Annotated in this window: 56 protein-coding genes and 1 pseudogene (1 of these 57 running past the window's edge); 14 read left to right on the forward strand and 43 right to left on the reverse strand. The window is 63.9% G+C overall.

Going from position 1 to position 57671, the window contains the following annotated elements:
- The first annotated feature begins 62 nt into the window (after nucleotides 1-62).
- From NUV99_07680 to NUV99_07740, 13 genes are all read left to right on the forward strand, one after another.
- Complete coding sequence (locus tag NUV99_07680; protein MCR4419988.1) at nucleotides 63-1028, forward strand: glycine/betaine ABC transporter substrate-binding protein; 966 nt, start codon at nucleotides 63-65, stop codon at nucleotides 1026-1028.
- Nucleotides 1029-1545: 517 nt separating this feature from the next.
- Nucleotides 1546-2574, forward strand: a complete 1029-nt coding sequence (locus NUV99_07685) for an asparagine synthase-related protein (protein ID MCR4419989.1) — start codon at nucleotides 1546-1548, stop codon at nucleotides 2572-2574.
- Nucleotides 2575-2835: 261 nt separating this feature from the next.
- Nucleotides 2836-4083: an adenosylhomocysteinase gene (gene ahcY / locus NUV99_07690; GenBank protein ID MCR4419990.1), complete on the forward strand. Its 1248-nt coding sequence runs from the start codon at nucleotides 2836-2838 to the stop codon at nucleotides 4081-4083.
- Between the two features lie 231 nt (nucleotides 4084-4314).
- A complete protein-coding gene (locus NUV99_07695; GenBank protein ID MCR4419991.1) occupies nucleotides 4315-5907 on the forward strand; it encodes a trimethylamine methyltransferase family protein in 1593 nt (530 codons plus the stop codon).
- Nucleotides 5908-6001: 94 nt separating this feature from the next.
- Entirely contained in the window at nucleotides 6002-6694 is a 693-nt protein-coding gene (locus NUV99_07700) for a corrinoid protein (protein MCR4419992.1), read from the forward strand.
- Nucleotides 6695-7034: 340 nt separating this feature from the next.
- Nucleotides 7035-8273, forward strand: coding sequence for a class I SAM-dependent methyltransferase (locus NUV99_07705; GenBank protein ID MCR4419993.1), 1239 nt, complete (start codon nucleotides 7035-7037; stop codon nucleotides 8271-8273).
- A 24-nt stretch (nucleotides 8274-8297) separates the two neighbouring features.
- Nucleotides 8298-9737 (forward strand): trimethylamine methyltransferase family protein, encoded by a 1440-nt coding sequence (locus NUV99_07710; GenBank protein ID MCR4419994.1) that lies wholly within the window; start codon nucleotides 8298-8300, stop codon nucleotides 9735-9737.
- Nucleotides 9738-9760: 23 nt separating this feature from the next.
- Nucleotides 9761-10630: a dihydropteroate synthase gene (locus NUV99_07715; protein ID MCR4419995.1), complete on the forward strand. Its 870-nt coding sequence runs from the start codon at nucleotides 9761-9763 to the stop codon at nucleotides 10628-10630.
- Nucleotides 10631-10656: 26 nt separating this feature from the next.
- Entirely contained in the window at nucleotides 10657-11301 is a 645-nt protein-coding gene (locus NUV99_07720) for a corrinoid protein (protein ID MCR4419996.1), read from the forward strand.
- Nucleotides 11302-11306: 5 nt separating this feature from the next.
- Nucleotides 11307-11969 carry a hypothetical protein gene (locus NUV99_07725; protein MCR4419997.1) on the forward strand — a complete coding sequence of 221 codons (663 nt, stop codon included), beginning with the start codon at nucleotides 11307-11309 and terminating at the stop codon, nucleotides 11967-11969.
- 409 nt (nucleotides 11970-12378) lie between these two features.
- Nucleotides 12379-13380 carry an ion channel gene (locus NUV99_07730; protein ID MCR4419998.1) on the forward strand — a complete coding sequence of 334 codons (1002 nt, stop codon included), beginning with the start codon at nucleotides 12379-12381 and terminating at the stop codon, nucleotides 13378-13380.
- 388 nt (nucleotides 13381-13768) lie between these two features.
- Nucleotides 13769-15544, forward strand: coding sequence for a chloride channel protein (locus NUV99_07735; protein ID MCR4419999.1), 1776 nt, complete (start codon nucleotides 13769-13771; stop codon nucleotides 15542-15544).
- A gap of 109 nt (nucleotides 15545-15653) precedes the next feature.
- The gene (locus NUV99_07740; GenBank protein MCR4420000.1) at nucleotides 15654-15911 is read left to right on the forward strand and encodes a hypothetical protein; all 258 of its coding nucleotides are present in this window, start codon (nucleotides 15654-15656) and stop codon (nucleotides 15909-15911) included.
- A gap of 165 nt (nucleotides 15912-16076) precedes the next feature.
- Here the strand turns inward: NUV99_07740 and NUV99_07745 are convergent, their stop codons facing one another.
- Both NUV99_07745 and NUV99_07750 read right to left on the reverse strand, forming a co-directional pair.
- Nucleotides 16077-16433, reverse strand: coding sequence for a gp58-like family protein (locus NUV99_07745; protein MCR4420001.1), 357 nt, complete (start codon nucleotides 16431-16433; stop codon nucleotides 16077-16079).
- Nucleotides 16434-16459: 26 nt separating this feature from the next.
- Nucleotides 16460-16747 carry a transposase gene (locus NUV99_07750; GenBank protein ID MCR4420002.1) on the reverse strand — a complete coding sequence of 96 codons (288 nt, stop codon included), beginning with the start codon at nucleotides 16745-16747 and terminating at the stop codon, nucleotides 16460-16462.
- A 521-nt stretch (nucleotides 16748-17268) separates the two neighbouring features.
- On the opposite strand from NUV99_07750, the gene NUV99_07755 reads away from it, so the two are divergent.
- Complete coding sequence (locus NUV99_07755) at nucleotides 17269-18213, forward strand: hypothetical protein (GenBank protein MCR4420003.1); 945 nt, start codon at nucleotides 17269-17271, stop codon at nucleotides 18211-18213.
- A gap of 80 nt (nucleotides 18214-18293) precedes the next feature.
- Here the strand turns inward: NUV99_07755 and NUV99_07760 are convergent, their stop codons facing one another.
- The 41 genes and pseudogenes from NUV99_07760 to NUV99_07960 all read right to left on the reverse strand — a co-directional run.
- Entirely contained in the window at nucleotides 18294-18773 is a 480-nt protein-coding gene (locus NUV99_07760) for a 23S rRNA (pseudouridine(1915)-N(3))-methyltransferase RlmH (GenBank protein MCR4420004.1), read from the reverse strand.
- Between the two features lie 5 nt (nucleotides 18774-18778).
- Nucleotides 18779-19426: a UbiX family flavin prenyltransferase gene (locus tag NUV99_07765; GenBank protein ID MCR4420005.1), complete on the reverse strand. Its 648-nt coding sequence runs from the start codon at nucleotides 19424-19426 to the stop codon at nucleotides 18779-18781.
- Between the two features lie 172 nt (nucleotides 19427-19598).
- Nucleotides 19599-21473 (reverse strand): hypothetical protein, encoded by a 1875-nt coding sequence (locus NUV99_07770; protein MCR4420006.1) that lies wholly within the window; start codon nucleotides 21471-21473, stop codon nucleotides 19599-19601.
- A gap of 379 nt (nucleotides 21474-21852) precedes the next feature.
- Nucleotides 21853-22104: a DUF2007 domain-containing protein gene (locus NUV99_07775; GenBank protein ID MCR4420007.1), complete on the reverse strand. Its 252-nt coding sequence runs from the start codon at nucleotides 22102-22104 to the stop codon at nucleotides 21853-21855.
- The gene (locus NUV99_07780) at nucleotides 22104-23066 is read right to left on the reverse strand and encodes an RluA family pseudouridine synthase (protein ID MCR4420008.1); all 963 of its coding nucleotides are present in this window, start codon (nucleotides 23064-23066) and stop codon (nucleotides 22104-22106) included. The genes NUV99_07775 and NUV99_07780 overlap by 1 nt, the downstream gene beginning before the upstream one ends.
- Nucleotides 23050-23511 (reverse strand): signal peptidase II, encoded by a 462-nt coding sequence (gene lspA / locus NUV99_07785; GenBank protein ID MCR4420009.1) that lies wholly within the window; start codon nucleotides 23509-23511, stop codon nucleotides 23050-23052. Before lspA ends, NUV99_07780 begins: the two co-directional genes overlap by 17 nt.
- Nucleotides 23512-24318: a bifunctional hydroxymethylpyrimidine kinase/phosphomethylpyrimidine kinase gene (gene thiD / locus NUV99_07790; protein MCR4420010.1), complete on the reverse strand. Its 807-nt coding sequence runs from the start codon at nucleotides 24316-24318 to the stop codon at nucleotides 23512-23514.
- Nucleotides 24319-24447: 129 nt separating this feature from the next.
- On the reverse strand, nucleotides 24448-25137 hold the full coding sequence (locus tag NUV99_07795; GenBank protein MCR4420011.1) for a TraR/DksA C4-type zinc finger protein: 690 nt from the start codon (nucleotides 25135-25137) through the stop codon (nucleotides 24448-24450).
- A gap of 138 nt (nucleotides 25138-25275) precedes the next feature.
- Entirely contained in the window at nucleotides 25276-25575 is a 300-nt protein-coding gene (locus NUV99_07800; protein MCR4420012.1) for a DUF5665 domain-containing protein, read from the reverse strand.
- Nucleotides 25576-25609: 34 nt separating this feature from the next.
- Entirely contained in the window at nucleotides 25610-28393 is a 2784-nt protein-coding gene (gene ileS, locus NUV99_07805) for an isoleucine--tRNA ligase (protein MCR4420013.1), read from the reverse strand.
- 149 nt (nucleotides 28394-28542) lie between these two features.
- Complete coding sequence (locus tag NUV99_07810) at nucleotides 28543-28806, reverse strand: DUF167 domain-containing protein (GenBank protein ID MCR4420014.1); 264 nt, start codon at nucleotides 28804-28806, stop codon at nucleotides 28543-28545.
- Nucleotides 28766-29191, reverse strand: a pseudogene (locus NUV99_07815) (DivIVA domain-containing protein). Before NUV99_07815 ends, NUV99_07810 begins: the two are co-directional and overlap by 41 nt.
- A gap of 149 nt (nucleotides 29192-29340) precedes the next feature.
- A complete protein-coding gene (locus tag NUV99_07820; protein ID MCR4420015.1) occupies nucleotides 29341-29610 on the reverse strand; it encodes a YggT family protein in 270 nt (89 codons plus the stop codon).
- Nucleotides 29607-30422, reverse strand: a complete 816-nt coding sequence (gene proC / locus NUV99_07825; protein ID MCR4420016.1) for a pyrroline-5-carboxylate reductase — start codon at nucleotides 30420-30422, stop codon at nucleotides 29607-29609. Before proC ends, NUV99_07820 begins: the two co-directional genes overlap by 4 nt.
- A 12-nt stretch (nucleotides 30423-30434) precedes the next feature.
- Entirely contained in the window at nucleotides 30435-30806 is a 372-nt protein-coding gene (locus NUV99_07830) for a cell division protein SepF (protein ID MCR4420017.1), read from the reverse strand.
- A 78-nt stretch (nucleotides 30807-30884) separates the two neighbouring features.
- Entirely contained in the window at nucleotides 30885-31577 is a 693-nt protein-coding gene (locus NUV99_07835; protein MCR4420018.1) for a YggS family pyridoxal phosphate-dependent enzyme, read from the reverse strand.
- Between the two features lie 231 nt (nucleotides 31578-31808).
- Nucleotides 31809-32072, reverse strand: a complete 264-nt coding sequence (locus tag NUV99_07840; protein ID MCR4420019.1) for a YlmC/YmxH family sporulation protein — start codon at nucleotides 32070-32072, stop codon at nucleotides 31809-31811.
- A gap of 78 nt (nucleotides 32073-32150) precedes the next feature.
- Nucleotides 32151-32792, reverse strand: coding sequence for a stage II sporulation protein R (gene spoIIR, locus NUV99_07845; protein ID MCR4420020.1), 642 nt, complete (start codon nucleotides 32790-32792; stop codon nucleotides 32151-32153).
- 14 nt (nucleotides 32793-32806) lie between these two features.
- A complete protein-coding gene (gene sigG / locus NUV99_07850) occupies nucleotides 32807-33577 on the reverse strand; it encodes an RNA polymerase sporulation sigma factor SigG (GenBank protein ID MCR4420021.1) in 771 nt (256 codons plus the stop codon).
- A 192-nt stretch (nucleotides 33578-33769) separates the two neighbouring features.
- The gene (gene sigE / locus NUV99_07855; GenBank protein ID MCR4420022.1) at nucleotides 33770-34447 is read right to left on the reverse strand and encodes an RNA polymerase sporulation sigma factor SigE; all 678 of its coding nucleotides are present in this window, start codon (nucleotides 34445-34447) and stop codon (nucleotides 33770-33772) included.
- A gap of 51 nt (nucleotides 34448-34498) precedes the next feature.
- Complete coding sequence (spoIIGA, locus tag NUV99_07860; GenBank protein MCR4420023.1) at nucleotides 34499-35425, reverse strand: sigma-E processing peptidase SpoIIGA; 927 nt, start codon at nucleotides 35423-35425, stop codon at nucleotides 34499-34501.
- A 446-nt stretch (nucleotides 35426-35871) separates the two neighbouring features.
- Nucleotides 35872-36930, reverse strand: coding sequence for a cell division protein FtsZ (gene ftsZ, locus NUV99_07865; protein MCR4420024.1), 1059 nt, complete (start codon nucleotides 36928-36930; stop codon nucleotides 35872-35874).
- Nucleotides 36931-36943: 13 nt separating this feature from the next.
- A complete protein-coding gene (gene ftsA / locus NUV99_07870; GenBank protein MCR4420025.1) occupies nucleotides 36944-38179 on the reverse strand; it encodes a cell division protein FtsA in 1236 nt (411 codons plus the stop codon).
- A gap of 66 nt (nucleotides 38180-38245) precedes the next feature.
- Complete coding sequence (locus NUV99_07875) at nucleotides 38246-38605, reverse strand: small basic family protein (protein MCR4420026.1); 360 nt, start codon at nucleotides 38603-38605, stop codon at nucleotides 38246-38248.
- A 7-nt stretch (nucleotides 38606-38612) separates the two neighbouring features.
- Nucleotides 38613-39332, reverse strand: coding sequence for an FtsQ-type POTRA domain-containing protein (locus tag NUV99_07880; GenBank protein MCR4420027.1), 720 nt, complete (start codon nucleotides 39330-39332; stop codon nucleotides 38613-38615).
- Nucleotides 39333-39372: 40 nt separating this feature from the next.
- Nucleotides 39373-40311 (reverse strand): methionyl-tRNA formyltransferase, encoded by a 939-nt coding sequence (gene fmt / locus NUV99_07885; GenBank protein ID MCR4420028.1) that lies wholly within the window; start codon nucleotides 40309-40311, stop codon nucleotides 39373-39375.
- Nucleotide 40312: 1 nt separating this feature from the next.
- On the reverse strand, nucleotides 40313-41593 hold the full coding sequence (murA, locus tag NUV99_07890) for a UDP-N-acetylglucosamine 1-carboxyvinyltransferase (protein ID MCR4420029.1): 1281 nt from the start codon (nucleotides 41591-41593) through the stop codon (nucleotides 40313-40315).
- A 4-nt stretch (nucleotides 41594-41597) separates the two neighbouring features.
- Nucleotides 41598-42524 carry a UDP-N-acetylmuramate dehydrogenase gene (murB, locus tag NUV99_07895; protein ID MCR4420030.1) on the reverse strand — a complete coding sequence of 309 codons (927 nt, stop codon included), beginning with the start codon at nucleotides 42522-42524 and terminating at the stop codon, nucleotides 41598-41600.
- Complete coding sequence (murC, locus tag NUV99_07900; protein MCR4420031.1) at nucleotides 42521-43918, reverse strand: UDP-N-acetylmuramate--L-alanine ligase; 1398 nt, start codon at nucleotides 43916-43918, stop codon at nucleotides 42521-42523. Before murC ends, murB begins: the two co-directional genes overlap by 4 nt.
- Before the next feature lie 30 nt (nucleotides 43919-43948).
- Nucleotides 43949-45082 carry an undecaprenyldiphospho-muramoylpentapeptide beta-N-acetylglucosaminyltransferase gene (murG, locus tag NUV99_07905; protein ID MCR4420032.1) on the reverse strand — a complete coding sequence of 378 codons (1134 nt, stop codon included), beginning with the start codon at nucleotides 45080-45082 and terminating at the stop codon, nucleotides 43949-43951.
- Between the two features lie 22 nt (nucleotides 45083-45104).
- Nucleotides 45105-46205, reverse strand: coding sequence for a stage V sporulation protein E (gene spoVE, locus NUV99_07910; GenBank protein ID MCR4420033.1), 1101 nt, complete (start codon nucleotides 46203-46205; stop codon nucleotides 45105-45107).
- Nucleotides 46199-47572: a UDP-N-acetylmuramoyl-L-alanine--D-glutamate ligase gene (murD, locus tag NUV99_07915; protein MCR4420034.1), complete on the reverse strand. Its 1374-nt coding sequence runs from the start codon at nucleotides 47570-47572 to the stop codon at nucleotides 46199-46201. The genes spoVE and murD overlap by 7 nt, the downstream gene beginning before the upstream one ends.
- 285 nt (nucleotides 47573-47857) lie before the next feature.
- On the reverse strand, nucleotides 47858-48823 hold the full coding sequence (gene mraY, locus NUV99_07920) for a phospho-N-acetylmuramoyl-pentapeptide-transferase (protein ID MCR4420035.1): 966 nt from the start codon (nucleotides 48821-48823) through the stop codon (nucleotides 47858-47860).
- On the reverse strand, nucleotides 48820-50178 hold the full coding sequence (locus NUV99_07925; GenBank protein MCR4420036.1) for a UDP-N-acetylmuramoyl-tripeptide--D-alanyl-D-alanine ligase: 1359 nt from the start codon (nucleotides 50176-50178) through the stop codon (nucleotides 48820-48822). The genes mraY and NUV99_07925 overlap by 4 nt, the downstream gene beginning before the upstream one ends.
- A 1-nt stretch (nucleotide 50179) precedes the next feature.
- Complete coding sequence (locus NUV99_07930; protein MCR4420037.1) at nucleotides 50180-51676, reverse strand: UDP-N-acetylmuramoyl-L-alanyl-D-glutamate--2,6-diaminopimelate ligase; 1497 nt, start codon at nucleotides 51674-51676, stop codon at nucleotides 50180-50182.
- 167 nt (nucleotides 51677-51843) lie between these two features.
- The gene (locus NUV99_07935) at nucleotides 51844-53955 is read right to left on the reverse strand and encodes a penicillin-binding transpeptidase domain-containing protein (GenBank protein ID MCR4420038.1); all 2112 of its coding nucleotides are present in this window, start codon (nucleotides 53953-53955) and stop codon (nucleotides 51844-51846) included.
- Between the two features lie 14 nt (nucleotides 53956-53969).
- Nucleotides 53970-54485 (reverse strand): cell division protein FtsL, encoded by a 516-nt coding sequence (locus NUV99_07940; GenBank protein MCR4420039.1) that lies wholly within the window; start codon nucleotides 54483-54485, stop codon nucleotides 53970-53972.
- Nucleotides 54482-55450, reverse strand: coding sequence for a 16S rRNA (cytosine(1402)-N(4))-methyltransferase RsmH (gene rsmH / locus NUV99_07945; protein ID MCR4420040.1), 969 nt, complete (start codon nucleotides 55448-55450; stop codon nucleotides 54482-54484). The genes NUV99_07940 and rsmH overlap by 4 nt, the downstream gene beginning before the upstream one ends.
- Nucleotides 55451-55876 (reverse strand): division/cell wall cluster transcriptional repressor MraZ, encoded by a 426-nt coding sequence (mraZ, locus tag NUV99_07950; protein MCR4420041.1) that lies wholly within the window; start codon nucleotides 55874-55876, stop codon nucleotides 55451-55453. It lies immediately after the preceding gene.
- Between the two features lie 276 nt (nucleotides 55877-56152).
- Nucleotides 56153-57247 (reverse strand): hypothetical protein, encoded by a 1095-nt coding sequence (locus tag NUV99_07955; GenBank protein ID MCR4420042.1) that lies wholly within the window; start codon nucleotides 57245-57247, stop codon nucleotides 56153-56155.
- 3 nt (nucleotides 57248-57250) lie between these two features.
- Nucleotides 57251-57671: the end of an amidohydrolase gene (locus tag NUV99_07960; GenBank protein MCR4420043.1), read on the reverse strand. The gene runs 773 nt beyond the window's last position; only the last 421 of its 1194 coding nucleotides appear in the window; its start codon lies beyond the right edge, outside the window; it ends in the stop codon at nucleotides 57251-57253.

The following is a 57671-nucleotide window of genomic DNA, read 5'->3' on the forward strand; positions in this document are numbered from 1 at the left end:
TCTATGAGCGCGGGAGTTTGGAGGAGTTGAAAGCTAAATCATTGAGATAGGAGGTATTGGCATTGATTAAAGCTCGAGGGGGAAAACTCCCGGCATTGTTCCTAGGGCTATTTCTTCTGGTGGGTGCCGTCTCCGGATGCGGCGGCCAACCAGAGCAAGGTCCGGGGACTGTTACCAAATGGACCTTTGCCACCGATCACGAATTCTCCGTACGGCCCGACGGGCTACCCAAATTGCAGGAGGTCTACGGGTTTGAGTTTGACGAGGTCAAGACCATGGATTTGGGAGTCACCTACGGCGCCCTAAAGGACGGCCAAGTAGCCGCAGCCATGGGTTTTGCCACCGATGGTCGGATTGCAGCTTTTAACCTGGTTAACCTGGAAGACGATAAAAAGTTCTTCCCGGTATACAACCCGGCGCCGGTAGTACGCAAGGAAGTTATAGACCGCTACCCTGAATTAGAAGTGGTCTTAGGAAGGATTAGCTCCTTATTGGATACGGAAACCATGATCAACCTTAACGCTCAGGTGGATGTGGAGCAAAAGAACCCGAAGGAAGTCGCCCGGCAATGGTTGCTAGAAAAAGGGCTTGTAAAGGAACAGGCGCCCGCACCTACTAAAGGAAAGATCGTGGTGGGCTCCAAGGAGTTTACGGAGCAGCTGATATTGGGAGCTATGACCCTCCAGGCCCTCGCCGATGCCGGATTTGAAGCCGTCGACAAGACCGGTTTGGCCGGAACAGAGGTAGCCCGCAAGGCGCTGGTGAACGGTGAGATTGATTTGTACTGGGAATACACCGGCACTGCCTGGCTGGTACATCTGGGACACGAAGAGCCTCTTACCGATGCAGAGCAGTGCTTTGCCAAGGTGAAGGAAGAAGATCTGGCCAAACACAACTTGGTGTGGTTGGATTATGCTCCGTTTGACAACACTTACACCATTATGATGCGCAAGTCTGATGCCGAGGCTTTAGGTATCAGAACTATAAGCGACCTGGCACGAGTTATCAACGAGCAACGGAACAGGTGAGTGCCTCCATAACCCAGATTAATTACCTATAGCGGAAAGGATAACTGCCCTCTTAGGCCAATATCCTGGAAAGGAGATGCCTTCATTGGGTGGAGTGATAGCGATACATGGCGAGCACAAATCCACCGAGCCCGAAGAGATGTTGGCCCTTATAAAGCACCGGGGGCCCGCAGGACAAGGGTTTTGTAACTTCCAATCCCCGGAGGGTGCGGTGGGTTATGTGGCGGCGAATGCTTATGAAGAGGTCTTTTGCGCCGAAGAGGGCGCCGTCATTGCCCTGGATGGGCTGGTATACAACCACGGACAGGACGCGACTCCCTCGAACCGGCGGCTGGGCCCGCCTGAACTCTTATCCCTTTACCGCGCGGCCGGCCAGCAGTTTCTCCCTATCCTGGAGGGGATGTTTGGCCTATGCCTGGTTTCGGCCGAGGGAGAGTTTTTGGTGGCGCGGGATCGCTACGGGTTAAAGCCCCTCTATTGGGGTCGCCGGGGCCGCACCCTATATTTCGCTTCCGAAATGAAAGCCCTAGTAAACAGGTGTGAAGGCATAGAACCCTTTCCGCCCGGGCACTACTTTCATTCCTCGGAGGGGCTAGTGTGCTACAGAGAGAAAGAACAAGAAGAGAAAGCAATAACGCCAACTTCTTTAAATGAGGCGTGCCTCCGCCTGCGGACTATTTTACAAAAGTCGGTAGCCAAATGTCTACCCGCCAGGGGGAAGGTTGGTATCCTTTTGAGTGGGGGCCTGGACAGCAGTATTGTGGCCGCCATGGCCTGCAGTTTAGGTGCGGAAGTCAAGAGTTTTGCCGTGGGTCACGAAAGAAGCCTGGACTTGATATATGCCAGAAAGGTGGCCCAAAGCCTCGGATTGGAGCATCACGAATACATTTATAGACCCGAGGAACTAAAAGACATTCTGCCCACAGTGATTTATCACTTGGAATCCTTTGACTGGTCTCTGGTTCCGAGTGCGGTGGCCAATTATCTTGCGGCCCGTTCAGTGCGGGAACACGGACTGGACTATGTACTTATGGGTGAGGGCGGTGACGAGCTTTTCGGAGGTTATCACTATTTGAAAACCAAATCTCCTCAGGATCAAATCAATGAGATGGAGAAGTTGCTCAAGACCGGACATAGTATGGGTTTTCAGCGGGTGGACCGCATGACTTCCGCCCACGGCCTGATATGCAATCTGCCTTTCATGGACTACGAACTGATCCGCCTGGCCGTCTCCCTCCCGGTAGAATGGAAGATTAGCCCGGAAGGGACGGAAAAGTGGATTCTACGGGAGGCCTTCAGGGCTGATTTGCCGGAGGAGATCATTAACCGGCGCAAAGATGAATTTAGCCAGGGATCGGGAATGGCAGAAGTGATGGCGCAAATGATTGCCAGCGAAATTACGGACGAGGCATTCACCCGGGAGCGTCAGGTTACCCCTGAAGTTACCTTGTACTCCAAAGAAGAACTTTATTACTACCGCATCTTCCGGCAGTTTTATCCTCAACCCGAGCTGGTTCGAATAATAGGCCGTTGGACCCCTTGGTAAGGCGCTCCGGTGTTCTCGCCAAACGGGCGTTGTGGACGCTTTGAGAAACTACTACCCGGTAGTAGGAGAAAACCGGCAGCGTGTCGAAGGCTGGTAGCCGTTACGGGTCTTATCCAGTTAGGGGAACCTTAGCCTAGGCGCTACCCGGCGAAAACCGCTGCGCCTGCGCCAGTGCCCTGTCCGAGGCCCGGCCGGTATAAGTGAAGTACAGTGAGTAACTATTATTGTATTATTGTAGAAAGAAAGGAGCTCCGTGTTAACATGACCAATGAAGAACTGATCCTCACGGGCGAGCGCCGCATCCGCTGGGCGGAGCGCCATATGCCGGTCCTGGCTTCCATTGCCCGCCGCTGGGAGGAGGAAAAACCTCTAACCGGCCTGCGCATCGGTGCCTGCCTCCACGTCACCACCGAGACGGCCAACCTGGTCCGGGTGCTGAAAACCGGCGGGGCGGAAGTGGCCTTGTGCGCCTCCAACCCCCTGAGCACTCAGGACGATGTGGCCGCCGCCCTTAACCAAAGGTACGGCATACCTACCTTCGCCGTCCGGGGAGAAGATGACGAAACCTACTACCGGCACATCCACCAGGTACTGGACACCAAACCCCACATAACCATGGACGACGGCGCGGACCTGATCAGCACCCTGCACCGCCAACGGCAGGAACTCCTGGAGGGAGTAATGGCCGGCACGGAGGAAACCACCACCGGGGTGATCCGCCTCCGGGCCATGGCCGAGGCCGGGGTGTTGCGCTATCCGGTAATCGCCGTCAACGACGCCCTCACCAAACACATGTTTGACAACCGCTACGGCACCGGGCAGTCGGCGGTGGACGGTATAATCCGGGCTACGAACTATCTTCTGGCCGGCAGCACCTTCGTAGTCGTGGGCTACGGCTGGTGTGGCCGGGGGGTGGCGGCGCGTGCCCAGGGGCTGGGCGCCAAGGTTATCGTGGTGGAGGTCGACCCGCTGCACGCCCTGGAAGCGGCCATGGACGGTTACCCGGTTACGGACATGCAGGAAGCGGCCCGTCTGGGCGACATCTTCTGCACGGTTACGGGCAACAGGCACGTAATAGACGAGGAACATCTCCGGCTCATGAAGGACGGGGCCATTCTGGCCAACGCCGGGCACTTTGACGTGGAAATAAATCTTGAGGCGCTGCGCTCCCTGGCCGCTTCCCGGGAGCGGGTAAGGGAAAACGTGGAGGAATTCCGCCTGGCCGACGGCCGCCGGCTCTACCTTTTGGCGGGGGGCCGGCTGGTAAACCTGGCGGCGGCCGAAGGGCATCCGGCCCAGGTCATGGATATGAGCTTTGCCAATCAGGCCCTGGCCGTGGGATGGCTTTACAAAGGCGGGGCCAAGGAATTGCAGAGGCAGGTCTACCGGGTGCCGGAGGAGATAGACCGGCAGGTGGCGGCGCTAAAGCTGGCCAGTATGGGCATTAAGCTGGAAAAGTTAACGTCCGCCCAGGAGGAATACCTCCGCTCCTGGCAGGCAGGAACGTAAACAGCGACCTGCTTCCTGCAACCGACGCTGCCCGGAGGCCAGCTTTCCTGCCGGCAGCGTTTCTTGCATCTCGTCCGGTTAGGTGCTGGCGGCTCACTACCCACTACGCCTCTACACCGTCTACCAATCCCCTAGAGCAAATGCCTTTTTCAGGGTGGATTGCTCTTTACAACCAACAACTTATCTGCTAATATTGAGTTGTAAGTTGCCTGGTAGGAGGTGGGGTGCTTCTTGCCGCAACCGAGGGGAATTCTGGTGGATCCGGTTCTTAGGCGGCTGAACCAGCAGCAGGTGGAACTTATTCACCGTCTTTCCCTGGAGATGCTGGAAGAGCCAGGCTTGTTGGTTTTCAACCGGGAAGCCGCAGAGCTGCTGGGTGCTGCCGGAGCGAGGGTGAAGCCCACGGAGGGTTTTGCCTTTCCGGCCTGGTGGGTCCATATCTCGGAGAAGCTGGTGAACCGGGCCCTGGAATCGGCTCCCCGCCGCGTACGCCTCGGGGCCAGGGAGGAGAGCAATATCCTAGAGCTGGATGCCGACCAGCCCAGAGTTTACTTTGGCAGCGGTTCGGAAACTAATCTTTGGCTGGAGATCCAGCCGGAGGTATTTGTAGCTAAAGACGACCCCGCACGGGAGATAATCTATCCGACGGTCAGGCGCCGGCGGGGAACGGTGGCTGACCTGGCCCGCGCGGCCCACCTGGCCGAGCAATTGGATAACCTGGACTTTTTCCTGCGGCCGGTCAACATTCAGGACGAGGATATCGACGAGGATAACAAAGACGTAAACAAGTTCTTTGCCTGCCTTAACTACACCACCAAGCACGTCATGGCCGGCCTAACCTCTCTGGGACAACTTGACCCTGTAATCAAAATGGCGGAGATCATTGCCGGCGGGCCGAGGGAACTGCGGAAAAACCCGCTCATTTCCTTTGTTACCTGTGTAGTAAAAAGCCCGCTGCAGTTGGTGGACGACAGTACCCAGAAAATGCTGGAGATGGTACGTCGCGACATTCCCGTGGTCATCTCCAGTTCCCCTCAAGGGGGTTCCACCGCGCCCATAGAGGAAGTGGGGATGGTGGCCCAGATCAATGCCGAGATCTTGGCCGGGATTGTCCTGAGCCAGTTGGCCCGACCGGGGGCCCCGGTGCTTTACGGCAGCGTGCCGGTGCGGGCGCGCATGGATACCCTACACGACATGTACGGGGTGCCGGAGTTCGGTCACTACAATGTAGACTGCGTGCAGATGGCCCGATTCTACGGGCTGCCTTGTTATTCAACCGCCGGGGTGGCGGATGCCAGGATCCCCGGTATTCAAGCCACGGCAGAGAAAATGCTCAGTTATGGTTACATTACCCCCAGCGGTCCGGCCCTTATCCATTATGCCTTCGGCCTCCTGGAAGAAACACAGGCTTTCTGCCCCGAACAGGCTATTTTGGATAACTGGCATATAGGCATGATCAAAGAGTTGTGGCGACAGCCGGAGGTGACGGAGGAAACCGGGGCGCAGGTACTGGATACCGTGCGCCGGGTCATGGCCAGTTCCCACCGCCTTTACGCGCGTTACACCCGCCGACTCGTACACCAGGGGAAGGTTTTCCCTACCTACCCCTTCTCCAGCCAGGGGCTGACGGACGAGGCCCTCTTACGGGCGCACCAACAACTGCACACCTATCTGGCGCGGCCGCCTCGCTGCCTCCCGCGGGAAATATGTCGGGAGATTTTTGCCCGCGTACCGGGCATTTTACCCCGGCTCAATCCCTACACCAAAGAGGCCGTTTTGCCGGCCCCAGAGCCGGAGGTATTAAGGGAGGCTGACCGGCAGTGAAGTTATGGGGGCTAACCGGCGTCTCGGCGTGGGTGAGGGCAGGTGCAGGTATCGAGTTTGGCGCACTAGGAGCGTGGAAAGGGGATACGGTCAGGTGGATTTGCTGGAACGGATTGCGGCCAATGTGGTGCAGGGCCGCCGTACCGCAGAAGACGAAGGTCTGGACGAGGGCTTGGTGGGCCAGCCGGGTGTCCGGGAGTTGGTCCAGGAAGCCATTGCCGCCGGCCTACCCCTGGAGAGCATAATCCAGAAGGGTCTCAGCCGCGGCATGCAAATCGTGGGCGAGAAATACCAGCGAGGCGAGTACTTCATCCCGGATATGCTGTCTGCCGCTGAGAGCGTGGCGGCAGCCATGGAGATCATCGAGCCTCTCCTGGTTGGCCAGGACCGGGGGAGTAAGAGGGCCCGGGTGGTGCTGGCCACGGTAGAGCAGGACCAGCACGACATTGGGAAAAACCTGGTGGGCATCATGCTTAGGGGCGCCGGGTTCCAGGTAATCGACCTGGGGGTCGGGGTGCCGGCGGCGCGGATCGCAGAGGCCGTAGCCACGGAAGGGGCGCAGATCGTCGGTCTATCCGCTCTGCTGGACACTACCATGCGTTTCATGGCCAGCACCGTTACGGAACTGGAACGCCGGGGCCTGCGTTCCCGGGTCAGGGTCATGATCGGGGGAGCCCCCACTTCTCCCGAATTTGCCCGCCAGATCGGCGCGGACGCCCATGGCAGCGATGCCTTTGCCGCCGTGGCCCTGGCAGAAAAGTTCGCGGCCGAGCTGGTCGCGGGTTAGAGCTCTTACCCGCTTTGCCACGGGGTATTTTCGGGGGAATTTTGAGCCCGTCAAGGCGTAAAGAGGCTGAGTTATCCCCAGTTCGTCCCGGGGCAGTGCTGGTTTCCCCCTCGTACCGGTCGCTTAGCCGACCGAACTAGGGTTCGACCTTCGCGCTTCGGCCGGCTTCCCGCGCAAGAACCCGTCCATGGCGCCGGCGCGGCTCCGGCCATCCTTGGCCTCCGACCGGCCTCCGCGCTCGCTCTCACCCAGTTCGGTACCCGGCACGCTTCAGGTACTCGGGCAAAACCAGCACTGCCCTCAAAGAAGTGGGGATCCGTCAGGTAAAGAGGTGGAAGTTGTGGAAGCAGGCGCAGCCTATCAGGAGGCCGTAGCCAGCGGTCGTTACGCCAGGCCTACCGGCCTCCTGGGAAAATACGACAACGTGCGGCTGTACTGGGAGGACTGGGTCACTGCTTATTTTATCACTCCCTTTCTGGAGGAGCTCGTGGCCGACAGGAAGCGCCGCGGGAGGGGCCTCAGTATCCTCGACCTGGGTTGCGGTAGCGGGGACGGTTACGAACTGCTCGCCAAACTGCCGGCCAGCCGGGTAGCGTGGGAAGACCACTGCCCCTCCCTCCTCGGACCGGAGGCCATCGGTTACTACCTAGGCATTGACCTGAACGAGGAACTCCTGGCGGAAGGCCGAGCCTCATACGGCGTACCCGGGAAGGTGGAATTTGCTCGAGCCAACTTCTGCGAGGGATTGCCCTCCGGGCCGGGCGGCCGCGGATTTGACCTTTATTTCACCTCCTACGGTACTCTCTCTCATTGTGATGACGCCGAACTGGAACAATTACTGGTGAACATCGCCGCCCAGGCGCCGCCGGGGGCAATTGTGGTGGGCGACTGGCTCGGCCGCTACTCCTACGAGTGGCAGAGCCTCTGGACCCACGAGGTGGAACAGGTACCCACCATAAACTACGTCATCTCCTACCTGGCTCCTGATGCCAACCGGGAAAAGCAGCCGTACACTTCCTTCCCGCTCCGGCTGATGAGCCGGCCGGAGGTAACCCGGGTGGTAGAGCGGGCCGGCAAAAGGGGCCACGCCGGGCTGCGCATACTCAGCTTCTTTGATCGTTCGGTGTTTGTCGGCCGGCACATGGACACCCGGCAGTACAATGCTTACGCCCTTCCCCTCCGACGGGCGGTAAACTCTCTGCTGGAACCGGGGGTGCGGACTGATCTCGCGACCCTGAAGCTGGAATGCCATCCCCGGGAGGGCTTCCCGGATCAGAACCGGGTCCTGGCCGGGATGGCCGATAACTGGAACCGCCTGGTGGATTTGGCCGCGGCCCTGTTGGGTGCCCTGGAGGCCGGAGCAGACCCCAAGGGGACGGAGCTGCCGGCAGGGGTTCCGGCCCCCCTGGCAGAGGGGCTGGTGGCTGCGGCCCGGGCGGCGGAGAGGCTGGCCCCCGATGCCAGGGCCTGGTGTTTTGAGCGCCAACTGGCGCTGGCTTTGCGCGGTTTGGAGATTGAGGGTCAGGTGGGTGAAGGCCTGGGCCACGGCCTGGTGGCCATCCTGCGGGTAGAAAAGTAGGTTGCTGGGGAGGAGAGGTTTCCCTTGCTCGAGAGTTACGAGGGAGGACAGTACCAGCCGTTAAAGCCGGAAGATATCCGTGCCATCCACGAGGTGAGCGTGCGGCTGCTGGAGGAAGTGGGGGTTAAGGTTCCCAATGCCGAGGTGCTAGAGATTTTTGCCGAAAAAGGCGCCCCGGTGGACCGGGAGAGGGCCGTAGTCCGCATCCCCAGGTCCATGCTGGAAGACGCCATTGACACCGCCCCTTCCTCGGTCGTCCTTTGCGGTCGGGAAGACCAATACGACCTGCTGCTGGAAGGAAAGCGAACCCATCTGGGCACCGGTGGCACGGTGCTGAACGTCCTGGATCTGGAGACCGGGCGGCGCCGTCCGGCCGGCATGGACGACCTGCGGCAACTGGCCCGGCTGGTGGACGCCCTGGAAAACATCCAGTTTTACGTCATCCCGGCCTACCCCGACGGGGTGCCGGCCGAGAAGGTAGACGTGAACCGCTTCTTTTCGGCCCTGACCAATACCTCCAAGCACGTCATGGGCGGCGTATACACCATCCAGGGGATCCGCGACGTAGTAGCCATGGCCGAAGAGATCGCCGGCGGCCGCGAAGCGCTGCGGGAGCGGCCTTTAATCTCCATGATTACCTGCGTCATGAGCCCTTTGGTTTTAGACGAAACTTACTCGGCCCTGGAGGTGGAGGTAGCCCGCCAAGGGATCCCCCTGGTTTGCCCCGCCGAACCCCTGGCCGGGGCCACCAGCCCGGTAACCCTGGCCGGCACGATAGCCACCAGCAATGCGGAAACCCTGAGCGGAGTGGTACTGGCCCAATTGGTGAACCCCGGTAGCCCCACCATCTACGGCACCGTAGCCAGTACCATGGACATGCAGACCGGGTGCTATCTTTCCGGTAGTGTGGAAATGGGGTTGCTCAACGCCGCTTCGGCCCAGATGGCCCAATTTTACCGGCTACCCATTTACGCCACCGCCGGCATGAGCGATGCCAAGGTCCCGGACGTGCAGGCCGGGTACGAAAAGGCGGCTACCGCCATGATGGTGGCCCTGGCCGGAGCCAACTACATCCACGATGCCGCCGGTTTCCTGGAGTTTTGCACCACCATTTCCTACGAGCAACTGGTGATTGACAACGACATTCTAGGCATGTGTCTGCGGGCCGTACGCGGCATTGAAGTAACCAAGGAAACCCTGGCCGAAGAGGTGGTGAGGAAGGTGGGGCCGGGCGGGAACTTTCTCGCCGAGGAGCACACGGTACGCAATTTCCGGCGTGAACTCTACTTCCCCACGCTAGCGGACCGGCGCCTGCGCCGGGGATGGGAGCAGGACGGGGCCAAGGATGCCGCCGCCCGGGCGCGGGAAAAGGCCAGGGAAATCCTGGCCGAGCACCGACCCCGACCCCTGGAGGCCCGAGTGGAGGCCAACATCCGTAGCCGTCTGGGCCATTTGCTCCTGTAGGCTCTTCTTTGGGGCGGGCCTTAGTGAAGGCCCGTGGCATCAATGTCGGGTCGAACAGGATCCGGCAGACGGAAAAATCAACGGGAGGGATAGGTATCTTAATCATCGGCGAGCTGATAAACGCTGCCCGCCGCCCGGTGCGGGAGGCGGTTCTAAACCGCAACCGGCAGGTAATCCAGGAGCTGGCCGCAAACCAGGTCCGGGCCGGTGCTGACTACCTGGACGTGAACGTGGCTGCCGGCTTGGGCGATGTGGAGCGGGAGGCCGCAGACATAGAGTGGGCTATAGGAGTCATCCGGGAAGTCACGGATAAACCCCTGGCCATTGATACCACGGACCCCACCGTGCTGGAGCGGGGTTTGCAAGCCGCCGGCCCGGGGGCCATGGTGAATTCCATTAGCCTGGAGAGCAACTGGTTAGAACCCTTCCTCCAACTGGCGGCCCGGTACGAAGCCCTGGCCATCGTTCTGCCGGTCTCGGACGCCGGGATACCCCGGGATCCGGAGGAACGGCTGGCCAACTGCCGGGAGCTTTTTGCCGCCGCCCAGAGGGCTGGTATGGCGGCCAACCGGCTCTACTTTGATCCCCTGGTGATGCCCCTGAGCGTGGCCGCGGACTACGGGCGGACCGCCCTGGAAACCCTTGCCGGCCTCCGCCGGCAGGGGTGGCAGACCACCATGGGGCTGAGCAACATCTCCTACGGCCTACCGGCCAGGAAGGTCCTGAACCGCGCCTTCCTGAGCATGGCCGTGGCCGTGGGTTTGGATTCCGTCATCCTCGATCCCCTGGACCGGGGATTGCGCGCCGCACTGGTCGCCAGCCTGGCCCTGGCCGGGCAGGACCCGATGTGTGCCGGTTACCTGCGGGCGTACCGCCGGGGCGAGCTGGCCTAACCGGAGTTTCTTTGGGGGGTGTTAAGGTGGCAGACTTAGAGCGGCTTGCCCGAGCCGTTATTGAGGGGGAGGCGGCAACGGTCAAACAACTGGTAGAGCAGGCCTTGAGTGAAGGTCTGGCGGCAGACACCATTCTGCAGGAGGGCCTGCTGAAAGGCCTGGGCGTGGTGGGAGAGAAATTCGGGAAACAGGAAATGTTCTTGCCCGAGGTGATGATGTCCGCTAAGGCCATGCAGGCAGGCCTGGAACTGTTGCGCCCGCACCTGGAGGCCGGCCAGTCAGGCGCGGGGCTGCGGGGCAAGGTAGTTCTGGGTACGGTGGAGGGTGACATTCACGACATCGGCAAGAACCTGGTGGCAATGATGCTAACCGCCAACGGGTTTCAGGTGATCGACCTGGGGGTAAACGTCAAGCCGGAGGACTTCGTGCTGGCCTGCCAGGAACACCAGCCCCAGTTTGTGGGCATGTCCGCGCTGCTCAATACCACCATGCCGGCCATGGCCCGGACCATAACTGCCCTCGAGGCGGCCGGCCTGAGGAACGGCGGGTTGCAGGTGATGGTCGGTGGGGCTCCGGTCACCCCGGAGTTTGCCTCCCGCATCGGTGCGGATATTTACGCCGACGATGCCCTGGAAGCCGTGCGCCTGCTCCGGAAAGCCGTGGGGTGGTGATTTCTTTGCGTGGTCTGAAGGAGCTGGAGTTTGACCCCCAGCAGTTGGTGGTGTCCCGGCGGGAGGTCTACCGTTACCTGGGCTGCAAACACGTGGGGCAGGTTTCCTCTCGTCTCCGCAGGATGGTGGAAGAACAGATGGAGACGGCCCGCGAGTGGCTGGTGCCGCGCGCCGTCTACCGGGTGGTACCGACTGATCTCCTTTCCTCCCGAGAGATTTTTGCCGATGCCCGGGAAGTGGCCCTGGCGGTGTGCACGGTCGGGGAAAGGGTGGAAGAAAAGATATCAGAGCTTTTTCGCCGGGGCGATGCCGCCACCGCCTTGGTGGTGGACGCCATCGGCTCGGCGGCGACCGAAGCCGTGGCAAACGCCGCCAACGAGGAAATCGACCGGCTGGCCCAGGAGCGAGGATGGTACACCACCCGCCGCTTCAGCCCGGGTTACGGCAATTGGCCGGTAGAGGAGCAACAACTGATCTTCCGCCATTTCCCCGGCCAGCCGGTCGGGGTCCGCCTGACCTGCGGCCACATGATGCTCCCCCGGAAGTCGGTTTCCTTTGCCGTAAAAATGGGGCCGCTGCCCATGGCGGAAGTCAATCCCGGGCGCTGCCCGGTTTGCAACCACCGGGATAGGTGCGCCTACCGGGACGACCGCCTGTGTGCCGGGTGATGGCCGGTCATCCCGGCACACAGGCGGTCATATAGAGCCAAAGCCCGTATCGGGTCCACCCTCGGACTCGTGGCCGCAAGCCAGTTAATCAACGGTATGACGGCCTTGTCTATCACTACCCGCTCATTGCCCAGGAACCGATTCACTAACTTAATCGACCTGGAACCCAACGGCCACCGAAAACGCCAGCAACCCTTCATTTTCTACGACGCTTGGGACAATGCCGCCGCTTCTGCCAACTGCGCTTGATTGCAGTCGGGAAGGAATCTTTCGGCTAAAGGCGAAGTGCACCATGGAGGTAAAAGAAAGGCGTCCTTTGCGCATCGCTCAAAAAAAATATCGGCTTCGGTGGCAAAACCCGTCTGATCTCTAATCTGGAAGGAGTTGTCCCTTGAGCTTCCTGATTCTCTTGTGGCGGCGTCTCTGGCGGGGCCCACGCCCAGCTTCCCGCTACTGGAAGGTAGCTCTATTCCTCGTAATTCTAGTACTCGCAGGCGCAACGTTAGTCACTTACTTTGAACGGGATGTCAACGACCAGTTTCAGGCCTGGAGCGATGGGTTGTGGTGGAGTCTGGTAACAATTACCACCGTTGGCTACGGCGATAAGTTCCCGGTAACTACCGGAGGGCGCGTAATCGCCCTGCTCACGATGGTAGGAGGCATCGGTGCCTTTGGGTACCTGGCCGGCACCTTCCTGGAACAAATTTTGCGACACGAAAGGGGAAGGCTGGCGGTGACGTGGCGAGGACACTATGTTATCTGCGACTTTAGCTTTAAGGCCCTCAGTGTCGTGGACGAGCTCTTGGCTCTGAACCCCACGGCGAGGATTGTCCTGCTTGCCAATTTTGAGGAAAACCCCCTGAGTAATTATCCCCAGGTACACTTCATTAGGGGAAACAGCACCGATGAGGCCGATCTACGCAGGGCCAACGTCGGCCAAGCCCGGGGCGTTATCGTCCTGGCCGAGGCCGGTTTGCCTGAGGCCGAAGCCGATGCCCACTCTGCCTTGACCACACTGGCCGTGCGCCACCTAAACCCGAACTGCTGGATCAGTGCCGAGATTCTCCACCCCAGGAACCGCCAGCACTTGCAACGGGCCGGAGCGGACACCATCATCTGCACTGGAGAGATGTCCAGTCGCCTTCTGGTCCAGGCCAGCATTTCGCGTTACGCCATTGAGATGATACGGGAAATTCTCACCACCCAGCGGGGCAACGAGATCTATGAGGCCACGTTACCGCAAGAACTGGTGGGCCAGACCTTTGCCAGCGCGCTAAAAAGTCTTTACCGGCGACGGGCCATTCTCTTGGGCCTGGCGCGGGACGGCAAAATCCTGACTAATCCCGATCCCAACCTGCTGCTGGCCTCAAATGACGTAATCATTTACCTGGCCGAACAGGCCATCCTTTAGAGGCAGCAAGGGTAGTCGTGGCCGGTGGCTTCAGTTTCTGGGGGGAAGGGCTCGAAGGTCCTAGTGCCTCTCCATGGAATCGAATGGAATCGAATGGAAGGGGGCTAGCCCCCGTCCTCTCGCACTACTGGACATGCGGGTCCGCATCCGGCACTTCGTCAAGCTTGAGGAGTTGCGTCGTGGCATGCGATTAGGCTGAGACCTTGAGTCCGCCAGTAGGCGTGTTCAGGGCTCTGTTCATTGAGCCATCCGCCATGGCCCTTTGCGGCCATCGGCAAGCTGACTACCCTCCCTCAATAGCAACAACTCTTTAAGGTATTAAGGTATAATGGTAACGAGGTGGTACAAGATGCCGGCGCCGGATACAGAAACGGAAGGAAAACCACCGTTGTTTGCGAACCGACTTGCCGGACTTGAACTGAACCGGACCAACGTTGCGGTCATCCTTGCCGTCATCATCGGAATCGGAGCCGGCCTTTTTGCCTGCATCTTCCGCCAAATGATCGCCCTCGCGCAGGGTTTGTTTTTCGGTCAGGGCCAGACGTTGGGAGCGTGGCTGGGGGACGCCTGGGTGATCGTGATCCCCGCTCTCGGCGGCCTGCTGGTGGGGCCCCTGACCCATTTCCTGGCCCGGGAAGCTAAAGGCCACGGCGTCCCCGAGGTAATGGAGAGCGTCAGCCTGCGCGGCGGGCGCATTCGCCTCCGGGTGATTGCGGTCAAGGCGCTCGCTTCGGCCACCTGTATCGGTTCGGGCGGTTCGGTGGGCCGGGAAGGCCCTATCATCCAAATGGGCTCGGCCATTGGCTCAAGCATCGGCCAGATTCTCCGGGTCCCGGAACCGATGCTGAGAACCCTGGTGGCATGCGGCGCGGCGGCCGGGATCGCGGCCACCTTTAATACTCCCATTGCTGGGGTAATTTTTGCCCTGGAAATAATCCTAGGTGAATTTACGGCGAGCAACTTTGGCCTACTGGTCGTCTCCTCCGTAACCGCCTCTCTCCTGAGCCGGGTCCTTTTGGGCGATAACCCTGCTTTCGCGGTCCCCGCCTACTACCAGCTTCACCACCCGGTGGAGCTACTCTTTTACGTCTTCCTGGGTCTGGCGGCCGGGGCAGTGGGGGCTGCTTTTACCCGCCTTCTTTATTTCTTGGAAGACTTCTTTGATAAGATAAAGTACTTGCCGGCCTACTTACAGCCGGCCGTAGGCGGACTGGCTCTCGGCCTAATCGGCTGGAAGCTGCCGCAAATCTTCGGGATAGGCTACGAGACCGTAAGCCTTGCCCTCGCCGGTGAGTTAACCCTGGGTCTTTTGATCATCCTCCTCCTGGCCAAGCTCGTGGCCACCAGTCTCACCCTCGGTAGTGGCGGGTCGGGCGGTATCTTTGCGCCCTCCCTTTTTATGGGTGCCATGCTGGGTGGATTATGGGGAACTTTAATCCACACGGTCTACCCGCAGCTTACCGCGCCCAGCGGGGCGTACTCTTTAGTCGGAATGGGCGCGGTGGTGGCGGCTACCACCCAGGCTCCCATCCAAGCAATTCTCATCGTTTTTGAAATGACAAGAGACTACCGCATCATCCTCCCTCTAATGATGGCTTGCGTAGTCGGTACCTTTATCGCCCAACGGCTTAGCAAAGAAAGCATCTACACCATGAAGCTGGCACGCCGTGGCATTTCTTTGCGCAGTGGCCACGATCTGAACGTACTCCGCGCTATTACCGTGGAGCAGGCCATGTCGGCCGAGGTGGTGAGTGTGCGCGTGAACGAAACTCTAAATGAAGTTGTCACCAACATGCAGCGGTATCACTACAACGGCTTCCCCGTAGTCGACCACGAAGGGTCTCTGTGCGGGATCATTACACTCGCGGACGTTCGTGCCACTTTGCCCGACCAACCCCACGAAAGATTGAAAGTACCCGTAGCCCGGGTAATGAAGCGCCGGGTCCATACGATTACGCCTCAAGCAAGCCTGGAGGAGGCTTTTCGACAGTTTGCCTTACGCAACGTGGAAAGGCTGATTGTGGTAAATGATCACGACCCGCGCAAGCCGGCCGGCGTGCTTACCGTGCGCGACGTAATCGGCGCTTATCACCGCGCCCTCCTGGAGCACCCCCGCGGCGTCCCTCTCGCGGACTCGTGCGCCGGGGCCGGTATTCTCACCTGAGGCGCGCCGTACGTGGTGTAGGATTATGATGCTCTTAACCCGGCCGCCCGCGCCAGTGGCCTTGCAACCAAGGCCGGAAGGCCAGCAGCAAGTAAGGGGGTAATGGGAGATGTGGTTTAAGAGCGGGGAGCATGAACAAGCCTTTGCCGAACTGAAGGCACGGGCGCGGGTGACAGGCGGAAAGAACTTCCTGGCGGCCCTCTACGTCCTGGGGGCGACCGGGAAAAGCCTGAACAAGTACGTCTTTCCTGGAGAGATACACTTCGCGGAACTGACCAAAGATGCCGCTCCCTGGTCTAGCCTAGCGGGGAAAAGGCCCTGGTCAAACCGGCGGCCACGCTTTTCAACAGCATGGCCTGGCCGGTAACGGTGGAGGATGCCTTTTACAGTCTGGACCGGGATAACCTCCAGGTAGCGTTGGAGGCAGTGAGGATGCGCTACAGCTAGGCCCCAGGACGCGCCAGAAGCCTCCAGGAGCGATAAAAAAGCGGGGGTACATGTTAAACCCGCTCACTCACAGGGCCAATCTGGTTCACCGAAACAGCCAGGACGCCAGAGCCACGGCTACCCCGACCACGGCCACGATGGTCCCGATTATCCAGCGGGTGGTGTTGTGCAACTCCTGGTGGAGGCCATCAATTTTGGCATCTACTTCCCGGTGTAAACCGTCAATTTTGGCGTCCATTTCCTGTCGTAACCCGTCGATTTTGGCATCCAGCTTATCAATCTTGGTGTCAATCTTTTCGTTAAGCTTCTCTAGCTTGTCGTCTAGCTTGCCCAACTGCTGCATGATCATGTTAAAAGGGTCAAAGGAGGTGCGGAAGGTGAATCCCTGCTCCTCGCTGCCCGCAGCCATTTGCTTTCTGCTTTCGTCCTCGACCACAGCCAAGCCGCCTCCCCTCCCTTGCCCATATTCTACCACGTTTGCGGGAATTGGGGCAATATACCTTTGGTTAACAAACTGGCCTGAGGCACCTCCAGGACCAGCCGGCCAATGCGGGTGGTGAGCGGCTTCTCCCGGTGGCCGTTACGGTACCCTTGCCTCTGGTCCGTGCGCTCGTAAGGTCTAGCTTTGAGATGCTCGGTGACTTGCACCTCAAGGATCTGGTTCAAAACCTGCTCCACCAGCCGGGCCAGACCATCGTCCCGGGAAAACAAGTGTTGCAGCACGTCGTCATCTACGGTAACCTGGTAATGGGCCATCCTTCATCCCTCCCGGTAGTGTTGGGTTTGACCACTTCTTCATCTACCAGAGGGCGGGTGGCCCTTCCTGCTTTTGGGCCTGCCCCTTTTTACACAGTATACCGGACACTACTGAAATCGCACATTTCGCCTGTCATGGCAGGAATCGGCCAAACAGACGAGAATATATTTTCCAAGAGATACAGATAGTTCAATGTACATATCTTATCATGGGTGGTTAGATCGGCACCACGTGGGGGGGGTAAAGACAGAAGGTCCAAGAAATCAAAAGGTGCAGTAGCTTAACGGGCGCTTCTCTTGAACAAAACAGGCGAAAAATCTCGATTGGGAGGTATTTGACATGAAAAGACTTATGTTGCTTTTTCTTGCTTTCTGTTTTCTCGCTATCGACCACAACTATCCTTGGCTTAGCATCAGTGTTTTTGCCGGCGGAATGTCCATCATGACCTCTGGCATTCACTCTTAACACCAGTTCCCGAAAGCAACCGGGTTCTCCCTGTCGAAAGGGCGATTAGATAGAAGTGGATATTCGAAGCTTCTTGACTACAAAGTGGAAATGGTGGGTATTGGCTACGGCAGGGCTTCTTGCCGTAGCCAATACCCTTTTCTTTAAGCTGCACATTGACCGGATTGGGGTCATACCTGTGAACGGCTACTTCGCAACGTTGCCGGAGGCGGTTATACAGTCATACGGAAAGTACAACTTTGGCGGCGACGGCTTCTGGTTGCAGACGCCATCGGCTGGGGCCATACCGTTAAGCGGAGAAACAGACGGATTCCTCTGGGGTCTGCGGGGAGAAAGAATCGCCGTCTCGATAACCCCCAAAACGGGCATTTTCTTCGTCAAACTACCTACCCGGCCCGCCGAGAGCGGGACTGGGGTGGCGCTTGACCTTCCTGTAGGCCTGCACCATTTTACACACCTAAGTGTTACTGTTCCCGAAGAAGAAACCAAGGAGTATCCAATTGGCAACATCTGGCTGGAAGTTCTGCCCCAGGAACAAACAGATAGCAAGGTGCCGCTGCATGAGTACCATGCACGTGTTTACAAGCGTATGGGCTACAACCCGGTGGTGCTAGTACGTTTTCAGAACCGCTCCCATGAGCCGGTCGTCTTTACCGGTATTCATCTGCCCCAGAACTTCCCCTACGGTATAGACTGGGAAAATTTCCGGGTTGAGAGCGGGGGCCCGGAAGGCCAAAGCCGCGAGGGAGTGGCTATGCAGCTTGATCCGCCAGAGCCTCCACTGCCGATGACCAAAAAGGTACTGCCGACAGCAGGTTCCGACTTCCCCGAGCCTGTTGCCGTAGAACCGGGAAAGACCGTCAGCATTTGCTTTGCCCTGGCTGCCAGGACACGGGCGGCTTTCGGGGCTTTTGTAGCCATTAACCCAGTCGTACTGAGAACCGCAGATGGACGCTACATTGCCGCCTTTTCTCCTCCTCTTGCCCGTGGGTTGCCCTAAGGCTACGCTATATGGGACGTTTGGCCCGTACTTCGTAGTTGCTAGGGGGGGCCCCCGAGCCGGTGAGCTCCCAAACGCCCCTAGTAGTGATACGGCTCGCGGCGGAGGATCTTGAAGGCCCGGTAGAGCTGCTCCAGCAGAATAAGGCAGCAAAGCTCGTGAGGAAAGGTGAGGCGCGAGAGCGCCAGCCGCAGGTCCGCCCGCTCCAGCACCGAAGGGGCCAGGCCCCGCGGCCCGCCGATGACGAAGGCCGCGCGGCTTGCCCCGCCCGCCGTCAGGCGCGCCAGCCACTCGGCCAGTTGCCGGGAGGTGAAGAGTTCCCCTCTTTCGTCTAGGGCCACGGTCAGGGTATCGCCGCCGATACGGCCCAGGATTTCTTCCCCTTCCCTGGCCTTTGCCGCTTCCACTTCGGCGGCCGAAGCCCCCGGAGGCAGGGAGACCTCCCGAACTTCCACTACCTCCAAGGGCACGTAGCGCCGGAGGCGGCGGGCGTAGTCCTCGATGCCGGTCCTGAGGTAGGCTTCGCGCAGCCGACCCACCACTATTACGTCCAGGCGCAAGCGGCCTAGGCCTCCTCCCCGCCGGCCGGTGCCTCCGTCCTGCCCGATCCCGCCCTTCTACCCACCCCCGTCTGTCTCCCTGCCGACGGCTCCGGGAGGCTGCCTTCCCAGCGGGGGAAGAGCGCGTGAGGCAGTCCGAACTGATCCAGCACCTTGCCCAGGGTGTGATCCACCAGGTCCAGCACCGTTTCCGGATGGTGGTAGAATGCCGGTACGGGGGGCAGAATCACCGCCCCGGCCTCGGCCGCGGCCAGCATCAGCCGCAGGTGCCCCCTGTGCAGGGGCGTTTCCCGCACCAGCAACACCAGCTTGCGGCCTTCTTTGAGGCTCACGTCTGCCGCCCGCACCAGGAGATTGTCGTTGTAGGAGTTGGCAATGCCGGAGAGGGTCTTAATCGAGCAGGGGGCTACCACCATGCCGCCCGCTTGAAACGAGCCGCTGGCCGGTGCCGCCCCCACGTCCCGGGGATCGTAGACGCAGGCGGCGAGGGCGTGGACCCGTTCCGGGCCCAAACCCATCTCTTCCCGGATGGTGCGCCAGCCGTTCTCGCTGACGATCAGGTGCGTTTCCACGCCCAGCCCGGCGAGCACTTCCAGCAGCCTGACTCCGTAGACGGCACCGCTCGCTCCGGATATACCTACGATTAGCCGCATCTCGAGCCTCGCTTTTTCCCGCCCGGAGAATCCGGCGAGCACGCTGGTGTGTGCAGATAAAGCATAAAGGGTCACCCGCAGGTCCCGGCAGGTGGGCCTGGACGGCGCGGCCCCACAGAAAGCTTATACCATCCGGCCGCGGTCAGGCAATAGGCAACCGGCTCCGCCCTCCCTACGAGTAGTCCACCGCCATACCCCGCCCCAGGCCGAACAGGCGACAAACGGCCACGGCTAGGCGCACCGGCCAGGGCGCCAGCTGCCGCTTCAGCTCCAGCCTTTCCTCCTGCAGCTGGGCCAGCAGACGCTGCAGTTCCTGGTTGGCGACCAGCGCGCCCTGCAGGCGCTTTTCCGTTTCGGCCAGCTTCTGCTTCAGGGCCGCCTGTTCCGCCTGCGTGCGGCTGAGGTTCTTGTTGAAGGAGCCCTGGAGCTGCAGCACCCGATTCTCCAGCTGTTCCACCCGGCCTTCCAAGGCCTCCTTCTCCGCCTGCAGCCGGTTGATCTCCTCCTCGGCCTGGGCCAACTGCCCCCGCATTTGCTCCCGGCGCCGCATGACTCTCTCCATTTCCGCCCGGATTTCCGCTTTTTCCTGTTCCAACTCCTGACAGCGGGCCTGTGCTTCTTCCAGTTCCGCCTCCAGTTCCTCCGCCCGCCGCCGCCAGGTCTCCAGTTCCGCCTCCAGGTCCCGCTTTACCACCGCCAGCGCCCGGGCCTGCTCCCGGCTGGCCGCCACCTCCCGGCGCTGCTGTTCCAGCTCTTCCCGGGCCTGACGCACCTGGTCGTTCAACCGGTCGTAGGCCTGCTTCATGGTTTGGTTGAAGTACCAGGTACCGGGAGAAATCTCGTCGAAGAAGGGAAACGCCGCCAGAGTGGCCACAACCTTGCCCGCGGCCTCCGGCCGGAGCACCTCTACCAGGCGTAGCAGCGTGTCCTCGGCCAGGCCCTCGGAGAACAGGGTAAGGATTTCCTCCAGCAGCCTTTCCAACGGCCAGGTGGCCAGATCTTCCTGCTCCCTCAGGGCGGCCACCTGTTCGGCCCTCTTGGCCTCGGCGTATACTTCCGGCTCACGCTCTCCGGTGGACCGGAGCTGGAACCGGGGCTCGTCTCCCTCGGTGACCCTTCTCAGCTCCAGTTTGCTTCCCGGTACCAGCTCCTGGCTTTCAAACCAGGAGCCCAGCCCCATCAAGACCTGGGCCTCCCGAAAATACCACACCGGGAGAGGGCCCGAGGGCGTGGCCAGCTTCAGAAAGGCCACCCCGGGCAGGTGGGCGAACATGCGCTCCAGGCGCTTTACCACCCGGAGGATGCCCAACCGGAGGTCACGGGAAGAGAGAATATAGCGCCGGAGATTGGGGTCGGTGTCCTGGAACGTGAGCATGAGCTCCGCCCCCTGAAGGGCGCTGCTTTCCCCTTCCCACAGGAAGTCCAGCGGATCCTCCTCGCCGGGAAAATCCGGCCGGGGCACGCGCGAGCGCAGCCACCACAGGTTTCCCCCGACCCATGTGAACCTCTGGTCCTCCTCCAGGCATTGCAAGAGGTTGGTCTCCCGCCATCCCACGCCCAGGACCTCGGCGCTGATCTGTTCCAGGGTAGGGGGTTCGGCGGCCGCCTCCATGAGCTTGATTATGTGCTCCAGCTCTTTGGACTCGACCGCCCTGACCACCTCCCACGGCACCAGGAGCCAGCGCCCTCCCTTCAGGCGCAGAAAGCGACCGTCCCGGACCAGCTGCCGCTCCTCCCGGATTTCCTCGCGCCGCTGGCGGGCCAGGTGCTCGTTCAGTTCACCCAGGCGCAGGGGACGCCCCTCCTTCTTCAGCACCTGGTAGGCGGCGTCGTTCTCTCGCCGGCCCTCGAGGTTCAGCGACCATAGGCCGCCCTCTACTTCCCGGAAGGCCGGATTCTTCTGCAGGCAGCGCCGCACGTCCTTCTCCAGCCGCGCCGGAGTGGAACGCAGGCCGAGGTGCTGACGGGCGGCCGGCAGCAACTCGGTTACGCTGCGAGGCTCACACTGAAACAAAAGCTGCTTGAGTACATCGGTAAGAGAGTCCAAACGCCCGGTGACTCGCGGTAGGCCTGAAGCCGCCTTCTTCAAGTAAGCTCACCGTCCTAATATTGGTTGACCTAGAAAATATTGGCTGCACAATAGATTAGACACCGTCTGTTAGAATCCTGCTAGAAACCTGCTAGAAAGGAACGAGTTTTTCATCAACTGCCTTGCGCGGGAACGGGTGGGCGGGACCGGTGTTCTCAGAGGACGGGCACCTGTCATCTGGGAGCTGAGACTCCCCGGCCGGCAAGGCGGCCGGGGCGTGGCAGGACCGGCGCGGGGACGAAATGAGAGCCTGCCGGTGGGTATTGGCCTGGAAGCGCCGAACGGCGACCGCGGCGGCGCCGGAAACCGGGGGTAACTCGGGCCGGGACGCGCAGGGCTATTCGCCGGCAGGGGAATCTAGGTCGGGCAGGTCGGACAGGGCGGCCTTCAGGAGGGCCCGGGCGGCCTCGTAGCGCTCCTCCGGCACCAGAAGCTCCACCTCGGCCAGGGCGCCGGTCGAAAACCCGTACACCGTCCCTGCGGCCTCCGCCCGGACGATTACCGGGATATCCTCCGACTTAAGCCACCCGGATACCAGTTCCGCCTCCAGGCGGTTGGCCGCCCGGTACACCACCCGCCATTCGCCCATCAGGCTTCCTCCTTTCGCCGGGAGACCGCCTCTCGTGGCGGGTCCTGCCGCCGGAGGTGCCGTAGCACCTCTTCGAAGGCGGGAGGCAGGGGGGCGGTAAACTCCAGGCGTTCGCCGTTCCGTGGATGGCGGAACGCCAGCCGGCAGGCATGGAGTAGCTGCCCCGGTACGGGAAGGGGCGGGCGCCGTCGCCCGTAGAGGGGATCCCCCACCACCGGATGGCCCAGGGAGGCCAGGTGTACCCGTATCTGGTGGGTGCGGCCGGTTTCCAAACTGACCTCCAGGAGGGCGTAATCGGGAAAGTATTCCCGAACCCGGTAGTGGGTTACCGCTTCCTTACCTCCTTCGGTTCGTACGGCCATCTTCTTCCGGTCCCTCTGGTGCCGTCCGACAGGGGCACGCACCGTGCCGGTCAGCGGCGGCCGGCCGTGCACCAGGGCGAGGTAGACCCGGCGCAGCGTGCGCTCCTGGAGCTGCCGGGCCAGTTCCAGGTGGGTGAAGTCGTTCTTGGCCACCACCATCAGGCCGGAGGTATCCTTGTCCAGCCGGTGCACCACCCCCGGCCGCAGGGAGCCGCCGATGCCGCTGAGATCCGGGCAACGCCTGAGCAGGGCATTGACCAGGGTCCCACGAGGGTGACCCGGGGCCGGGTGGACAACCAGCCCCTGGGGTTTATTGATCACCAGCAGATCGGAGTCTTCGTAGACGACCTCCAGAGGGATGTCCTCGGGTACCAGGACGGAGGGCTCCGGCGGCTCCAAGTGTACGGAGACCCGATCCTTGGGCCGCAGCCGATATCCGGCCTTGACCCTCACCCCGTTGACCGTGACCCGCCCGGCGGCAACGGCCTTCTGCGCCTGAGCGCGGGAGGGGAAAAGGCCCTGCTCGAACAGAAACACGTCCAGGCGCCGGCCCCGTACTTCCGGCCCGGCCGTCACTTCTTTCTCACTTCTGCCCTCCACAGTCTGCCCCCTCCTGCCGTGCCTGCCGCAACGTCTCCCAGGCCATCAGACCAATCCCCGCCACCAGGGCTATGTCCGCCACGTTAAACACCGGCCAGACGCGCAGGTCCAAGAAGTCCACCACATAGCCCAGGCGCACCCGGTCCACCAGGTTGCCCGCCGCGCCTCCCCAGGCCAAGGCCAGGGCCCAGCCCAGCAGCCGGCTCCGGTGACGTACCACCTGCACGTAGGCCAGGCCGATCCCGGTAAGTACCGCCAGGCCCACCAGCACGAAAAAGCCGGTTTGATAATTGAGAATTCCGAAGGCGCCGCCGTAGTTGTGCACCCGGGTAAGGTACAGGATGCCGGGCAACAGGGGTATCGCCTGCCCCTCGGTCAGCCGGAGACTGACCAGCGCCTTGGTTATCTGATCCAGGGCCAGTACCGCCAGGGCAATCCAGGGCAACTACCTCTCCCCCCCGACGCCGGCCGGCGCCGCCAGTGGATTGACCGGTCCGCAACCCCGGCCGAGCGCCAGGCCCCCGGCTATGGCCCGGGTGACCAATTCTTTGGCCCGTTCTGCTGCCTTTGGCACCTCCAGCCCCAGGGCCAGGTAGGCGGCCAGGGCGGCGGAGAGGGTGCAGCCCGTGCCGTGGGTATTCCGGCCATCCAGCCGGGGTCCGGCAAACGGGGTGAATTCCCTGCCGTCGTACAGCCAGTCGGTGGAACCGGTACCGGTCAGGTGACCGCCCTTGGCCAGAACGTACTGCACACCGCTTTGTTCCCAAAGCAAGGCGGCCGCCGCCCGCAGATCCTCCTCGCCGCCGATCTGGCTTCCGGTCAGGACCGCCAGTTCCGGCACGTTGGGGGTGACCACTCTGGCCAGGGGCAGCAGCCGCTCTTTGAGACGGGTAATCGCCTCCGGCTCCAGAAGGGGTGCCCCGCTCTTGGCCACCATTACCGGGTCCACCACCAGGTTCGGTACCCGGGCTTCCCGCAGAACCTCGGCCACGGCCTCCACGATTTCTTTCCCACCCAGCATGCCGGTCTTTGCGGCATCGGTGCCGATGTCCTCCAGCACCGCCTCCACCTGGGCCCTGACCATTTCCGGGGGAAGATAGTGCACGGCCCGCACTCCGCAGGTATTCTGGGCCGTAACCGCCGTAAGGGCCACGGTGCCGTAGACGCCCAAGGCGGCAAACGTCTTGAGATCGGCCTCAATACCCGCCCCTCCGCCGGAATCCGAGCCGGCAACGGTTAAAACCCTCTTCACCGTGGCTTCTCCCCTCTCGGACGATCGCCCCGTTCGCTTCGGCTCGGGGAAGCTACCAAACCAAGGAAACACCGATCCGCTCCGCCGGGGACGCCGCAGCCGTACCCCGGCGCCGCCCTTGTCCTGCGTTCACAGCCGCCGGGGCGGCCGGCAATCAGGTTTCCCGGAATAGTCCTGATAGAGTGCGCCGTCCCGGCGGTCCCGGTAGTAGGGCAGGGAGTCTACCTGCTCTACCGCCCCCCGGTCCTCGTCGTAGTCGGCGTATACCCGGGGGTATTCGCTGGTCCCGGGCAGGTCGGATATGCTCTCCGAGGTGCCGTGGCGGGCCGCATCCTGCCAGGCATCCTCCCCGTCATAGGCCGCCCGTTCCCCCGGTTCGCGGCCGGGACCGTAAAGGCCGCCGTAGGGCGGGGCCACTACCTCCTCCTCCACCGGTCGCCGCCGGTGCCCACGCCGGGCCTCAAAGGCCCGTCGGCAGTCCAGGCATAGAGTCGTCTCCGGTAGGGCTTCCAGCCGCTCCTCCTCTACCGGCCGGCCGCAGCTTCGGCAGTAGCCGTAGCCTCCGGTCTCCAGCGACTTGAGGGCTTCCTCTACCGCTTCCAGGCGGCGCCGGGCCAACTCCCGCAGAGCAAGGTCCTTGCTACGTTCGAATACCTCGGTTCCTAAATCCGCCGGATGATTGTCGTAACCGGATAGCTCCTGGAGCGCTTCTCTTTGGCTTTGGTCTAGACCGCCTTCCAGAGCCCTTAACTGCGCCGTCAGTTCTTCCCGTAACCGTCGGAGACGGCCGGCGAAGTACTCCCGCCGCGACGGGTCCAACTTTTTCCCTCCTGCCTTTCCCCCTGCCGCCTCCCCGGTTGCTCTTGAAGACCGGTCTCGGCTCCGGCCCGTGCCTCTCTCGGCTTCCCGCGCTGACGGCGGCTCGCACAAAAGGCCATGGGCGGGCAATACCGGTCCTTATAATTCCTGACGCACCAGGCGCACGATGGTGGCGATGAAGCTGCTGATGCCGGGGAGATTAAGCACTACCAACAGGCGCAGGATGTACAGCACCAGGGCTCCCAGAACGGTGAAGCCCACCGCCATTCCCAGGCCCCGGGCCAGGCCGGCCACGAAGTTCACGTAGATCAGGCGCCGGGGACGGTGCAGCAGATCGCCTACCACCAGTTCCTCCCGGCGGGCCAGGTGCTCGGCTAAGGCCTCTACCCTCTCCCCCAGCGCTTGTAGGTCCCTGGGCTCCACCCGTTCATTTTCCACCCGACCGGCACCTCACCATTATTATGGCGCCGGCCTAGGCGGATATGCGGGAGACCACCTCCGAGCACCGGGGGCAGAGATCGGGATGGGAGGGATCTCGGCCTACTTCCGGGTTGAACAGCCAGCAGCGGGCACACCGCCTTCCCTGCGCCGCGCCCACCTTCAACCACAGGCCGTTCATGTTTTCCGCCGGCCGGACCTCGCCGCCCGCCGGTGCGGGACCCGGGTATACCTCCACCCGGGAGACGATAAAGGCCGGGGCCAGTTGGGGCTTCATGGCGTCCAGCAGGGAGAGAAGCTCGCCCTGGGCGTAGAGCTCCACCGCCGCCTGGGAAGAGTGCTGAACCGTCTTCCGGCGCCTGGCCTCTTCCAGGGCCTTGCTGACCTCTTCGCGCACCGCCAGCACCGTCTCCCATCGCCTCTCCAGGGCCTCGTCCAGGTATTCTTCCCGGACCTCGGGCCAGGTGGTGAGCTGCACGCTGACCGGCGCCCCCTCTTCCCGCGGCAGGTAGCGCCATATTTCCTCGGTGGTAAAGGCCAGGATAGGGGTCAGCAGCCGCACCAGCACGTGCGCCAGGCGGTAGAGCGCGGTTTGCGCCGACCGGCGCCCGGTGCTCTCCCGCGCCTCGCAGTAGAGGCGGTCCTTCAGCACGTCCAGGTAGAAGGCGCTCAGGTCCAGCACGCAGAAATTGTAGATGTGCCGGTACACCTGGTGGAATTCGTATTCCCGGAAGGCCTCGGTAACCCGCCGGACGAGCCGCTGCAGCCGGGAGAGCATGAAACGGTCGATTTCCTCCATCTCCGCGTACGCCACCGCGTCGCGACCGGGAGCGAAGTCGTAGAGGTTGCCGATCAGGAAGCGGAAGGTGTTGCGTATCTTCCGGTAGGCGTCGGCCGTCTGCTGGAATATCTTGGGCGAGGCGGCCACGTCCCGGCGGTAATCGGCGGAGGCCACCCACAGCCGCAGGACGTCCGCCCCCAGCTCTTCGATTACCTCCGAGGGCTCGATGCCGTTGCCCAGGGACTTGGACATCTTCCGGCCTTCCTCGTCCACCACGTAGCCGTGGCTCAGCACCGTCCGATAGGGCGGCTGCTCGCGCACGGCCACCGAGGTGCAGAGCGAGGAATTGAACCAGCCCCGGTACTGGTCGCTACCCTCCAGGTACATGTCTGCCGGCCAGCGCAGGTCCCGACGGGTCTCCAGTACCGCCAGGTGGCTGCACCCGGAGTCGAACCAGACGTCCATGATGTCCGTTTCCTTCCGGAATTCGGCGCCCCCGCAGTGAGGGCAGCGGTATCCCGGCGGGAGGAGCGCGGCCGCCGTCTCTCCGAACCAGGCGTCCGAGCCCTTTTCCCCGATGAGCCGGCGCACGTGCTCGATGCTCTCCTCTTCCATGATCGGCTCCCCGCACCCGGTGCAGTAGAAGATGGGTATGGGCACCCCCCATACCCGCTGCCGGGAGATGCACCAGTCGCCGCGCTCGGCGATCATATGGCTCATGCGCTCCTGCCCCCACTCCGGCACCCACCTGACCCGCTCCACGGCGGCCAGGGCCTGCCTCCTGAAGCCCTCCACCGAGGCGAACCACTGCTCCGTGGCCCGGAACAGGATCGGCCGCTTGCAGCGCCAGCAGTGGGGATACTGGTGCTCGATACTTTCCTCGCGGAGCAGGAACCCCGTTTCCGCCAAGCGGGCCACGATGGCCGGATTGGCCTCGTCGGTGAGGCGGCCGGCCCAGTCCCCGGCTTCGGCGGTGAAGCGCCCCTCGTCGTCTACCGGGGAGAGCACGGGCAGGCCGTAGCGCTGTCCCACCTCGTAGTCCTCCAGCCCGTGCCCGGGCGCAATGTGCACGCAGCCCGTGCCCTGCTCCAGAGTCACCAGCTCTCCCACGATAACCAGGCTCTCCCGTTCCAGGAGCGGGTTCCGGCACCTGGCTCCTTCCAGGTCCGCGCCGCGGAAACTACTCACCACCCGCCCCCGGCGGCCGACCAGCTCCAGTACGCCGGCCCACAGGGCTTCGGCCATAACCAGCTTTTCCCCCTCCGACTCCACCAGCACGTAGGTGTAGTCGGGGTGCAGGGCAATGGCCAGGTTGGCCGGCAGGGTCCAGGGAGTGGTGGTCCAGATGACAACGTAAGTGCTTTCTTCCGGCACCACCCCCCTACCGTCCAGCACCGGGAACTTCACGTAGATGGAGGGGGAGACCTCGGGGCCGTACTCCACTTCCGCGTCGGCCAGCGCCGTCTGGCAGGTGGTGCACCAGTACACGGGCTTGAGGCCGCGGTAAATGTAGCCCTTCTTCACCATGTCGCGGAAGACGCCGATCTGCACCGCTTCGAACCGGGGGTCCAGGGTGAGGTAGGGGCGATCCCAGTCTCCCCGGACTCCCAGGCGCTGAAACTGCTTCTTTTGTATCTCCACGTATTTGAGCGCGTAGTCCCGGCAGTAGCGGCGGAACTCTACCGGCCCCATGCCCCGGCGGTCGAGGCCCAAATCCTTTATGGCCTGCTGCTCTATGGGAAGCCCGTGGGTGTCCCACCCGGGGACGAAGGGGGCATCGTAGCCGTTCATGGAGTAGAACTTTACGATAAAGTCCTTGAGGACCTTGTTCAGGCTGGTACCCAGGTGAATGTCCCCGTTGGCGTAGGGCGGGCCGTCGTGAAGGATGAACTGGGGGCGGCCGGCGCTCTTCTCCTGCACCCGGCGGTAGAGATCGATTTCTTCCCAGAAGCGCAGGATCTCCGGCTCCCGCTTAGGAAGTTGGGCCCGCATGGGGAACTCGGTTTGGGGAAGGTTGACCGTCTGGCTGTAATCCAATCCGTTCACCCCCGGGTTTGGAATGGCTCCCGGCCCGATCGAGCCGCTCTTTTCCTGCTCATTATATGGTTTCCGCCCGGCCGAGTCAAACCTTGCCGGCGCTGAGGCATCCCTGTCCCCAGAGGGCAGTCCTGGTTTTCCCCGAGTACCTAAAGCGTGCCCAGGCGTCGGAGCACGGCCTCCTCGTCCACCCCTTCCAGGCCCAGAAGCTTTTCCCGGTGGCGCTCACCCTGGAGGAGTTTCACCCGGCTCCGGGGCACTCCCAGCCATTCGGCCACCAGCTCCAGGCAGGCCTCGTTGGCCGCCCCCTTATGCGGCGGGGCGCTCACCTTCACCTTCAGCGCCCCGTTCTCCCAACCGCAGATCTCGTCCCTACCCGCCCGCGGCTGCACCCTCACCTTCAGGCGCACCATCGGTGTGTGCCTCCTCCGCCCCCAGGGCTTCCAGTTCCGCCGCCAGTAAGGCCCGCCACCTCCGCCGGAAGGCCGCCGTCCGCTCGCGCAGTTGTTCGTACTCCCGCCACTGCTTCTCCACCTCTGCCTGGGCCCGGGCCAGGGTTTCCTCGGCCCGGCGCCGCGCCTCCTGAAGGATCAGTTCGGCTTCTTTCTCCGCATTTTGCCGGGCCTCCTCGGCCGCCTTCTGGGCCATCACCAGGGTCTCCTTGATGGTCTCCTCCCACTCCCGATACTTCTTCAGGGCCTGTTCTAGCCCCAGTACCTGCTCCCGCAGTTCCTGGTTTTCCCGGTATAACTCCTCGTATCCCTTCACCACCTGCTCCAGGAAGGCCCTTACCTCGGCAGGTCGGTAGCCCCGCCAACCGCGGGCAAACTCCTTATTGTGGATGTCCAGCGGGGTGAGCATATACGCCTCCTTCTCCAAGCCGCCCCACCTCCGGATGGGCCGCCCGGCCGCCAACGCGCTCAATCGGCCGGCCGCGCCACCTCCCTCTAGAAAAGCAGGCGGTAAAGGGCGGGCATTACAACCCAGTTTTCCACCACGTAAAGCAGCAGCAGGGCCACCAGCGGAGAGAAATCCACCATGCCCGTGGCCGGCATCAGCCGGCGGACGGGCGCCAGGATCAACTCGGTGAAGTCGTACACGAAGCGGACGGCAGGGTTGGCCAGACTGGGACGAAACCAGGACAGAAGCACCCGGATCAGTATCAGGAGTTCCAGGAGGCGAAAGGCAATATGTACGCTATCCAGTACCAGGTTCATGTTCCTCCTTCCCTGCCCAGTTCTTCCGCCCGCCGCCAGGCCGCCTCTACCGCCCGGATGAGAGCACCCCGCAGCCCGGCCTCCTCCATCACCGCCAGGCCGTAGGCGGTTGCCCCACCGGAAGACACCACCGCGTCCTTTAGCTGCGCCGGGTGGGCGCCGGTTTCCTGCAGCATGGCCGCCGCCCCCTGTACCGTACGCAGGGTGAGCCGCCGCGCCACTTCCCGCGAGAGACCCAATTTGACACCCGCTTCAATCAGGGACTCAAGGATCAAAAAGGTATAGGCTGGACCGCAGCCGCTCAGAGCCGTTACCGCATCCAGGCAGGATTCGGCCAGGTCCACTACTTCCCCCACCGCCCCGAAGATTCTCCGGGCCTCCTCCTTCCTGGCCTCCGGGACTGCCGGCCCGTAGCTGAGGGCGGTAATGCCTTGACCGACCAGACAGGGCATGTTCGGCATGGCCCGGATGACCAGGGCCTCTCGGGAGATGAGGCTCTGCAACCGGGCGATCTTCCACCCGGCCACCACCGATATGAGCAGTTGGCCCGGGGAAAAAGCCGAACCCACCTCGGCCAGCACTTCGGCGGCCACCTGGGGCTTGACCGCCAGCACCACCGTGGGGCAGGTCTCCACCACCTGCCGGTTCTCCGCGCAGATTCCGATACCGTACCCGTCTTGCAGGTAATGCCGTCGCTCGGCACTGGCATCTGCGGCCAGGATTTCCGGCGCCGGCGCCTCTCCGGCCCCGATCAGGCCCCGGATCAGCGCCTCCCCCATGGCTCCGGCCCCGATGAAACCTACTTTGGGCACCGCCCTCGCCTCCTAAAGTGCGTCGGTTCCGTCTTCCCGGCTGATTTCCACGTTCGGAGGGGTGACCACGAAGATCCCCTCTCTTATCTTCTGCACGCTCCCTCCCAGGGCATATGCCACCCCGCTCAGGAAGTCCAGTACCCGGCGGGCCACTTCCACCTCGCGACCCTCCAGGTTAAGCAGGATGGGGTGCTTGTCCTTAAGGTAGTCGGCTATGTCGGCCGCCTGTTCATAGGAAACCGGCCGGGCGACAATCAGCCGGAGTCTCGGCGCCGAGGGCAGGCTGACCACGTTGTTCTTTACCAGCCGTGGGGGCGGAAACGTGGGGTCGACGGGCGGCTCGCCTTCTTCCTCGAACCCCAAGAAACCCAAAATTCTCTCCACCAATCCTCCCACTTTACCCTTCTGGCGGGAGGCAGGGTTCGAACTCCCGGCCAGAGGCTGTCCCCCCTTTCCTTTATCTCACCCCGTGCGGGGTCCGAAGATGGCGGTACCCACCCGCACCATGGTGGCTCCCTCTTCTACCGCCACCTCGAAATCGCCACTCATCCCCATAGAAAGGTGCTCCATGCTTACACCCGGCCAGCGTTCGCCGGCGATTGCCTCCGCCAGGAGGCGCAGCCGCCGGAAGACGGGTCTGGCCTCCTCCGGCTCCGCCACCGCCGGGCCGATGGTCATCAGCCCCAGCACCCGGAGGTGCCTGTACCCGGCTACGCGCTCCAGGAAGGGGCGAACCTCGGCCTCGGCCAGGCCGAACTTGGTGCCTTCTCCGGCAAGGTTAACCTGAAGCAGGACCGGCCATACCCTTCCGGTCCGGGCGCCCTGCTTCTCCAGTTCCTCCGCCAGGCGAATGCGGTCCAGGGAGTGAATGAGGTCGACCCAATCCGCCAGGTACTTCACCTTATTGGTCTGCAGGTGCCCGATAAAGTGCCACTCTGCCGCCCGACCCAGCGCGGCCACCTTAGCCCTGGCCTCCTGCACCCGATTCTCGCCCAGGGCCGTAATGCCTTCCGCCAGGCCTGCCCGGATGATTTCCACCGGCACGTTCTTGGTCACGGCGATGAGCTTTACCGCCTCCGGTCGGCGTCCGGACCTCTCGGCCGCCCGGGCCAGCCGCTCCCGCACCCGGCGTAGGTTGGCCCCGATATCGGTCATGGTGTCCATCCCTCTGCCGAGGAAATTGTCCGTGAAGGGACGAAAAGCCCCTTTCCCCCCGGGCCACGGCTTTATTATTCGCCGGCAGGAGTGTCTTTCCTTCTGCGGACGGGCAGCCCTGGCAGGTTTTGCTTGCGGCCGACCTTCGCGATTTCCGGCCGACAGATGTTTGGCCATCCGGCGGAAAGGGACGAGGGCAGAATGGCAGCAATTGGAAGGCGGGGCGGGGCACTAGCGCTTGGTGTGCACGGGCTCGACGAAGCCCTCCAGCTCTACCAGGATCACGTCTACGCCTAGTCTCTTAATCTGTTCCCAGGGGATTACCACATCCTCGGCGCGGCCCAGGAGGCCGAGGAGGCGAGTGGCACCCGGCAGGATTATGGCCTTCACCTTTCCGTTCTCCACGTCCAGCTCGAGATCCTTTATCAGGCCCAAACGCCGGCCGTCCCGGACGTTAACCACGTCCCGCAGCCGGAGCTCGGAGGCGCGGACCATTGCTTCCACCCCCCGACCGATCCGCCCCAAAATGACCTCATAAAAGTATATGAGGCCCGGCGGGGGATGTGTCCGATCTCAGGACTCCGGCCACAGCCGGGCCAGGTGCCGCTGAGAACTTCGCCACCACTCTACCAAGCGCCACCGCTTCTCTATCGGCGGGCGTTGTTGACCTTGAAGCTCCCGGCCGCCCGGCGAGGCCATTACCTCCTGCACCGGCGCCGCCGGAACCTCTCCGCTGCCGGCAATGTCCACGAAGCACAGGGGCGGGAAGAGCACGCACCACCAGTTGGCACCTTCCCCTTCCCCGAGCACCACGCGCACCGCCCGGTAGGATCCGGCCGGAAGCACGGTCTCGTAGTACGCGCGGGTGGGGAATTCAAATACCCCCATCTCTATCCGGGCCGGGTACGGGGCGCCGGCCAAGGCCAGGCAGCGGTCGGCCGCCTCTTGCAGCCGGGGCAGCGAGGCCCGTACGGCCTTCTCCGCGTCCTCCCACCCCTGCACCCGCCCCAGGTCGGGCAGCAATTCCCATAACAGGGCGTCCCGCACCCGGTACTTCAGGGCCTGATCCTCGGGGCGGTCGCTGTTGGCCACCACGTGAAGCCGGATGAGGTTGTCCGGCGTGTAGGCCTCCTGACAGGGGTGGCTGAAGACCCGATACGCCACTGCTCCCGCCGCCAGGGCGAGGATTATCAGGACCGCAATAAGTTTTTGCATCCCAGCACCTCCTTTCACATGTGCTTGCGCATGTGGTTCAGGGCTGCCTTCTCCAGTCGCGAGACCTGCGCCTGAGAGATGCCGATCTCGTCTGCCACCTCCATCTGCGTCTTGCCCTCGAAGAAGCGCAGGGTGAGGATGGTGCGCTCCCGTTCGCTCAGCTTCTGCAGCGCCTCCCTCACCGCGATCCCCTCCAGCCAGTTGGCGTCCTGGTTCTTCTCGTCTCCGATTTGGTCCATCACCAGGATGGGGTCGCCTCCGTCGTGGTACACGGGTTCGAACAGTGACACCGGCTCCTGGATGGCATCCAGGGCGAAGACCACCTCTTCTCGTTCGAGCTTCAGTTCTTCGGCAATCTCCACCACCGTGGGCTCGCGTCCGTACTTGTTCACCAGGGCGTCCCGCGCCTGCAGGGCCTTGTAGGCGGTATCCCTGAGGGAACGGCTGATACGTACCAGGTTGTTGTCGCGAAGGTAACGACGGATCTCGCCGATAATCATGGGCACCGCGTAGGTAGAAAAGCGCACGTTCTGCTCCAGGTCGAAATTGTCGATGGCCTTGATCAGGCCCACGCAGCCCACCTGGAAGAGATCGTCCACGCATTCCCCCCGGTTGGTGAACCTTTGAATGACGCTCAATACCAAACGCAAATTGCCCCTGATCAACTGTTCGCGAGCCGAAGCGTCGCCCTGGCGCAGGGCCCGGAAGAGGGAGCGCATCTGTTCGTTGGTCAACACGGGAAGCTTGGCGGTATTCACCCCGCAGATCTCCACTTTATTGACCAAACCCATGTACCCCCCTTCGGGCTTAATTATTGCCAGGCCTCCCGGCTTTTATACGAAAAAGGGCCGCGGCTCCGGCCGCAACCCTTTATGAAAGCACGCCCCAACGGGGGTAAACGTTTGCCTTCGGCCTACGCCTCCCGGCCCTCGGCCTCACTGCCTTGTTTCCAATCGGCAACAATGTATTCCAGGGATTTACTCCAAACGCAGCATTTCCTTCCGCAGTCGTTTGATAATGCGTTTCTCCAGCCGGGAAATATAGGACTGGGAGATACCCAGCATATCCGCTACTTCTTTTTGGGTCTTTTCCACCCCGTCTACCAGCCCGAAGCGGAACTCCATGATCTTCCTCTCCCGGGGGGAGAGCTTCTTCATGGCCTGATACAGAAGTCTTTTTTCCACCTCTTCTTCTATGGACTTGTAGATTATGTCTCCCTCGGTGCCCAGCACGTCGGAAAGCAGGAGCTCGTTTCCGTCCCAGTCCGTGTTTAGGGGCTCCTCGAACGAAACCTCGCACCGCTGCCGGCTGCTACGACGAAGATGCATCAGAATCTCGTTTTCTATACACCGGGAGGCATAGGTGGCCAGCTTTATACGCTTGCGCGGATCAAAAGTGTTTACCGCTTTGATCAATCCGATGGTCCCGATGGAAACCAGATCCTCAATACCCACCCCCGTATTCTCGAACTTCCGGGCGATGTACACTACCAGCCGCAGGTTCCGCTCGATGAGAGTGGTCCGCACCCGGTCGTCTCCCGCCTCCAGCCTCTCCAGCAACAACCCTTCTTCGTCACTGGTCAAGGGAGGCGGCAGGGCTTCACTGCTACCGACGTAGTGTATGGGCAAAATTTCTAGAAAAGAAAGCAGACGCATCGCCCACAGACGCGCCGCCAACAAGGCCGACCCCTCCCCCATGCCGCTCCTTCAGCCCAGGACTGCCTGCAACACGTCCGGGTGCAGCAGGGCCCGGTAGCTCCCTTGCGGAGACAGCCGCTGCCGGTAAATGCCCACCAAGACCTCCCTCACCCGCACCATCCGGTCCTCGGTGATCACCACCAGTTCATCCGGCCGGAAGCACAGCAGCATGCCCCGCGGCCGGCCCAGAGAGGTGAACGGTACCAAGTGCACCCGCGCCGCCCAGGCGGTTCCCCGCAGTTCCTCGGCCAACCGGCCCAGGTCGGGCTCTTCGCCTGCCTCAACCGCCTGCCGCAGGGACGGGGGCAGGAGCGGGCGCAGGGCATCGTACTCCACGATCACCACCGGCCGGCCGGTTATGGGGTCCCGAAGCTGGTTTCCCGTATCCACCAGGGCCCGGACGGCCAGCCTCTTCTCTCCCCAACGGATAACCATCGGCACCTGGAAGAACCCCGCCAACAGGCTGCGCCTGAGCCAGGGCGCGCCCCACCGGGCCAGAAGCAGGGCCGCCGCCACCGCCGCCAGCAGCCAAGGATACGGGAGACGGCTCAGGAAGGCGACCAGGCCTCCCAGGAGGGCGTAGGCGTCGAGTCGGGCATTGAACACGTACATGGCCCCCAGCACTGCCCCGGCCATGGCGAAGGCGACCAGGTACAGGTAGAATACCGCCTGGCAAAACCGGCGCAGGTTCAGGCGCCGGTAGGCCAGAGCCACCAAAAGAAGGGAAACGCCCAGGCGCCCCCCTGCGCCCAGCACCGCCTGGTTGTTCAGGGTAAAGGGCAGCAGGGCGTAGATCGCACCGCAGGTGGCCGCGACGATCAATCGCCACGCGCTGGTAGATAGTTGCGCAAACCTGGCCGTAGCCCAGAGGAGCAGGTAATCCATCACCCAGTTAATGGTGAAGACTACGTCCAGGTACACTACCGGGGGCGGCATCGGGCCTCGCCTCTTCTAATTATTGCCATAGACATAGATATGCCGGGCCTCTGCCCGCCTATGCCGGCAGAACCCGCTATGATTATACTCGTTCGGGATGGGGATATATGTCAGACTGGGGACGACCTGGAAGGTCAAGAAACCAGAAAAGGCCGGCACCCGACCGCCAGAGCAAGCGAATCCCGGCCTCCGCCGGCGTTCCGGTTTTCCGGGTGGGAAGACTCGGAGGGTGTTTAGGCGGATAGAGACAGCAGCCCCCGGGTCAACCCTCAAGATGCCCGTAACGGAGCCAGCGCCCGAAACGGATGCGGCCCGGAGACCGCAGTCCCAAGGCACAAGCCCGTTAGGTGGGCGAAGCCGCCGCTACGAGGAAGCTCGGGACCACGGCAGGGGCTGACCTCCGGGGGTGCACCGGCAGGCGCGGCGTGGTACTGGGTTAGCCGCCCTTACGGGCGCCGCCGCAAGAAGGCGGGGATATCCAGGTCGGCCAGGTCAAAGGCCTTGGTCTCGATCTCCCTGGTTCCGGCTGCCTGCTGGCGGCCAAGGACATGGTCGAACCCCGTGGCGATCACCGTGATGCGCACCTCGTCCTTGAGGTTCTCGTCGATTACTGCCCCGAAGATTATGTTGGCGTTGGGGTCGGCGGCCGCGGCAATGATCTCCGCCGCCTCGTTCACCTCAAACAACCCCAGATCGGGGCCGCCGGTTATGTTCATGAGTACCCCCCGCGCCCCTTCGATGGAAGTCTCCAGCAACGGGCTGGAGATAGCCATCCGCGCCGCCTCCACCGCGCGCTTGTCGCCCGTGCCCCGACCGATGCCCATGAGGGCGGTGCCGGTATCCAGCATGATGGTCTTCACGTCGGCAAAGTCCAGGTTGATCAGCCCCGGCACCGCGATGAGGTCGGAAATACCCTGTACTCCCTGACGGAGGATATCGTCGGCCAGCCTGAAAGCCTCGGTGATGGAAGTCTGCTTGTCCGCCACCTGAAGCAGGCGGTCGTTGGGGATGATGATTAGACTGTCTACCCGGTTACGGAGCTCGTTGATACCCGTTTCCGCCTGTTCGGCCCGCTTGCGCCCCTCGAAGGTGAAGGGCCGGGTGACCACCGCCACCGTCAGGGCCCCGGCCTGCTTGGCCACTTCCGCCACTATAGGGGCGCCCCCGGTTCCCGTGCCTCCCCCCATACCGGCAGTCACGAACACCATGTCTGCCTTGTCCAGCGCCTTGACCAGATCCTCGCGGCTTTCCTCCGCCGCCCGCCGGCCCACCTCCGGATTGGCACCTGCCCCCAGCCCTTTGGTAAGCTTGGCTCCTATCTGGATCTTGACCTCCGCCTTGGACATCTGCAGGGCCTGGAGGTCGGTATTAATGGCGATGAATTCCACCCCCTGCAGCCCGGCGGCGATCATCCGGTTGACCGCGTTGCTGCCTCCGCCGCCCACCCCAACCACCTTGATGGTGGCAAACTGCGTGTTGCTGCCCTCTTCCAGTTCCAGGACCATTTACCTCCCCCTCCTAGAAGAAGTCTCTAAACCAGGACCAAATCCTAGCCCACCAGCCGCCTGCCGACGGTTCCAGGGCCCCGGCCGCCTGGGCCCGGGCCAGATAGCGGGCGCCGTAAACCAGCAGGCCCACGGCGGTAGCGTACTCCGTTCCCCTCACCATGTCCCCCACTCCGTCGAGCACTACCGGGTATCCCACCCGGACCGGCATTTCCAGGATATCGGCGGCCATCTGCGCCAGCCCGGCCAGTCCCGCAGTTCCCCCGGTAAGAACCGCCCCTCCCGGCAAGAGGTAGGCCCGGCCGCTACCCAGCCGCTGACGGACGAGGTTCAGAATCTCCTGGATACGGGGCTCAATAATGGTGGCCAGCATGCGCCGGGAAACGGTCTTGAGACCTTCTCCGGCAATGTCCGGGACTTCCACAAACTCGTCGTCCGGCTGCAGCCCGGCCAGGACACACCCGTGACGGCACTTGACCTCTTCGGCGCTGGCCAAAGGGATGCGCAGACCTACGGCCAGGTCGCTGGTGATATAGTCCCCGCCGGCGGGAACCACCCCCGCCTCCCGGAGGTTCCCCCGCTGGAAGACGGCGTACTCGGTAGTGCCACCCCCGATATCCAGCAGCAGAACCCCCAGTTCCCTTTCCGCCGGCAGCAGTACCGCCTCTGCCGAGGCCAAGGCGCTGAAGACCGGTTCGCGCACGGGAGGATTGATCCCCGCCCGGCTTACCACCTTGCCCAGGTTCTGCACCGAGCTGCTGCCGGCCAGCACCAGAGTAGCCTCCACTTCCAGCCGATTCCCGGTCATGCCCGTCGGATCCACTATTCCCTCGTAGCCGTCTACCACGTACTGGCAAGGAAGTACGTGCAACAACTGCCGGTCCGAAGGAACGTTGACCACCTGCGCGGTCTGAAGAACCCGGAAAACGTCTTCCGGCCCGATTTCCCGGTGGGGATTGACTACCGCCACCACCCCCCGGTTCTGCAGGGTGAGAACGTGCGGGCCGGTAAGGCTGACCATAACCGCCTCGGGCTCTACCCCGGCCATTTGCCGCGCCTGGGCCATGGCCCGAGCCGCCCCTCGGGCCGCCTCCTCGATGTCCACCACCATGCCGCGTCTGAGGCCGGCAGACCGCACCTGCCCCACGCCCACAACGGCGAGGCCTGCGTCCGGGCCGATTTCCGCCAATACGGCCACCGTTTTGCTGGACCCGAGGTCCAGGGCTGCTACCACGTTGCGGCCTGCCAAGGTGTCAACCTCACTTCTTGGCAAATAATACCAAATCTTAATCTAAACTTTCCACGTCCTTCTGACCTATTCCTGCTGCCGGTCCCGGCGGCGGCGCCACCTTCCCAGCAGGTGCCGGCGGATAATGGCCAGATTCTGAAAGATGCGCACCCCAAAGGCAAAAACCGCAGCCAGATAAAGGTCTATCCCCAACTGGTCTCCCAGGTAGGCCAGGACACCGGCGAGCAGCATATTGCCGAAGAATCCGGTTATGAAAACCCCGGAATCGAAGTTCTCCTCCAGCCCCGCCCTCAGGCCGCCGAAGATGGAGTCCAGGGCCGCCAATACCCCCACGGAGAGGTACTTGGCGTAGGCCAGAGGGATGGTCAGGGGAAACCAGAGACCGATCAGGATACCGATCGCCAAACCTAACGCCGGCAGCCACATACGCTCTTCATTCGCCTCCACTTGCATAGCCCAAGGTAGGCGCCTTGGGCCGACTTACATCGATATACGCCAGCCGAGCAGCGCTCCCCCGGACCTGTTCCTCCCGGTATATGGCCCAGAAGAGGGCCAGCTTCTGCTCCACTTCTCCCGCGTCTCCCAGGATCACCCTTACTCCCTCCCGGGTATAAAGACAAATCCCTCCCGGGTTGGCCAGGTGTAATTCCTGAACCTCTTCCCTGATGCCCGGCGGCAAGGCCTGCGCCACCGCCAGCAGGGGTCCGAGTTCCGGGAGGGCAAGTATCCTGCCGGGTACCAACTGTTCCCGCGGCACGGTCACGCCGGTCAGCAGTAAGGGATCGGCCGGTGACCAGGCCTTTCTGGCGCCCAGCACCCTACCCTCCTGATCTACCTCCCAAAAAGCGCCGGCCGCAGGAATCAGCACCAAAGCTACCCGCTCCCGAACTTCCACGAGCACCGTATCCGGGAGGTCCCGCCGAAGCTCTACCTCGCGGATGCGCGGGTGTCGGAGCAGGTTCTCTTTAACCGCCTGCTTGTTCAGGCGGAGGAGGTTCTCCCCGGGTAACAGCCCGCTCAGGCGAATAATCTCTTCGCCGCTTACGGTGACATTTCCTCTTACCTTGATGGCCTCCAGCTCCCAAAAGCTCGATCGGGCGAAAAGCCACGAAGCCAGGGCCAGCACCGCCGCCAAGAGGAGCCAGTACCTCAACCGCATCTCCGCCCGCCTCGTGTCATACTTCCGGGCTGCCTTACGCCCAGGCTTCTCCTACCTGCGGGCGATAGCCCCGGATAAAGTCTGCCGCCCCCATCACCGCCTTCCCCTCGGGCTGCAGCCGCCGGATGGCTACGGCTTGTCCGTCGCCGCAGGCCACCTTGATCCCCTGTTCGCCCACGGCGGCTATTTGACCCGGCTCCAGGCCTTCCGCCTCGAGGGGTTCCGGCGGATCTACCCACCAGATCTTTACCCTCCTTTCGCGCCACTGCCCGTAAGCGCCCGGCCACGGATTCAGGCCGCGCACCCGGTTGTAAACGGCCAGGGCCGGGCGAGTCCAGTCAATCCGCTCATCCTCCGGCCTGAGGGGAGGGGCGTAGGTGGCCGAAGCCGGATCCTGGGGCCGCCGGGGAGCCCTGCCCTCCCCCAACAGGTCCAGGGTCTTCACCAGCAGTTCCGCTCCCAGGACCGCCAGGCGATCGTGAAGTTGGCCCGCAGTCTCGCGTGCCCCGATCTCGACCGCCTCCTGCAATATGATGTCCCCCGCATCCAGCTCCGGAGTCACGAACATGGTAGTGACGCCGGTCTCCCTCTCGCCGTTGATGATGGCCCAGTGAATGGGAGCCGCTCCCCGGTACCGGGGCAGAAGGGAGGCGTGAAGGTTGATGCAGCCCCGAGAGGGCAGTTCCAGCAGGGCCCGCGGCAGGATTCTCCCGTAGGCCACCACCACCAGCGCCTCGGGGGCCAGGCCTTCCAGCCAGGCCAGGAAGTCCGGATCCTTCAGGCTTTCCGGCTGGCGCACCTCCAGCCCCGCCTCCCGGGCCAGTTCCTTGACCGGAGGCGCCTGGGGCAGCCGACCCCGCCCCTTGGGCCGGTCCGGCTGGGTAATTGCGGCCAGGACCCGGTGGCGGCTGGCCAGCAGGGCGCGAAGGCTGGGCAGGGCGAAGTCCGGGGTACCGCAGAATACCAGGCGCATCTCAGACTCTCACCCCTCCTGCTACCTGCGGAAGTTCCTCGCGCACTATCTTGGCACCCAGAGCGCGGTACTTGCGATCCAGGTCTTCATAGCCCCGGTCGAGATGCTCCACTCCTTCGAGAACCGTGGTGTTTTCCGCCACCAACCCGGCCAGTACCAGCGCCGCCGCCGCCCGCAGATCGGTAGCCTCCACCAGCGCGCCGCTGAGACGGGGCACTCCGTACACCACCGCCACCCGACCTTCCACCTTTATCTGCGCTCCCATTCGCCGCAGTTCGTCGACGTGCTTGAACCGACTCTCGAAAATGCTCTCGGTAATCACGCTGGTCCCTTCGGCGGTGGTCAACAGGGCCATCATCTGGGGCTGCATGTCGGTGGGGAACCCCGGATAGGGCAGCGTTTTGCAGTCCACGCCCCGCAGGCGACCGGAGGCTTCCACCAGCAGGGCCGAATCCAGGGGCTCAACCCTCACCCCCGCCTCCCGCAACTTGGCTACCAGGGCCTCCAGATGCTCGGGTATTACGTTTCGCACCACCACCCGGCCCCGGGTAATGGCGGCGGCCACCAGGTGAGTGCCGGCCTCGATCCGGTCCGGGATGACCTGATACTCGGCGCCGGTCAGGCTCTTGACTCCGGTGACGCGGATGACGTCCGACCCCGCGCCCTTGATCCGGGCGCCGATACGATTAAGGAAGTTCTGGAGGTCCACTATTTCCGGCTCTTTGGCCGCGTTGCGGATAACCGTATTACCCTCGGCCAGCACCGCCGCCATCATGATGTTCTCGGTGGCCCCCACGCTGGGAAAATCGAGGTGGACATCCGCTCCCCGCAACCGCCCGGCCCTTGCCTCGATGAAGCCGTGATCTTCCCTGATTTCCGCCCCCAAGGCGACAAATCCTTTCAGATGCAGGTCCATGGGCCGGCTGCCGATGGCACATCCCCCGGGATAGGCCACCCGCACCTCCCGGAACCGCCCCAGGAGGGGACCCATTACCAGGTTGGAGGCCCGCAGGCGCCGCATGAGGCCGGGCGGCACCTCCCGGGGAACCGCCTCCCGGGCGTCCAGCCACAAATTCCTCCCCGCCTGGCCGACCCTGGCCCCCAGGAACTCCAGCACCTCCTGCATGGTTCTTACGTCCGCCAGGCGCGGAACCTCCAGCAGACAGCAGGGCTCCGGCGTGAGCAGGCTCGCGGCCAGGATGGGCAGGATGGAATTCTTGGCGCCGCTTACTTCTATTTCTCCTTCCAGCCGGATACTGCCGGCAATTTCCAGTCTGGCCATGTTTTCACCCCCGGGTTTCTCCCAGGACCAGGACTTCCGGCTCCAGGTCGATTCCGAACCTATCCTTTACCCTCCGCCTGACTTCGGCAATCAGCCACAGCACATCCTCCGCCCGGGCCCCGCCGGTATTGATGATGAAGTTGGCGTGCTCGAGGGCTACCATTGCGCCCCCCCGCCGCAGCCCCTTGGCGCCCACCTGCTCGATCAGCCATCCGGCCGGCGGGCCCTGGGGAGGGTTCTTGAACACGCTCCCCGCGCTCGGCCCCTGCGGCTGCGTACGCCGGCGCGCCTCCAGCCTCTCCCGGATCTGGCGCTCCAGGGCCGCCGGTTCCTCTCCGGGTTCCAGGGCCAGCACGACTTCCACCACCAGGCCGTCGCGGGGGAGGCTGGAGCTTCGATAGGAGAAAACCATTTCCCCCGCCTTCAGCCGCCGCAGTTCTCCCCGGCCGTCTATCAGGCTGACCTCGCGCACCCGGGAGCCGACGGAGCCCTCCCTGGTACCGGCGTTCATCAGCACCGCACCGCCCACGGTGCCGGGAATACCGGCGGCGAACTCCAGACCCCGCCAGCCCAGACGCGCCGCCCGCCGGAGCGCCCTTGCCAGCAGGGTTCCCGCACCCAGGCGCAGGCTATCCTCTCCTACCTCTATATGCTTGAGGCCGGGGACGGTGCGGAGCACCAGCCCGCGAATGCCCCCGTCCGGCACCAGAACGTTAGACCCCGCACCCAGCGCGGTTACTTCCAGGCCCCGGCTCCGAGCCCAATCCAGACACGTCCGGACCTCGGCCATCGATCGCGGCGCCACCACCAGATCCGCCGGGCCGCCGATACGCCAGGTCGTGCAGCGGGCCAGGGATACGTTGGTGGCCACCGGCCGGCCCAGGCGTGCCCCCAGGTCCGCAGCTAGACGCTCGACTTCGGAGGAGGTCATACCCGCCTCTCCTCTTCCGCTCCCGACCAGCGGGCCAGAAGTTGCCGACCCAGATCGGTGATGTCCCCGGCTCCCAGCGTCAGGACCAGGTCGCCGGGACGGGTGAGTTCCTCCACCAGGCCCGCCAGCCGGTGCCGTTCGGGACAGTAGTATACGGGCGGACCCTGGCGGCGCCGGAATTCTTCGGCGATCAACCCGCCGTGTACGCCCGGCAGAGGCGTTTCCCCGGCACCGTAGACGTCGGTGAGGATTACCAGATCGGCGGGCATAAGTGCCGAAGCAAACTCGCGGAAGAGTCTGCCGGTCCGGGTGTAGCGGTGGGGCTGAAAGACCGCCACCACCCTGCGGCCCAGCCTGCGGGCTGCCTCCAGGGTGGTCCTGATCTCCGTCGGGTGGTGGGCATAGTCGTCCACCACCAGCCGGCCGGCCGCCTCCCCCAGAAGCTGAAAACGACGGGCCACGCCGGCGTAATCCGCCAGGGCACGGGCCGCGACCTCGAAGGACAACCCCAGCGTTCGCGTTACCGCCACTGCGGCCAGCGCATTACTGACGTTGTGCCTTCCCGGGACGGCCAGTTCGAGCACTCCCAGATGCCTTCCTCCTTCGTATACCCGGGAACGCGACCCCAGCGCGTTCAACTCTACCGTCTCCGCCCGGTAGAAGGCTTCCCCGCCGAGGCCGTAGGTGATAACCTGACTCTGCTCTGAGGCGAGGGCCATCAGCACCGGGTCGTCGGCGCAGACCACCGCCCGGCCCCGAGAATCGACCTGCGCCAGGAAACGCCGAAATGCTTCCCTCAGAGCCTCGGGCCGGCCGTAGTGGTCCAGGTGGTCGTCCTCCACGTTGGTCACCACGGCCAGGGCAGGCCGCAGCCGCAAAAAGGAGCCGTCACTCTCGTCGGCTTCCGCCACCATGAACTCGCCCCGCCCCAGCCAGGCGTTCGTACCCTCGCTCACCAGCCTGCCGCCCACCACTACCGTGGGATCCAGCCCGGCCTGCTTCAACACCGTAGCGATCATGGCCGTAGTAGTGGTCTTGCCGTGGGTCCCGGCCACTGCGATCCCCCGGTAACCCTCCATGAAGCGGGCCAGGAACTCGCCCCGGGATATGACTTCCAGCCCCCGTCGCCCGGCTTCCAATAGTTCGGGGTTGTCGGGTTTTACCGCCGAAGAATATACTACCAGGTCGGTGTCCGCTTCCAGGTAGGAGACATGGTGACCGCGGTAGACCCGGGCGCCCAGGGCTTCCAGGCCGGCGGTGCTGTCCCCGGCCTTGAGGTCTGATCCGGTAACCCGGTAACCCGCCTCCAGGGCCAGTCTGGCCAGGCCGCTCATGCCGCTGCCGCCGATGCCGATAAAGTGGATTTTGCTTGCCCGGTCGCTAATGGCTATCATCTCCTTTGAGGCCGGGCCCTCCGACGATGTTCATCTTATGCCCGCGTCGAAACCGGTGTTACCGGCCACCTCCCACAGGACCTCCAGGATCCTCTGCCCGGCCTCCGGCCGACCCAGAGCCCGCGATCTGGCGGCCATGTCCTCGCGTTTCCGGTCATCCATAACCAGGGCCCGGACCTTTTCCAGCAACCCCTGCGGGGTCAGGTCCCTTTCCAGGATCATCTCGCAGGCCCCGGCCCGGAGCAAGGCCCGGGCGTTGTACTCCTGGTGATTTTCGGCCGCAAAGGGATAGGGCACGAGCACCGCCGCTACCCCCCGGGCGGTTACCTCGGCCAGGAAGCTCGCCCCGGCCCTGGCCACCACCAGGTCGGACGCGGCCAGAGCCTGGGGCAGGTGATGGAGGTAGGAGACGACGGTAATATTACCACTTTTAGCCGGATATATTCCCGCTTCCTTTAGCCGGCGCAGGAAATCGGCATGATCCGCCTCTCCGGTAACGTGCAGGATCTGAACCTCCCGGCTGCCCTGCCAGTAGCGGTGCACGGCCAGCATGGCCTCGTTCAGCCGCCGGGCCCCCAGGCTCCCCCCTACCGCCAGGACGGTCTTCTTTAACGGGTCGAGACCCAGACGGGTCACGGCCTCCTCCCGGGTCAGCTGCCATACCTCCCTCCGGACGGGCAGTCCGGTGTGGCAGGTCTGGGTTCCGGGAGGAAACCGCCGGGCGGACTCGTCGAAGGTAGTGCACACCACGCTGACGAAGGAAGCCAGCAGGCGATTGGTCAGGCCGGGCACGGCATTTTGCTCGTGCAACACCGTGGGGATGCCGCTCAGGGAGGCGGCCAGCACCACGGGCGCGCACACGTATCCGCCGGTACCTACTACCACCTGGGGCCGGAAGCGGCGCAGCAGGCGGAAGGCCTGTCCAAATCCTGCCGCCACTCCCCCTGCCGCCGTCAGGAGATCTCTCTTGCGCCCGCGCGAGAACTTGCGGGCGGTAACCACGGCAAACGGCAGGCCCGCCGCCGGCACCAGCCTGGCCTCCATCCCCTCGGCCGTGCCCACATACAGCAGATCCTCTACCCCCCTTGCCCGCAACTCCTCGGCCAGGGCCAGGGCGGGGTAGATGTGACCCCCCGTTCCTCCGCCGGTTAGCAGAACCCGCAAGCTTTCACCCCCTCCACCGCGCTCAGGTGGCGGGCGCGGTGTGGCGGGAAAGGTTCAGGAGCACCCCCACCGCTGCCAGCGTTACCAGAAGAGAAGAACCTCCGTAACTCACGAAGGGAAGGGTAATGCCGGTAACCGGCAAGGTTCCGGTTACCACGCCCAGGTTGATCAAAGCCTGGAAGGCCAGCATGGAAGTGATCCCGCTGGCCAGCAGGCGACCGAAGGCGTTCGGGGCCAGGAGGGCCACCCGCGTACCCCTCCAGATCACCACGAAGAGCAGGATCAGTACCGCCAGACAGCCCACGAATCCCAACTCCTCGCCCAGGATGGCGAAGATGAAGTCCGTATGTTGCTCGGGCACGTAGAGGAACTTCTGGCGGCTGAATCCCAGGCCTACTCCGAAAAGCCGGCCCGAACCCAGAGCCAGAAGCGACTGAAGGGTTTGAAATCCTGCCCCCTGGGGGTCGGCTTCGGGATTCCGAAAGGCCAGCAGGCGCTCCAGGCGATATTCCTCACCCACAATGGCCGCAAGGGTGGCGGCAATACCCGCCACCGCCAACAGCGACAGGTGGGAGGGGCGGGCTCCCGCGGCGAAGAGCATCAGGTAGGTGGTTCCCGCCAGAATGATGGCCGTACCCAGGTCGGGCTGGGCCAGGACCAGCCCCGCCGCCACACCCAGTACCACCAGGGGAGGCAGTATTCCTTCCTTGAAGGACTCCAGGCGGTCCTGTTTGCGGGCCAGACCCCGGGCCAGGTACAATACCAGGGCGAGCTTGACCAGCTCTGAGGGTTGAAAGGTGAGCGGGCCCAGGCTCAACCACCGCACCGCGCCCTTGGTGGCCAGTCCCCCGACCAATACCAAGACCAGCAGGAAGAGGCTCAGGAGAAAGAAGCTGTTGGCCCAGCGTTCCAGGCGGAAGTAGTCCACCCTGGCGGCGAAGAACATGGCTGCCAGGGCCAAGACCGCCCACATCCCCTGCCGCTTTAGATAGTAGAAAGGATCGTGATGGCTGAGCATGGCCGCGTAGGAACTGGAGCTGAATACCATCACTATCCCGATCACGGTTAGGGCAACGGCCGCCAGGAACAGAAAGAAGTCCGGAGCCTGCGTGCGCACTACGATTCCCCCTCGGTTTCTTTACGGCCGCGTACCAGCCGCTTGAAGAGTTCCCCGCGCTCCTCGTAATTGGCAAACATGTCCCAGCTCGCACAGGCCGGACTGAGGAGTACCACCTCGCCGGGCCGGGCGATCCTGCCGGCCTCGGTTACGGCCTCCGCCAGATCTGCCACCCGGGAGACGGTCTTCAGGCCGGCGGCGCGGGCCGCGGCTTCGATGGCCGGTGCGGCCTCCCCGAGAAGAATCAGGTGGCGCACCCGGCCCCGCATCTTGTCTGCCAGTTCCTCAAAGGAGGCTCCCTTGTTGCGCCCGCCGGCGATCAACACGATGGGACGGTCAAAGGCCTCGAGGGCCTTGATGGCGGCGTCCGGATTGGTGGCCTTGGAGTCGTTATAGTAGGCCACTCCCCCTATTACCCCTACCGGCTCCAGCCGGTGGGGCACCCCCGGAAAACTGCGCAGGGTGCGGGCGATACTTTCGGGGGAAACCCCGAAGACCCAGGCCGCGGCCGCGGCCGCCAGTGAGTTCTCCCAGTTGTGCCGACCCGGCAGGGAGAGCTCGCGCACCGGGAGCAGCCGCACCTGCTCGGCTCCCCGGGATAACACCACCCAATCATCCGAAAGGTAGGCTCCCTCCCCCAACTCGTGGCGGGTGCTGAAGTACAGCACCCGTCCGGGCGTCTCCGCTGCCAGGCTCCGAACCAGGGGATCGTCGAAGTTCAATACGATCCAGTCCTCCGGTCGCTGCCGCCGGAAAATCCGGGCTTTCGCCGCCCGGTAGCTGGCCAGATCGGGGTGCCGGTCCAGGTGATCCGGCGTGAGGTTCAGAAGCACCGCCACCCGAGGGGCAAAGGTCTCCACGGTTTCCAGCTGAAAGCTGCTGACTTCGGCCACTACCACCGCGTCCTCCGGAGCCTTTACCACCTCGCCCACCAGGGGCACCCCGATGTTTCCGGCCACCACCGTGGTCCGACCGGCGTCCCGGAACATCTGCCCCAAAAGCGCGGTGGTGGTGGTCTTTCCGTTGGTGCCCGTGACCGCCAGGACGGGCTGCCGGGCCAGGCGGTAGGCCAGCTCGATCTCGCTCCACACCGGCAGCCCCACCTCCCGGGCCGCCCGCAGCGGCGGCTCGCTCGGCGGTACTCCGGGGCTGGCGATCACCAGGTCGTACTCTTCCCGGGATACCGGGGCATATGCTCCCGCTACCACCCTCACCCGGGAACCCAGTCCTTCCCGGGCCAGGGCCGAAGCCGGCTTCAAATCCGTGAGGGTGACGCTGGCTCCCAGTTCGTCCAGCACCCGCGCGGCTGCCAGGCCGCTGCGGCCGGCACCCACCACCAGCACCCGTTTTCCCACCCATGCCTCGGGCTGCATCCTCTTGCCTCCTGCCCCGGCGCACTCCCCGCCGGGTGCGGAATTTGTTCCGCCGCCCGGGCCGGGCTCCTGCGCCCCTGATGGATTCCTGCGCTTCTCTCGCGCCAATCCCGGTTTCTCCGGGCACCTGAGTCCCGGCACAACCGGGGGTCAACCCCCTCTGCCTCCTCCGTCGTCCGCAGCTTGCTGAGGGCAGTCCTGGTTCCCCCTCGTACCGGTCGCTTAGCCGACCGGCACGCTTTAGGTACTCGGGGAAAACCAGGACTGCCCAAAGGTGCGTATCACTCAGGCCCTGCTCCCCAGTACCAGCAGCGTCACGCCCAGGCCAGCCAGCACTGCCGCCGCCAGCCAGAGGCCCGCCACCACCCGGGGCTCCGGCCAGCCCTTGAGCTCCAGGTGGTGGTGGTAGGGAGTCATGCGCCACAGCCTCCGCCCGCCGATCCGGTAAGCTGCCACCTGCAGGATCACGGTAAGCGTTTCCCAGGCGTACACCCCGCCCACCACCAGCCACAGCAGCTCGGTGCGGGTGAGCACGGCCAAGGCGCCCAGAACGGCACCGATGCCCAGGGCGCCGGTATCGCCCATGAATACCCGGGCCGGGTGGCGGTTGTAGACCAGAAAGCCGGCACAGGAGCCGGCCAGGGCGGCCGCGGCCACGGCCAGCTCCGTGTAGCCCAGCCAGAGGGCAATCAGGGTGTAGGCCGCCGCGGCCAGAACCGCTATTCCCGCCGCCAGACCGTCCAGGCCGTCGGTCAGGTTAACCGCGTTGCTGCTGGCCACCATCACCAGCAGGGCAAAAAGGTAGTATACCCATCCCAGATCCCAATGCCGGCCGAAAGGAAAGAGTTCTACCTCCGTACCCCGGCCCCAAAAGGCTACCGCCGCCACCGCCAGGCTGAGGCTCAACACAACCTGCCCAAGGATCTTCTGCCGGGCCCTCAGACCCAGTGAACGCCGCCGGCAAACCTTGAGATAGTCGTCCCCGAATCCCAGCAGCCCGAAGCCCGCCCCCGCCGCCAGCACCAGGAACACCGGCAGGCTCCAACCGGCCCAGGCGCAGGTGGCCAGCCCCCAGGCGGGCAGGAAAATCAGGCCGCCCATGGTGGGCGTACCAGCCTTGGCCACGTGGCGGGCCGGCCCGTCATCGCGGATGGTCTGCTGCACCTTGAGGCGCCGCAGCACCGGTATGAGGAGCGGCCCCAGGGCCAGGCTGACAATCAGAGCGGTTAAGAAGGCCATGAGTACGGTCATGACGGTGCCTGCAGGGCTCGGACCAGGCTTTCCAGGCCCAGCGATCTGGAAGCCTTAACCAGTACCAGGTCTCCCTCCTTTAAATTCCATCGTAAAAACTCCAGAGCTTCTTCAGCGGTAAGGAAGGAATGCACCCTGTTCTCCTTCAGACCTCCGGCGAGCGCGCCCGCGGCGATCTCCCGGGCGGCAGCCCCTACGGTCACTACCAGGTCGATGCCCAGGCGGGCGGCGATCTCTCCCACCTCCCGGTGCGCCGCCGGGGCGAGATCACCCAGCTCCAGCATGTCGCCCAGTACGGCCACCGCCCGTCCGGTGCGCCGTTCGGCCAGCACCTCCAGAGCGCCGCGCACGGAAACCGGGTTGGCGTTGTAGGCGTCGTTCAGAATGAGCCAGCCCCCCGCGCCCCGAACCGGCTCCAGGCGCATACCGCTGATCCGCACCTCGGCGAGGGCCCGGGCCATTAACTGCGGCTCCAGGCCCAAACAGTAGCCCACGGCCAGGGCGGCCAGGGCGTTGGGCACGTTATGCCGGCCCCACAGGGGCAGGTGAACGGGCTGGGTCCGATCACCGAGAAGGGCCGAAAACCGGTAACCGTCGGGCGTTACCTCTACCCCCTCCGCCCGCACCTCCGCGCCCCTTCCGTAACCGTAGTAGCACACGCGGCAGACGCACCTTTCGCCCAGGCGCCGGCAGTACGGATCGTCGTAGTTGAGGACGGCCAGCCCCTGCGAACCCAGGCACTCCAGGAGTTCGGCCTTGGCCGCGGCGATGTTTTCCATGGAGCCCAGCCTTTCGATATGGGCGGGCCCGATATTGGTGATGACCCCGACCCGGGGCCGGGCCAAGGAGCAGAGAAAGGCAATCTCTCCCCGACCGCGCATGCCCATCTCCACCACCAGCGCCCCGTGTTCCGGCCCCAGTTCGAGAAGCGTCAGGGGCAGCCCGATTTCGTTATTGAAATTGCCCCGCGTGGCCGCCGTGGGCCACCGCGTGGCCAGCACTCGGGCCACCAGGTCCTTGGTAGTGGTCTTGCCGGTACTCCCGGTGACGCCCACCGCCACCACGGAGAACTGCGAACGGTAGAACCCAGCCCACTGCTGCAGGGCGGCCAGCGTATCCGCCACCAACAGGAGGGAATAGTCGCCCGGCGGCAGCTCCGCCGGCAGCCGGGAGACTACCGCTCCCGCCGCTCCCCGGCGCAGGGCGTCGGCAAGGAAGTCGTGCCCGTCGAAGCGGGGCCCCCTCAGGGCAAAAAAGACTTCTCCCCGCCTGATAGTGCGGCTGTCGGCAGACACTCCCCGCACCCAGTGGTGGTCGTCGCCGCGCACCAGGCGTGCACCTATGGCCCTTCTCATGCTACCGAGCTGTACCGCCTGCATTGCCTCTCCCGCTCAGTATCTCCCTGACCACCTGACGGTCGTCAAAGGGCAGGATCCGATCTCCTATAATCTGGCAGGTCTCGTGCCCCTTCCCGGCGATGAGAACCACATCATCCCGGTCGGCCAGGCCCAGCGCCAGCTCGATGGCCCGGTAGCGGTCCGGTTCCACCCGGTAACCGTCCCGCCGGACGCTCACGTACCCGGCCCGGATTTCCTCAATTATGGCCAGGGGGTCCTCACTGCGGGGGTTGTCGGAGGTGATCACGCTCAGGTCGCTGTGGCGGGCGGCTACGGCCCCCATCTGGGGCCGTTTGGTGCGGTCGCGGTCCCCCCCGCAGCCGAAAACCAGGATCACCCGCCCCCGGGTTAGGCCTCGGGCCGCCTCCAGCACCTTGAGCAGCCCGTCCGGGGTGTGGGCATAGTCTACCAGCACGGTGAAGTCCTGCCCCGCCTCCACCCGCTCGAAGCGGCCGGGAACGCCCCGCACCGTGGCCAGGGCCCGGTTGACCGCCTCGGGCTCCATACCTTCCTGCCAGCCCACGACCCAGGCAGCCAGGGCATTATAAACGTTGAAGCGGCCGGTGAGGGCCAGCCGCACCCGGCAGCGCCCCCCGGGCCAGTGCAGGTCAAACGCTACCCCTGCCGGATCCAATCCCAGGTTCTCCGCCCGCACCTCGGCCCGGCTCTGAAGCCCGTAGGTGATTACCGGCACCCGGGTCACGGCTGCCAGTTCGGTGCTGGCCGGATCGTCGGCGTTGAGCACCGCATACTGGCTGCCGGACCGCTCCGGGTCCAGCAGCCGGAAGAGCTTGGCCTTGGCCGCCAGATAGCTCCCCATGTCACGATGGAAGTCCAGATGATCCGGAGTAAGGTTGGTAAATACACCCACGTCAAAGGCACACCCACGCAGCCTCTCCAGCTCCAGGGCGTGGGAGGAAACCTCCAGCACCGCCCCGCTCAGGCCCCGGTCGCGCATCCGGGCCAGCAACTCCTGCAGATCGCTGGCCTCGGGAGTGGTACGGGCCGCCCCCAGTTGTTCCTCGCCTATCTGCGCCCCCACCGTACCCACCAGCCCGCAGGTACGACCACCTGCCTCCAGAACCGCCCGGATAAGGTGGGTAGTGGTAGTCTTGCCGTTGGTGCCGGTAACGCCGTACAGGCGCAGCCTGGCGGCCGGATGGCCGTAGAACGCTGCCGCCAGTTCTCCCAAGGCCCGGCGGCTGCTCGCCACCTCCGCCCAGGCTACTCCCGCCGGTACCGCCTCGCGCCTTTCCACCACCACCGCCGCTGCCCCGCGGGCCACGGCGTCGGCAAGAAACCGGTGCCCGTCCGTGCGAAAGCCGGGCACGGCCACAAAGAGGCCGCCCGGCCTTACCGCGCGGGAATCGTAGTATATGCCGCTGACCGGCACCTCAAGGTCGCCGCCGGCAGCCTCTACCGGCGTGGCGGACAGGAGTTCGGAAAGAGGTTTCATGCCGCCCTCCCGCTTATCTGCCCGGCGGTGCCACCGCCGTTCGCCATGATTTTATCCCACCATCTAGACGGCGTAAAGGCCGCCCGAGTTCGAGTAATCTCCACTTTCTGGGGAACCGGGACTGCCGGAAGAAGCCGGGTTCGGCCGCACGCGAGGCCGAGGCTCGGCTAGGGACCGACCGTGGCCGCCGCCTCATCTTCCCGCAGCACTGCCTTCACCCGGCTCCCTTTCGGAACCGGGGTGTAGGGCACCGGGTCCTGCTCCATTACCCGGCCGCTGCCCTGAGCCTCCAGGTTGAGATGCAGCGAGCCCAGGAGGGCCAGGGCCTGGCTGAGACTTAGACCCGTCAGGTCCGGAACCAGTACCTCCTCTTTGGCTTCCGCCTGAAGCAGAACCCGGCTCCCCCTGGCGACCGACGCCCCGGCTACCGGGACCTGATCCCAGACCTGAACGCCGGTCCCGGCCACCTGGGCCTCCAGGCCGGCCTCCCGCAGCCGGGCCGCGGCTTCCTTTACCGGTAAGGCCACTACCGAGGGCACCCGTACTTCCTGGGTTTCCCGTGAACCCGGCTCGGCCGGAGGCACGCCCAGGTACCGGAGCACGGCTTCCGCCAGGCGCTGAAAGATCGGTGCCGCCACCGTGCCGCCGAAATAGGGGTAACCCTGGGGTTCGTCCACCACCACCAGGGCCACCACCCGCGGGTCGTTTACCGGCGCATAGCCGATGAAGGAAGCCACGTACTTGTCCGGCAGGTATCCGCCCGGCCCGGGCTTCTGGGCGGTTCCGGTTTTTCCCGCGGCGCGATAACCGGGGATATAGGCGTTACGGCCGGTCCCGTCCTTTACCACCTGTTCCAGGAGCGCTCCCAACCGCGAGGCGGTCTCTTCGGAGATTACCCTCCGCACCGGCTCCGGGTCCAGGCGCTTCACCGTTCGCCCCTCGGCGTCCCGGATCTCCCTCACCAGGTGGGGGCGCATCCAGACGCCGCCGTTGGCCACTGCCGCCGCGGCGGCCGCCAGCTGAATGGGGGTCACGGCAATAGACTGGCCAATAGATATGGCCGCCACCTGGATCTCCCGCAGGCTCTCCTGGGGGATGAGCTGGCCGGTGGCCTCACCGGGAGTATCGATGCCGGTCCTGGCGCCGAAACCGAAGGCCTTAATGTAATCGTAGAAGCGGGCGGGGTGGCCCTCGTAGAGCCTCAGGCCCAGGGTGACGAATACCGGGTTACAGGAATTCTTCACTCCCTCGATCAGGGTTTCGCTGCCGTGGCCCCGGGGATACCGCCAGCACCGGACGCGGTGGCTGCCCACCATTATGTAGCCGGGATCGTAGAACTTTTCCCCCTCCTTGGTCAGACCTTCTTCCAGCGCCGCCGCGGCGGTGACAATCTTGAAGGTAGACCCCGGTTCGTAGGTATCGCTCACGTTGGGGTTCCGCCAGGTGGCGGCAGGAAAGCTGGCGTACCGGTTGGGATCGAAGGAAGGCCGGCTGGCCATGGCCAGGATTTCACCCGTACGCGGGTCCATCACGATTATGGCCGCGCGGGTGGGAGCGGTAGGGCTTTCCATCAGGGCGTCCAGTTCCCTTTCTGCCAGGTACTGGACGGTGCTGTCGATCGTCAGCACCAGGCTCAGGCCGTCTTGCGGCGGCTCGTAGGCGTGGGTGGCCTGGGGTATCTCCCTCCCCACCGCGTCGGCCTCCACCTTTAGGGCACCGTTGCGACCGCGTAACTGCTGATCGTAGAAATACTCTAAGCCCTCCAGGCCCTGGTTATCGATGCCGGCAAAGCCCAGCACGTTGGCCGCCAGCGTACCCTGGGGATAGTAGCGCTGGTTCTCCTCGATTATCTCTATGCCCGGCAGCTCCAGACTGCTGATGCGGTCGGCCTGCGCGAACTCCACCCGGCGCCGGACGTAGGCATAGAGGGTGTTCGAGGTAATACGCCGGTATATGTCTTCCTCCTCGGCCCCGAGGATGGCCGCGAGCTTGGCCGCGATCTCCCGCTCCCGACCGGACGACCTCACTTCCGGCGGGAAAGCCACTACCGTCGGTGCACTTACGCTGATGGCCAACTCTCGCCCCTGCCGGTCGAAGATCTTTCCCCGGCGGGCGGGGATGACCACCTGGCGCAGGCGCAGTTCCGTCGCCTCGGCCTCCAGCTCTCGCCCGCGCACCAGCTGTATCCAGGCCAGCCGCGCGCACACCAGCGACAGGCAAAAGCAGAATACGAAGAACAGGGCCAAGATGCGGCGTCGCATCGTCAGGTTGGACGTCACCGCTACCGCCTCGCCTAGTCACCCGCCAGTGCACTTTGGCCCTCCACCCTCGGCCCCAGCCAGCGGGAAACGGCCCGGGCCAACTCCCTCCAGAGCGGAGTCGGTTCCTGGGCCTGCGCTAGCTCCGCTCCCGGTCTGAGGCCCACCTCGGCCTCGGCCCGGGCCAGGCTGGTAACGGGAAGCGGCCGCACGTGGGCGAGATCGGGCTCCACCAGTCCCAGCCTGTCTTGCGCCAGTTGGGCCAATCGCGACGGGTCCTTGAGCCTCGCCACTTCCAGCTCCAGCTTCTGGGTGGTCCTCTCCAGCGACAGGTTCTCGCCTCGAACCTGTGCCAGCCGGTAGCCCAAAGCGTTCAGCCGGGCGGTCTGCGCTACCACCACCACCCCGGACAGAAATACCAGGGCCACCAGGGCGAGGCCCAAGATCTTGGCCCGGGCGTTCGGTCGGGGACGGACGGCAGTCCGCTCCCGCGGTGATTCCGCAGGTTCAACCTCGACCGTGGGAAGAGGCGCTACTAGCAAATTATTCATGTGCCCACCCCGCCAGAACCCAGTTTTTCCGCCGCCCGCAAGCGGGCACTTCGGGCCCGGGGATTGCGGGCGACCTCCTCCTTACCGGGGCGAAGCGGGCGCGGGGTCAATACCCGTAAGGTAGCCGCACCGCCCCCGCAGACGCACACGGGCAGCGAGGGAGGACAAGTACACCCCCGGCTCCGCGCCCGCAGGAAAGTCTTTACCGTCCTGTCCTCCAGCGAATGGTAGGCCAGCACTACCAGACGGCCGCCGGGCTTGAGCACCGCTTCCGCCTGGGCCAGGCCTTGCTCCAGGCTCTCCAGCTCACGGTTTACGGCTATGCGCAGGGCCTGGAACGTGCGGCGGGCCGGGTGCGGGCCGCGACGGCGGGCCGCCGCCGGGATGGCATCCTTTACCACTGCCGCCAGTTGGGTAGTGGTAAGGATGGGTTGGCGGCGACGGTGCTCCACGATCGCCCGCGCGATGCGCCTGGCCCACCGTTCCTCCCCGTACCGGGCGATAATGCGCGCCAATTCCTCTTCGGACAGGCGGTTTACCAGTTCGGCCGCACTGATTCCTCGGCCGGGGTCCAGGCGCATGTCCAGAGGCGCCTCCTGCCGATAGCTGAAACCCCTCTCCGGCCGGTCCAGCTGCAGGCTGGACACTCCCAGGTCGAAGAGCACTCCGTCCGCCCGGTCTACCCCGGTCTCCCCCAGCACTTCTCTTAGATCCCGAAAGTCCGCCTGTGCCAAGATTACCCGCTCCCCGAAGGGTCTGAGATTCTCCCGAGCGGCGGCCAGGGCGTGAGGGTCGCGGTCCAGCCCGATCAGGAGCCCCTGCGGCCCCAGACGCTCCAGGATCGCGCGGCTGTGCCCCCCTGCTCCCACCGTGGCATCCACGTAGACCCCGCCCGGCCGCACCGCCAGCGCCTCGATCACCGCCTCCGGCAGTACCGGAACGTGAACTGCAGTCGGCCGTCCCACCTATAGAGCCTCCAGCTTTCCGGCCAAGACCTCAAAATCCGCCTGAGCCTTCCGGGTATATTCTTGCCACAAAGTGGCATTCCATATCTCCACCCGGGCAGAGACGCCTATGACCGCTGCCTCGCGCTCCAGCTGGGCGTACTCGCGCAGGGATGGGGGAATGAGGACTCTGCCCTGACGGTCGAATTCACATTCCGCCGCCCCGGCAAAGAACAGCCGCGTAAACGCCCGCGCTTCGGGGTTAACGAAGGGCAGGGACTTGAGCTTCTCCTCCAGCCCCTTCCACTCCGAGAGGGGATAGAGAAACAGGCAGCGGTCCAGTCCCTTGGTCATGATAAACCTGGGCCCGAGACCCTCGCGCAACCGGGCGGGTATGATCAGCCGGCCTTTTTCGTCCAGGCTGTGCTGAAACTCCCCCAGGAACACCTCCTGCCTCCCCTCTCCACCACTTGTCCCCACTACCCTCCACCCAATACTTCAACGCCCCGGGAAAAATTCCTGCCGGCAGTAGGCAAAAAATTATAAAGAGCGCCCGCAGGCGCTCTAAGGCCCCAGTGAAAACTGCGGCTCGAGCTTCGGGCTCCGGCGGGCTCGCCGCGCAAGAACCCGTCCATGGCGCCGGCGCGGCTTCGGCCGTCCAGAGGCCTGGCGCCCGCCTCCACCCTTGCTCTCACCGAGTTCGGTGTCCAGCGAGGCTTGGCTTTAGGTACCCGGGGAGAAGGAATCGCGCAGCAGTTCCCCCGTGGCCGCGGTCAGTTCGTAGATGTGCACCGCCAGGTCCGGCTCCAGAAGTCCGGTACCGCAGCTGGGGGTGAGAATGCACTGCCGGCGGAGAAGTTCTCCGTCCAACCCTCGCTCTTCCAGCATCCTAACCCCCCCGCGCCAACGCCTGGCCAGCGAGGACGGAGTCTCCTCCCATGCCTGCGGGGAGGTGGGCACCAGACCCCAGGCCAGCACCCCGCCTGCGGCGAGGAACGGCGCCAATTCCCGGCTATGGGCCAGAAGCGGGGAGAAAAAACCGTAGGCGTCAAAGCTCAGTACGACGAAGCCTGCGGCCAGGGGGATGGACCAGTCCACCCCGGCGCAGCAGTGGATTCCCGGCACCGCCCCTGCCTCCCGGACGGCCCGGGCTATTTCCGCCAGATCGGCAACTATGGCTTCCCGGTCCAGGCCTACGTGCTGCGAGGTGCCCCAGGCGCCTACCGCCGGATCGTCCACGAAGATCACCACCGGACGGCGGCACCTTTCGGCCAGCATCCGGGCCTGCCAGGCCGCACTCCGGGCCAGACAATTTACCACCAGCTCGCGCAGCTGAGGATCGTAGTAGGCCGGCTTTCCCTCCCGGTCGAAAAGGCTCAGGCCGACCGAGAGGGGCCCGGCAACCTGGCCCTTGACCGTTTCCGCGGCCGCAAACCGTCCGGACGCGAAAGCCTCGGCGAAAGCGTAGAGGCCGCCCGCCGCCTCCGGCGAGGGGGCAAACTCCCGGTCGGCGGCTTCCTCCCCGGATGCCGAGGCCAGGTACCGCTCGTAAAAGGCGGTGAGGCCGGGAACCCAACCGGGGGAATCCGGCGCGAAATGCCAGCCTTCCGGCGCCTCCCGCAAAAGACCCAGGCGGACGAGCAACCCCAGGAACTGATTGGTAAAGAATTCTTGGCGGCTCCGGCGGGGCAGCTGCGGCCAGTGCGGAACTACGGGCATGCACCGGGCGATGAGTTCCAGGGCCGCATCCGGAGTGGAAAAAGGAAGGCTGCCGATACCGGTAACCGTGAAGGGCCTCAGCTTACCGTCTGAGGGCATGGCTCACCGCCCCGATTCGTCCTGAAGATAGTCCCAGCAAATCTGCGCCAGGAGGGCCGCACCCAAGGGAAGCGCCTCCTCGTCCAGATCAAAGCAGGGGTGGTGCCAGGGGTAGTTGGGACCCTGAGGCTTACCCACACCCAGGTCGAAGTGCACCGCCGGCCGCGCCTGGGCGAAGTAGGCAAAGTCTTCGCTGCCCATGGCCGGCAGGGGTAGGCGCAGGGCGCGCTCCCCGCCCACCACCTGACGGCACGAGCGCTCCACCAAGCCCAGCAGCTCGGCATCGTTGACCAGAAGGGGATAACCTTCCTGGTAGTCCAACTCATATGAGGCTCCGTAGGCCAGGGCCACGCCGTCCAGAAGCCGCCGCATGAGTTCGGGCACCTGGCGCCGCACCTCCGGGGAAAGGGCGCGCACGGTCCCG

The sequence above is a fragment of the Clostridia bacterium genome, from assembly GCA_024653205.1.
Classification (GTDB): Bacteria; Bacillota; DSM-521; order Neomoorellales; family SLTJ01; genus JANLFO01.

Excerpts from the sequence above, each read along its gene's own strand:
- NUV99_07685 (MCR4419989.1), top strand. The coding sequence starts at position 1,546 with ATGAAAGCCCTAGTAAACAGGTGTGAAGGCATAGAACCCTTTCCGCCC.
- ahcY (MCR4419990.1), top strand. The coding sequence starts at position 2,836 with ATGACCAATGAAGAACTGATCCTCACGGGCGAGCGCCGCATCCGCTGG.
- NUV99_07740 (MCR4420000.1), top strand. The coding sequence starts at position 15,654 with ATGTGGTTTAAGAGCGGGGAGCATGAACAAGCCTTTGCCGAACTGAAG.
- NUV99_07750 (MCR4420002.1), bottom strand. The coding sequence starts at position 16,747 with ATGGCCCATTACCAGGTTACCGTAGATGACGACGTGCTGCAACACTTG.
- NUV99_07765 (MCR4420005.1), bottom strand. The coding sequence starts at position 19,426 with ATGCGGCTAATCGTAGGTATATCCGGAGCGAGCGGTGCCGTCTACGGA.
- NUV99_07775 (MCR4420007.1), bottom strand. The coding sequence starts at position 22,104 with ATGGGCGAATGGCGGGTGGTGTACCGGGCGGCCAACCGCCTGGAGGCG.
- NUV99_07810 (MCR4420014.1), bottom strand. The coding sequence starts at position 28,806 with ATGGTGCGCCTGAAGGTGAGGGTGCAGCCGCGGGCGGGTAGGGACGAG.
- NUV99_07820 (MCR4420015.1), bottom strand. The coding sequence starts at position 29,610 with ATGAACCTGGTACTGGATAGCGTACATATTGCCTTTCGCCTCCTGGAA.
- NUV99_07835 (MCR4420018.1), bottom strand. The coding sequence starts at position 31,577 with ATGACCGATATCGGGGCCAACCTACGCCGGGTGCGGGAGCGGCTGGCC.
- NUV99_07840 (MCR4420019.1), bottom strand. The coding sequence starts at position 32,072 with ATGGTCCGCGCCTCCGAGCTCCGGCTGCGGGACGTGGTTAACGTCCGG.
- spoIIR (MCR4420020.1), bottom strand. The coding sequence starts at position 32,792 with ATGCAAAAACTTATTGCGGTCCTGATAATCCTCGCCCTGGCGGCGGGA.
- sigE (MCR4420022.1), bottom strand. The coding sequence starts at position 34,447 with ATGCGTCTGCTTTCTTTTCTAGAAATTTTGCCCATACACTACGTCGGT.
- spoIIGA (MCR4420023.1), bottom strand. The coding sequence starts at position 35,425 with ATGCCGCCCCCGGTAGTGTACCTGGACGTAGTCTTCACCATTAACTGG.
- ftsZ (MCR4420024.1), bottom strand. The coding sequence starts at position 36,930 with ATGGTCCTGGAACTGGAAGAGGGCAGCAACACGCAGTTTGCCACCATC.
- NUV99_07875 (MCR4420026.1), bottom strand. The coding sequence starts at position 38,605 with ATGTGGCTGCCGGCGTTAGGTTTGGCGATCGGTATCCTGATCGGTCTC.
- fmt (MCR4420028.1), bottom strand. The coding sequence starts at position 40,311 with ATGCGCCTGGTATTCTGCGGTACCCCGGACTTCGCCCTGCCCAGCCTT.
- murA (MCR4420029.1), bottom strand. The coding sequence starts at position 41,593 with ATGGCCAGACTGGAAATTGCCGGCAGTATCCGGCTGGAAGGAGAAATA.
- murB (MCR4420030.1), bottom strand. The coding sequence starts at position 42,524 with ATGACCTCCTCCGAAGTCGAGCGTCTAGCTGCGGACCTGGGGGCACGC.
- murC (MCR4420031.1), bottom strand. The coding sequence starts at position 43,918 with ATGATAGCCATTAGCGACCGGGCAAGCAAAATCCACTTTATCGGCATC.
- murD (MCR4420034.1), bottom strand. The coding sequence starts at position 47,572 with ATGCAGCCCGAGGCATGGGTGGGAAAACGGGTGCTGGTGGTGGGTGCC.
- mraY (MCR4420035.1), bottom strand. The coding sequence starts at position 48,823 with ATGACCGTACTCATGGCCTTCTTAACCGCTCTGATTGTCAGCCTGGCC.
- NUV99_07925 (MCR4420036.1), bottom strand. The coding sequence starts at position 50,178 with ATGAGAAGGGCCATAGGTGCACGCCTGGTGCGCGGCGACGACCACCAC.
- NUV99_07930 (MCR4420037.1), bottom strand. The coding sequence starts at position 51,676 with ATGAAACCTCTTTCCGAACTCCTGTCCGCCACGCCGGTAGAGGCTGCC.
- NUV99_07940 (MCR4420039.1), bottom strand. The coding sequence starts at position 54,485 with ATGAATAATTTGCTAGTAGCGCCTCTTCCCACGGTCGAGGTTGAACCT.
- NUV99_07955 (MCR4420042.1), bottom strand. The coding sequence starts at position 57,247 with ATGCCCTCAGACGGTAAGCTGAGGCCCTTCACGGTTACCGGTATCGGC.